We start from the raw sequence: 57,204 nt of genomic DNA, 5'->3' as shown, positions 1-57,204 counted from the left end.
GCGGCGACGGCGCTGTCGGTGCGGGTGTAGGCCATCGCCTCGGACTCGTTGGGGAGGAAGGCGTGGCACAGGGCGAGTTGCTCCAGCAGGTCCCGGGACCACTGCCGGGTGGGGTCCCAGCCGACGTCGGCGTAGATCCGGGTGCCGCCGGCCGCGGCCTCGGCGAGCCATCCGCGCGGCTCGGCCTCCAGGTGGACCAGGGCGGTGCGCGCCGGGGGCGGGTCGCCCAGCAGCACGTCCTGGGAGAACGGCGGTTCCTGGCCGTGGGTCAGCAGGGCCCGGTCGTGGCCGTAGGCGACGGAGACGGTGACCGGGGTGGGCCAGCCGTCCGCCGTGCGGGAGAGCGTGAGGTCGACGCCCTCCTGGCCGCCGAGGACGTCCCGGCAGTAGGCGCCGTAGAAGTCGTCGCCGAACACCGTGGCCAGCGAGGTGCGCAGACCGAAGCGGGCGGCGGCCACCGCGAGGTTCGCGATGCCGCCCGGGCCGCAGCCCATGCCCGCCGTCCAGATCTCCTCGCCCGGCGTCGGCGGTCTGCCCAGGCCGGTGAGCACGAGGTCGTAGAAGAGCAGCCCGGTCAGCAGCACATCGGGCCGGTCGTCGTCCACGGATGCGTCCTCTCGCTCGGGCTTCGACAGACATCGTCAAAACTCTTCATTTCGGTGAGCGGAATCGTGCGCTGCTCGGCGAGATTGGTCAATACCCGAGCAGAAATAAGCATGGTCATGATTGAAGATGACGAGTAATGTGCACGCCGTGCTGGCAGAACGACGACACCAACTCATCCTGCGGGCCCTGCGCTCCGGCGGCCCCGCAGCCGTGACCGACCTCTCCGAGCAGCTGGGCGTGAGCCCGGCCACCATCCGGCGCGACCTGGTGAAACTCGAGGAGGACGGCCTGCTGACCCGGGTCCACGGCGGCGCCGTCGTCGAGGAGGGCGACCAGCCCTTCGCCGAGGTCGCCGAGGTGCGCGTCCCGGAGAAGGACGCCATAGCCGAGCGCGCCGCGGCGATGATCGGCGACGGCCAGTCGGTGCTGCTGGACATCGGCACCACCGCCTACCGCCTGGCCCGGCAGCTGCACGGCCGCCGCCTCACCGTGATCACCAGCAACCTGGTGGTCTACGAGGAACTCGCCGACGACGAGGGCATCGAGCTGGTGCTGCTCGGCGGCATGGTCCGCCGCGAGTACCGCTCCCTGGTCGGCTTCCTCACCGAGGACAACCTGCGCCAGCTGCACGCCGACTGGCTCTTCCTCGGCACCAGCGGCGTGCGGCCCGGCGGGCAGGTCATGGACACCACCGTCGTGGAGGTGCCGGTCAAGCGCGCCATGATCCGGGCCGGTGAGAAGGTCGTGCTGCTCGCCGACGCGGCCAAGTTCCCGGGCCACGGCATGGCCAAGGTCTGCGGGCCCGAGGACCTGGACGTGGTGGTGACGAACACACCGCCGGACCCGGTGACACGGGCCTCCCTGGAAGAGGCGGGCGTCGAGGTCGTCGTGGCGGGAAGGGTCCGGACGTGAACCCTTCCCCGTCCGCGGCCGCCCGGCCCCCGGCGCGGGCCGCCCGGCCCCACGGCGCACCGCGCGGCCGCATCCCCGCGACCCCCGGGCCGGAGCGGACCCGGGACCGAGCACAGCGAACGAAGCGGCACGCGCCCGTTCCCCCCGGCGTACCGCGCGCACCCTACGGAGTCGGAGGAACCCGGTGAGACTGACGATCCTGGGCGGCGGAGGATTCCGCGTGCCGCTGGTGTACGGGGCGCTGCTGAGGGACCGCGCCGAGGGCCGGGTGACCCGGGTCGTCCTGCACGACCTGGACGCCGGGCGGCTGTCCGCGGTGACCCGGGTCCTCGCCGAGCAGGCGGCCGGCGTCCCCGACGCGCCCGAGGTGAGCGCCACCACCGACCTGGACGAGGCCCTGCGCGGCGCCGACTTCGTGTTCTCCGCGATCCGCGTCGGCGGTCTGGAGGGCCGGGCCGCCGACGAGCGGGTGGCCCTCGCCGAAGGCGTCCTCGGCCAGGAGACGGTCGGCGCCGGCGGCATCGCCTACGGCCTGCGCACCGTCCCGGTCGCCGTCGACATCGCCCGGCGGGTGGCCCGGCTCGCGCCCGAGGCGTGGGTCATCAACTTCACCAACCCGGCCGGCCTGGTCACCGAGGCCATGTCCCGCCACCTCGGCGAACGCGTCATCGGCATCTGCGACTCCCCGGTCGGCCTCGGCCGCCGCATCGCCCGCGTCCTCGGCGCCGACCCCGAGGAGGCGTGGATCGACTACGTCGGCCTCAACCACCTCGGCTGGGTGCGCGGCCTGCGCGTCGCCGGCCGGGACGAGCTGCCCCGCCTGCTCGCCGACCCCGGCCTGCTCGGCTCCTTCGAGGAGGGCAAGCTCTTCGGGGCCGACTGGCTCCAGTCCCTCGGCGCGATCCCCAACGAGTACCTGCACTACTACTACTTCAACCGCGAGACCGTCCGCGCCTACCAGCAGGCCGAGAAGACCCGCGGCGCCTTCCTGCACGAACAGCAGGCCCGCTTCTACGCCGAGCTGCGCAACCCCGACGCCCCCGCCTTGAAGGTCTGGGACGACACCCGCGCCGAGCGCGAGGCCACCTACATGGCCGAGAACCGCGAGAGCGCGGGCGCCGGCGAACGCGACGAGGACGACCTGTCCGGCGGCTACGAGAAGGTGGCCCTCGCCCTCATGCGGGCCATCGCCCGCAACGAGCGCACGACCCTGATCCTCAACGTCCGCAACCGGCACACGCTGTCGGTGCTGGACACCGACGCCGTCATCGAGGTCCCCTGCCTCGTCGACGCGGGCGGCGCCCACCCCGTCACGGTCGACCCGCTGCCCGATCACGCCACCGGCCTGGTCTGCGCGGTCAAGGCCGTGGAGCGCGAGGTACTGGCCGCCGCCGAGTCCGGCTCCCGCGCGACGGCCGTGAAGGCGTTCGCCCTGCACCCGCTCGTCGACTCCGTGAACGTGGCCCGGAGGCTGGTCGAGGGCTACGCCCAGGTCCATCCCGGACTCGCGTACCTTGGGTGAGCGCCGCTCGGTAAGCGCTTTCCAGCCCGCTCTTCCCGCTTGATGGAGACACTCCCATGCACGACGAAAGCCGCCGGATCGAAGAGCGCGTGCAGCGCCTCCACGACCAGCGCATCAAGACCGCGGTCTACGCGGCCACCGTCCCCTTCGAGGTCGGGGCCTGGCAGGCCCCGGGCGAACCGGTGCCCTTCGAGGAGGCGGCGGCCGCCTCCTACGAGCCGTTCGCGATGGGCACCCCGTGGGGCCCGCCCTGGGGCACCACCTGGTTCCGCATGCGCGGACAGGTGCCCGCCGAGTGGGCCGGAAAACGCGTCGAGGCCGTCATCGACCTCGGCTTCACCGGCGACTGGCCCGGCAACCAGGCCGAGGCCCTCGTCCACCGCACGGACGGCACCCCGCTGAAGGCCGTCAACCCGCTCAACCAGTACGTGCCGATCGCCCACCCCGCGCGGGGCGGCGAGACGGTCGACTACCTCGTCGAAGCCGCCTCCAACCCGGACATCCTCGCCGACGACTTCGCGCGGCCCACCCCGCTCGGCGACAAACGCACCGCGGGCGACGCGCCCCTGTACACCTTCCGCAGCGCCGACCTCGCCGTCCTGGACGAGGAAGTGTGGCACCTCGACCTCGACGTGCAGGTGCTGCGCGAGCTGATGCTGGAACTCGGCGCGCACGACCCGCGCCGCCACGAGATCGCCCACGCCCTCGACCGGGCGATGGACCTGCTCGACCTCGACGACGTCTCCGGCTCGGCCCCCGCCGTGCGCGAGGCGCTGAAGCCGGTGCTGTCCAAGCCCGCGCACGCCAGCGCGCACACCGTCTCCGGCGTCGGCCACGCCCACATCGACTCCGCCTGGCTCTGGCCGATCCGCGAGACCAAGCGCAAGACGTCCCGCACGTTCTCCAACGTCACGTCCCTGGCCGAGGAGTACGAGGACTTCGTCTTCGCCTGCTCCCAGGCCCAGCAGTACGCGTGGGTGCGCGACCACTACCCCCAGGTCTGGGCCCGCATCCGGGAGTCCGTGGAGAAGGGCCAGTGGGTCCCGGTCGGCGGCATGTGGGTCGAGTCCGACGGCAACCTGCCCGGCGGCGAGGCCGTCGCCCGCCAGTTCGTGCACGGCAAGCGGTTCTTCATGGACCACTTCGGCATCGAGACCAAGGGCGTCTGGCTGCCCGACTCCTTCGGGTACAACGCGGCCTACCCGCAGATCGCCAAGCTCGCCGGCAACGAGTGGTTCCTCACCCAGAAGATCTCCTGGAACCAGACCAACACGTTCCCGCACCACACCTTCTGGTGGGAGGGCATCGACGGCACCCGCATCTTCACGCACTTCCCGCCGGTCGACACCTACAACGCCCGTTTCAGCGGCGAGGAGATGGCCCGCGCCGTGCGCAACTACCAGGAGAAGGGCGGCGCCTCCCGCTCCCTGGCCCCCTTCGGCTGGGGCGACGGCGGCGGCGGCCCCACCCGCGAGATCATGGAACGCGCCCGCCGGCTGGCCAACCTGGAGGGCTCCGCCAAGGTCGTCGTCGAACACCCCGACGCGTTCTTCGCCAAGGCCCGCGCGGAGTACCCGGACGCGCCCGTGTGGGTGGGCGAGCTCTACCTGGAGCTGCACCGCGCCACCTACACCTCCCAGGCCCGCACCAAGCAGGGCAACCGCCGCTCCGAGCACCTCCTGCGCGAGGCCGAGCTGTGGGCGACCACGGCCGCGCTGCACGCGCCGGACTACGCCTACCCCTACGAGGAGCTGGACCGGCTGTGGAAGACGGTGCTGCTGCACCAGTTCCACGACATCCTGCCCGGCTCCTCCATCGCCTGGGTGCACCGCGAGGCCGAGGCCGAGTACGCACGCGTGGCCCGGGAGCTGCGGGCGCTGATCACCGAGGCGCTGGCCGCACTCGGCACGGGCGGCCCGCGCGTGTTCAACACCAGCCCCTGCGACCGCGCCGAAGTGATCAGGAGCGCGGACGGCACGCCCGCGTACGTGGATGTGCCCGCGAGCGGCTCCGCGCCGCTCACCGACGCCCGGCCCCCGCACCCCGTGACGGTGGACGGGCGGGTGCTCGACAACGGACTGGTCCGCGTCGAGGTCGCCGAGGACGGCACGCTGGCCTCGGTGTACGACCTGGGCGCCCGCCGCGAGGTGCTCGCCGAGCCGGGCAACCTGCTGCGCCTGCACACCGACCTGCCCAACCACTGGGACGCCTGGGACATCGACAAGCACTACCGGAACCGCTACACGGACCTGCTCGACGCCTCCTCCGTCACCGTCGTCGAACAGGACCCGCTCCTCGGCGCCATCCGCGTCGAGCGGGACTTCGGCAAGGGCTCGAAGATCACCCAGACGATCACCGTCCGCGCCGGCAGCCCTCGCATCGACTTCGAGACGGACATCGACTGGCACGAGAGCGAGAAGATCCTGAAGGCGGCCTTCCCGGTCGACCTCCGTGCCGCGCACTCCTCCGCCGAGATCCAGTTCGGCCACGTCCAGCGCCCCACCCACACCAACACCAGCTGGGAGGCGGCCCGCTTCGAGGTCTCCGGACACCGCTGGGTGCACATCGGCGAACCCGGCTACGGCGTCGCCGTCGTCAACGACTCCACCTACGGCCACGACGTCTCCCGCACGGTCCGCGAGGACGGCGGCACCACGACCACCGTCCGCCTCAGCCTGGTCCGCGCCCCGCGCATCCCGGACCCGGAGGCCGACCAGGGCCGCCACCGCTTCACCTACGCGCTGCTGCCCGGCGCGCGCATCGAGGACGCCGTCGCCGAGGGCTACGCCCTCAACCTCCCGCTGCGGGTGGCCGAAGCGGCGGGCGCCCCGGAACCGGTCGTCTCCGTCGAGGGCGAGGGCGTCACCGTGGAGGCGGTCAAGCTCGCCGACGACACCTCCGGCGACGTCGTCGTCCGGCTCTACGAGTCCCGCGGCGGCCGGGCCACCGGCGTGCTGCGCACCGCGTTCCCGCTGGCCGGGGCGCAGATCACCGACCTGCTGGAGCGCCCGCTGCAGGACGCGGACCTCACCGGCGGCGGCGTCGCCCTCGCCCTGCGGCCGTTCCAGATCCTGACGCTCCGCCTGCGCAGGGGCTGACCGGCATGGCCATGCAACGGTGGTTCACCGACGCCAAGCTCGGCATCTTCGTCCACTGGGGCGTCTACGCCGTCGACGGCGTCCAGGAGTCCTGGTCGTTCTACGACGACGTCGTCCCCTACGACCGGTACATGTCCCAGCTGGACCGGTTCACGGCCGCCCGCTACGACCCGCGCGACTGGGCGCGGCTGTTCGCGCGGGCCGGCGCGAAGTACGCCGTGCTGACCAGCCGCCACCACGACGGGGTCGCCCTGTGGGACACCGCCCACGGCGACCTGAACGTGGGCCGCGACCTGATCGGCGGCTACGCCGAGGCCCTGCGCGAGCAGGGCCTCAAGGTCGGCCTCTACTACTCGCACTCCGACTGGAGCCACCCCGACTACGCCTCCACCCGCAAGCCCGGCCGCCCGCCCGAGCTGGAGGACAACCGCTACTCCGAGGCCGCCGCCGGGCACGAGGACCCGGCGGCCTGGGAGCGCTACCTCGCCTACCGCGACGGCCAGCTACGGGAACTCACCGGCCGCTACCGGCCCGACCTGATGTGGTTCGACGGCGAGTGGGAACGCAGCGAGGAGCAGTGGCGCATCCCCGAACTGGCCGCGCTGATCCGCTCCGAGGTGCCGGACGTCGTCTTCAACGCCCGCATGCTCGGCGAGGGCGACTACGCCACCCCCGAGCAGGGCGCCCCCGTCGTGCCGCCGGAGGGGCCGTGGGAGCTGTGCCTGACGATCAACGACTCCTGGGGCCACCAGCACCACGACCACCACCACAAGTCCGTGGACCAGCTGATCCGCTACTTCACCGAGACCATCGGCGGCGGAGGCAACCTGCTGCTGAGCGTCGGCCCGCGCGAGGACGGCACGATCACGCCCGAACAGCGGGAGAGGCTGGAGGGCCTCGGCGACTGGATCGCCCGGCACGCCGAGGCCGTGTACGGCACCGGACGCGGCCTGCCGCCCGGCCACCACTACGGCCCGAGCACCCTCTCCTCGGACCGCCGCACGCTCTATCTCACCCTCTTCGACGCCCCGCGTGCCGAGATCAACGTCCGGGGGCTGCGCAGCGGGGTCCGTCGCGTCACGGTCCTGGGCCGCGGCACGGAACTCGCCCACGAGGTCACCGGGGGCCTGCACGAGACCCCCGGCATCCTGTGGATCCGGCCTCCCGCCGCGGCCGACCTCGACCCGCACGCCACCGTGCTGGCCGTGGAACTGGAAGGGGAGCTGGAGCTGTACCGGGGCGCGGGCCGCTTCTGACCCCGCACCGGACGCGGGGGCGGTCCGGGCACCGCTACGTGGACAGTCCCGTGGGGCGCGGGACGCTCGCGGCGAGGTCCTGGCGGGGCGGCGTCCCGGCCGCTTCGGCGGCGCCGGCCGGGGCGGGCACCGCCGGAAGGGGGTCGGCCGCCTCCGGGCGCTGCTGCGGCAGCGCCACCGGCCGCAGCGGACGCGGCCCCGACACCACCGTGTAGTCCTGCCCCAGGAACGGCGGCACCACCTCGCCCGGGTCCTCGCCGAGCGCCAGCTGCACTGCGGCCCACGGGGCGTTGACCCCGCACAGGGACAGCTGGTGCAGGCCGCCCGCCGGACGGGTGTTGACGTCCATCAGCACCGGCCGGTCGCCGAACATCCGGAACTGGATGTTGGACAGGTGGTGCAGACCGAAGCCCTCGGCGATCCGGCGGGCCGGGTCCAGCCACTGCTCGTGCAGCGTGAAACCGCGACGCCGGCCGTTCTTCGTGCGGCCGATGGCCATGCGGATGCGGTTGTCCGGACCGGTCAGGCAGTCCACCGACACCTCCGGCTGCTCCAGCCGCGGCATCACCAGCCAGTCGACCGGCTCCTCGGCCCGCCGCAGCGCCTCCAGCACCAGATCGAGCGGCACGTACGGGCTCGGGAACCCGTTCAGCTGCATCATCGAGAACGGCGAGCGGGTGATCACGCGGAAGCCCACCCCGCCCGCCCCGGACGCCGGCTTGAAGCACGCCTTGTGCCCGGCGGCCTCCAACTCCTCGACCGCCTCGACGAGTTCGCCGGCCGAGCGGACCCGCCACCACGGCGGCACGGGTACCCCGATGGCCTGGACCGCCTCATAGGCGATCACCTTGTCCTGGAAGACGGCCACCGCCTCGGGCGGCGGCGCCAGCACCGCCGTACCGGCCGCCTCGAACTCGGCGCGGTGCGCCACGATCGCCGACTGGTGCAGCCGGGGCACGAACACGTCGATCCCGCGCCGGGCGCACTGGTCCAGCGCGTACTCGACGTACCCGGCCGGGGACAGGCCCTCGGGTTCGAGCTCGGCGGTGTCGGCGGCGGCCAGCACGGGCGAGTCGGGGTCGCCGTGGGTGGCGTGGATCTCGACGGCCCGGTCGCTGGGATTTCTCCGCAGCTGGTCCATGAAGAACACGTTCTCCGCGTACGTGCGGTTGAGCCAGACGCGTACGCGAGAGACCATGCAGGCCGCCTTCCACGGTTCGCGGGCACGGCGCAGCAGCCCGTGCCCGGGCAGGATGAAGGGAGGGACACCAAACCGCCCCCGTGAAAGGGACGTTCGTAGCGGTGGTGTTGGGGCAGATCATACGGCGTCGGCGGGCCGTTCCGTGCAACGCGCGTGTTACGGATTCCCGGGTCCGGCCCCCGGACCGGCCTTGTCCCCGGCGCGCGGATGTGATCTCGTGGGGACGGCGTGCGCGCGGCGTGAAGGGGGAGGCGACAGGTGACGTCGACGGCCGGGGGAGCCGGACAACTGCTGGCCATCAGCGATCTGCACATCGGCTACCCGGAGAACCGCGCCCTGGTCGAGGAGATGCGGCCTTGGACGGACGAGGACTGGCTGCTCGTCGCCGGTGACGTCGCCGAGACCGTGGCCGACATCCGCTGGACCCTCAAGACGCTCGCGGCCCGCTTCCGCAAGGTCGTCTGGGTGCCCGGGAACCACGAGCTGTGGACCCATCCGAGCGACCCGGTCACCCTGCGCGGTGTGGCCCGGTACGAGTACCTGGTCGAGCTGTGCCGGGACCTCGGCGTGACCACGCCCGAGGACCCCTACCCCGTGTGGCGTGGCCCCGGCGGTCCGGTGGCGATCGCCCCGCTGTTCCTGTTGTACGACTACTCGTTCCTGCCGGCCGGGTGCGCCACCAAGGAGCAGGGCCTGGAGTACGCCCAGGGCACCGGGATCGTCTGCACCGACGAGTACCTGCTGCACCCCGATCCGTACCCCAGCCGGGAGGCCTGGTGCCGGGCCCGGGTGGAGCAGACCGCGCGCAGACTCGCCGAGCTGCCCGAGGGCCTGCCGGTGATCCCCGTCAACCACTATCCGCTGCACCGGCATCCGATGGACGTCCTGTGGCACCCCGAGTTCGCCATGTGGTGCGGCACCGCCCTGACCGCCGACTGGCACCGCAGGTTCCCGGTCCGCGCGATGGTCTACGGCCATCTGCACATCCCCCGGACGACGTTCCAGGACGGCGTGCGCTTCGAGGAGGTTTCGGTGGGCTATCCCCGCGAGTGGCGCAAGCGGCCCGGGCCGCCGGGGCGGCTGCGGCGCATCCTGCCGGGGGAGGGCGAGGAGCGGTGATCGAGGAACTGCTGCCGCAGACCGTGGTCACGGTCGAGGCGTACGGCCACGACGGCCCTCAGACCCCGCTGTACCCCGAGGAGGCGGCCCTGGTGGTGCGGGCGGTCCCCAAGCGGCAGCGGGAGTTCGCCGTCGTCCGCTCCTGCGCCCGGCGCGCCATGGAGAAGCTCGGCGTGCCGCCGCAGCCGATCCTGCCCGGGGAGCGCGGCGCCCCCCGCTGGCCGGAAGGGGTGGCCGGCAGCATGACCCACTGCGACGGCTACTGCGCCGCCGCCCTGGTCCGCGCCGGCGACCTGGCCTCGCTCGGCATCGACGCGGAGACCGACGCGCCGCTGCCCGAGGGGGTTCTGGCGGCGGTGGCCCTGCCGGCCGAGGCGGAACGCCTGCGACGGCTCACGGCGGAGCGGCCCGGCGAGCACTGGGACCGGCTGCTGTTCAGCGCGAAGGAGGCCGTCTACAAGGCGTGGTTCCCCCTCACCGGGAAGTGGCTGGACTTCATGGAGGCCGACATCGAGTTCACCCCGGACGGCGACTTCACCGCCCGCCTCCTCGTCCCCGGACCGCTGGTGGGCGGCCACCGCCTCGACCGCTTCCACGGCCGCTGGACCGCGGACCGCGGGCTGGTCGCGACGGCGGTCAGCGTGCCGCACCCCTGAGGGGCGGCTTCGCTCTCGAAAGCCCCGCCCGCCACCCCGCCCGCCCCTGTTCTCCGGAACCGGCCGGGGGGCCGGTTCCCGAGCCGGGCCCCTGGCCGCCCGCCCCTCCCGGCCGTCAGGGCCCCGGCTCCGGGCACCAGCTCTCCAGCAGGCGGAAGAAGGCCTCCTCGTTGCCTGTCAGGCCCGCGCGGGCCAGGGCCTGTTCCGCGTCGGCCAGCACGGCGGGCGGGACGACCGCAGGGCCCGTCTCCCGGTCGAAAGCGGCGCGGACGGTGTGCAGCAGCCGCAGATAGGCCTGGACGGCCGTGCGCTCGCGGTCGGTCAGTACGGCGGTGGGCATCGGTCGGCTCTCCCCGTGTCGGCGTCGTCGCTCCCCGCGCCTCGCGGCGCGCACGCCCCGCACAGCCGGGGGCGCACCTCCAGCTTGCCGCCCACCACTGACAATCCGGCCCCGCCGCCCGCCGGTTCGCCCGCCCGGCCCAGACCGGAACACCCCTTCACCCGGTCAAGGGCGAATCAGCTCTGCGGACCCCGGTAGCCCAGCGACGCCTCGATCCGCCCGGCCAGATGGTCCCGCTGCGCCGGCCCCCGCGACGCCGAACCCGACAGCCACGCCCGGCACTTGCTGGCGAGCAGCAGGCCGAAGCTCTCGGCCTCCTTCTCGTCGTCGAGGTCGAAGCGCGTGCGGGCGGCGACCTTCAGCACGGTCGCCTCCAGATCGGCGCCGTCGTCGAGCAGCCGGGCCGCGACGGCCGCGCCCTGGACGTGGTGGGAGCAGTGCCCGGCCTTCATGTGCCACAGCTCGTGGCCCAGGATCACCAACTGGTGGTCGGGGGCCGTGCGTTCCTCGATCACGACGAGGTCCTGCTCGGCCATGTCGAGCCAGAGCCCACTGGCGGTCCCGGGCGGGAAGGCGGCCGTACGGAAGTGGACGGGGCGGCCCCGGCGTCTGCTCATGGCGTCGCACAGCGCCGCGTACAGCTCGTCGGGCCGTGCCGGCGCGGGGAGGGTCAGCTCCGCGACCAGCTCGCCGCACAGGCGGCGCATTTCCCTACCGATGCCCACAGTTCTCCCCACGGTCACGACTCGGGCCGCTTGACGCTCTCCAGGAGCATGTCCAGCCACTCCGCGACCTTGTCGCGGTGCTGGTCGGTGGGCAGCTGCGCGGCCCGCCAGGCGATGCCGCGCACGCCGTGGTCCTGCAACAGCCGCTCCAGTGGGTCGTCCGCCGCCGCTGCCGCCTCCCGCTCCCGGTCGGCGAGCTTCTGCAGCAGCTCCTGCTCGGTGTGCTGAAGGGCGCTGACCAGCGCCTCGGGGTCCTCGGCCGTGAGAAAACCGGCGTGCACCCGGAAGAACCGCTGGAGGGCGTCGCAGTGCTCCATGGTGGGCCGGCGGTCGCCGTTGATGAGGGCGCCGGCCTGCTGCCGGGACATGCCCGCGCCGTCGGCGATCTCCTGCTGGGTGTACCTGCGGCCGTTGGGCTTCAGGCGGGTCCGCCGCAGCAGGTCGAGCCGCTGCAGGAACCGGGCCTGCACATCGGGCTCACCGGCGGGCCGGCCGCTGAGCAGGGCCTTGACCACCTGCTCCGGCACTCCGGAGGCGACGGACAGCCGGGCGGTGTCGAAGACCTCGGCGTGCGGCACGCCGAGCCGGTCGGCGAGCGCGGTGACCCGGGAGACGACGGCCGGCAGCACGGCCGTACGCGTGGCGCCCGGACCCTCGACGAAGCCACCCGTCACCGACGATTCTCCTACGTCTCTCACAGGCTTCTCACAAGCGGATGCCGTGACTTACCCGGCGTGAACTTCCCGGAGCGTAGCGGGTGCCTCGAACTCACATCCAGGTCTCGCCACAACTGTGGCCAATTTCAGCCGTCAACAGGCACGAAATGCCACGATAGTTGACACGCATCAGCCCGGGGCACCAGGATCAGGGCGCCGCGTCAAGGCCGCACAGGCAAGAGGGGTGACCTCCCGATGGCATTTCAGGCAGGAGGGCAGCGGCCGGCACCGCGGCCCGTCCCCGAGAACCCAGAGGCCCAGGCCTACCTGGAGGACTGCGCCGGGCTTCTGGAGGCCGTCTCCTTCCCCTCGCTCGTCGTGGACCACTGCTGGGACGTCGTGCTCACCAACAGTGCCTTCCGGTCACTTTTCCGCGGCGTCGGCCCGCACCCCACGGCCATGCCCGACGGCAACTTCCTCCGGTTCGTGCTCTTCCACCCCGACGCGCCCACGGTGCTCGGCGAGCACGAGGCGAGCTGGTGCCTGCCGCTGCTCGCGCACTTCGCGCGGGCGGTGGAGAGCCACGGCCCCGACCACGGCCTGCAGGCCATCCGCCGCGAGATCGCCCAGGACCCGATCATGGAGGCCGCCTACCGGCACGGCCTGCCGCACTGGATCCGCGCGGTCGGCGAGGAGGCCGCCGAGATCGACGGCGCCGTGCGGCCGCTGCTGCACCCGGACCCGCGCTGGGGCGCCACCGACTGCCGGGTCGTCGCCGAGACGTCCCGGACGCTGGAGGAACTGGGCTGCACCCGGCTCACGTTCGTCCTGCGCGAGGCCCGCCGCGCCCCGTCCCGGGACCGCAGGACGCGCCGCGCCGCCTCCCACCTCAGGGTCGTCCCGGCGGCCGGCTGACCCGCGGGGCCGCCCCTTCGGCGGCCTCACGCCGACCTCTTCCCGACCGCGTGTGGTGTGTGACATAGTACTGGCGTGAGCAAGCCGCTGACCTGCGATGTCGTGGTGATCGGCGCCGGAGTGGTCGGCGCCGCCTGCGCGCTGTACGCGGCCCGGGCGGGTCTGGACACCGTCGTGGTGAACCGCGGCCCGGTGGCCGGCGGGACGACCGGCGCGGGGGAGGGCAACCTCCTCGTCTCCGACAAGGAACCCGGCCCCGAACTCGACCTGGCGCTGCTCTCCGCCCGCCTGTGGGCCGAACTGGCCGCGGAAGGACTGGGTGAGGCCGTCGAGTACGAGGCCAAGGGCGGACTCGTCGTCGCCGGCACGGACGCGGTCCGGGCCGCACTGGCGGAACTGGCCGCAGGACAGCGCGCGGCCGGGGTCGAGGCGGTGGACGTGCCCGCCGACCGGCTCGCCGATCTGGAACCGCAACTGGCGCCCGGCCTCGCGGGCGGCGTGCACTACCCGCAGGACGCCCAGGTGATGCCCGCCCTCGCGGCCGCGCACCTGCTGCGCGCGTCCGGCGCCCGGCTGTGCACCGGCCGGGAGGTGACCGGGGTGCTGCGCGGCCCGGGCGGGGCGGTGCGCGGAGTGCGGACCGACCGGGGCGACCTCCACGCCCCCGCGGTGGTGAACGCGGCCGGCACCTGGGGCGGCGAGGTCGCCGCCCGGGCCGGTGTGTCGCTGCCGGTGCTGCCCCGGCGCGGCTTCGTCCTGGTCACCGAACCGCTGCCGCCCAGGATCCGGCACAAGGTCTACGCCGCCGACTACGTGGCCGACGTGGCGAGCGACGCGGCGGAACTGCAGACCTCCGCCGTGGTCGAGGGAACGCCCGCCGGACCGGTCCTCATCGGCGCCAGCCGCGAACGGGTCGGCTTCGACCGCTCGGTCTCGCTGCCGGCCCTGCGCGCGCTCGCGGCCGGCGCCACCCGCCTCTTCCCGTTCCTCACCGGCGTACGCGCCCTGCGCGCCTACGCCGGGTTCCGGCCCTACCTGCCGGACCATCTGCCCGCGATCGGCCCCGACCCCCGGGCGCCCGGCCTGTTCCACGCCTGCGGCCACGAGGGCGCGGGCATCGGGCTCGCCCCCGGCACCGGGCAGCTGATCGCCGCGGCGCTGACCGGGCGGACGCCCGCTGTGGACCCCACGCCGTTCCGGCCCGACCGCTTCCCCGAGGAGGCCGCGTGAATCCCCTGGAACGGGCGGCGGCACGCCCCGGGCCCGCCTTCACCGTCACCTTCGACGGACGGCCCGTCGAGGCGCTGCCCGGGCAGACGGTCGCCGCCGTGCTGTGGGCGGCGGGCGTCACCTCCTGGCGCACCACCCGCGGCGAGGGCCGGCCGCGCGGCGTGTTCTGCGGCATCGGCGTCTGCTTCGACTGCCTGGTGACCGTCAACGGCCGCCCCAACCAGCGGGCCTGCCTGCTGCCGGCCGGGCCGGGCGACACGATCGTCACACAGGACGGCACCGGACACGAAGGAGCGGACCGTGCCCCATGACCCCGGCGCCGACGCGCCGGACCCCGGGCCCGCCGCGGCGGAGCAGCGCACCGACCTCGCCGTGATCGGTGCCGGGCCCGCCGGGCTCGCCGCCGCGCTCGCGGCCTGCGCGCGGGGCGTGCGGGTCACGCTCGTCGACGCCGCGCCCGAGCCGGGCGGCCAGTTCCACCGGCAGCCCGCCGCCGGACTCGGGGCCCGGCGCCCCCAGGCGCTGCACCACCGGTGGCGGACCTGGGAGCGGCTGCGCGACGGACTCGCCGCCGGGTCCGTGCGCACCCTGACGGACCACCACGTGTGGTGCGTGGAGCGCGTCCCGGACGGTTTCACCGTGCACGCTCTGCTCGGGCCCCGGCAGGAGGAGCCGGCCGAGGTGCACGCCCGGTCCGTGCTCCTGGCCACCGGCGGCTACGAGACGGTGCTGCCCTTCCCCGGCTGGACACTCCCGGGCGTCGTCACCGCCGGGGGAGCCCAGGCCCTGCTCAAGGGCAGCCTCGTGGTGCCGGGGCGCCGGGCCGTCGTCGCCGGGTCGGGGCCGCTGCTGCTGCCCGTGGCGACCGGCCTCGCGGCCGCCGGGACCGAGGTCGCCGCCCTGGTGGAGTCCACCGGGCCGGAGCGCCTCGCCCGTCACGCCCGGGCCCTGGCCGACAAGCTCCCGGAGGGCGCCGGGTACGCCGCGCGCCTCCTGCGCCACCGTGTGCCGGTCCTGGTCCGGCACACCGTGGTCCGCGCCCACGGCGACGACCGGCTGACCGGGGTGACGGTCGCCGCCCTCGGCCCCGACGGCCGGGTCCGGCCCGGCACCGAGCGGCACCTCGCGTGCGACACCCTCGCCGTCGGCCACGGCATGCTCCCGCACACCGACCTCGCACTGAGCCTCGGCTGCCGTCTCGACGGCCTCGCCGTGGCCGTCGACGACGAGCAGCGCACCGACGTGCCCGGGGTGTGGGCGGCCGGGGAGGCCACCGGCATCGGCGGCGCGGCCCTCGCCCTCGCCGAGGGGCACATCGCCGGCTGCTCGGCCGCCGCCCGGCTGCGCGGCACCGCCCCGGACCCGGCCCCCGCCGCGCTGCGGGCCCGGGGGCGGCTCAGGAGATCCGCCGCGGCCCTGGGTTCCGCCTGGGCGCCGCCCGCGCACTGGGCCGAGCAGGTCACCGACGACACCGTCGTCTGCCGCTGCGAGGAGGTGACCGCCGGGACCGTGCGCCACGCCCTGGACCTCGGCGCCGGCGACGAGCGGACCGTGAAGCTGCTGACCCGGGCCGGCATGGGCTGGTGCCAGGGCCGGATCTGCTCCCCGGCGGTGGCCGGTCTCGCCGGCTGCGCGCCCACTCCGGCCCGGCGGCCGCTGGCCCGTCCCGTACCGCTCGGCGTCCTCGCCCGGCACCACCCCCAGGAGGAACCGTCATGACCGACCAGCACCGCCCCTGGCGCGGCGTCCTCGTCGCCACCGCGCTCCCGCTGAGGGACGACCTGTCCGTGGACCTCGACCGGTACGCCGAGCACTGCGCCTGGCTGGTCGACAGCGGCTGCGACGGCGTCGTGCCGAACGGCTCCCTCGGCGAGTACCAGGTGCTCACCCCCGAGGAGCGGAGCCGGGTCGTCGAGACGGCGGTCGCCGCGGTCGGCGGGGAGCGCGTCATGCCCGGCGTCGCCGCCTACGGCTGCGCCGAGGCCCGGCGCTGGGCCGAGCAGGCCGCCGAGGCCGGCTGCCGGGCCGTGATGCTGCTGCCGCCCAACGCCTACCGCGCCGACGAGCGCGCCGTCCTCGCCCACTACGCCGAGGTGGCGCAGGCGGGGTTGCCGGTCGTCGCGTACAACAACCCGATCGACACCAAGGTCGACCTCGTGCCGGAACTGCTCGCCCGGCTGCACGGCGAGGGCCTCGTCCAGGCGGTGAAGGAATTCTCCGGCGACGTCCGCCGGGCCTACCGGATCGCCGAACTCGGGCCCGAACTGGACCTGTTGATCGGGGCGGACGACGTCCTGCTGGAGCTGGCCGTCGCCGGCGCCAAGGGCTGGGTGGCGGGGTATCCCAACGCGCTGCCCCGGGCCTCGGTCGAGCTCTACCGCGCGGCCGTCGCCGGCGACCTCGGCACCGCGCTGCCGCTGTACCGGCGGTTGCACCCGCTGCTGCGGTGGGACTCGCGGGTGGAGTTCGTCCAGGCCATCAAGCTGTCCATGGACCTCGTCGGCCGTCACGGCGGCCCCTGCCGCCCGCCCCGGATGCCGCTGCCGCCCGGGCAGGAGGCCGCCGTCCGGGCCGCCACCGAGAAGGCCGTCGCCGCCGGACTCGCCTAGCAAAGGACCGATCATGCGCAGCGGACTCGTCCTGCACGCCGTCGACTCGCACACCGAGGGCATGCCGACCCGGGTGATCACCGGCGGCATCGGCACCATCCCCGGCGCCACCATGAACGAGCGGCGGCTGTGGTTCCGCGAACACCGGGACGACATCAAGCAGTTGCTGATGAACGAACCGCGCGGCCACTCCGCCATGAGCGGCGCGATCCTGCAGCCGCCGGCCCGGCCCGACTGCGACTGGGGCGTCGTCTACATCGAGGTCTCCGGCTATCTGCCGATGTGCGGGCACGGCACCATCGGCGTGGCGACCGTGCTCGTGGAGACCGGCATGGTCGAGGTCGTCGAGCCGGTCACCACCATCCGGCTGGACACCCCGGCGGGCCCGGTGGTGGCCGAGGTGGCCGTCGAGGACGGGGCCGCCAAGGAGGTCACCCTGCGCAACGTGCCCTCCTTCGCCCCCGGCCTCGACCGCGAGGCCACCCTCGCCGACGGGCGGACGGTGACCTACGACCTCGCCTTCGGCGGCAACTTCTACGCCATCCTGCCGCTGGAGCGGTTCGGCCTGCCCTTCGAGCGGTCCCGCAAGGACGAGATCCTGGCCGCGGGCCTGTCCCTGATGGCCGCCGTCAACGCCGAGGACCCCCCGGTCCACCCGGAGGATCCCTCCATCCGCGGCCTGCACCACGTCTACCTGGCCGCCCCCGGATCCACCGCCCGGCACTCCCGGCACGCCATGGCCATCCACCCCGGCTGGTTCGACCGCTCGCCCTGCGGCACCGGCACCAGCGCCCGCATGGCCCAGCTGCACGCGCGCGGCGAACTCCCGCTGCACACCGAGTTCGTCAACGAGTCCTTCATCGGCACCCGGTTCACCGGCAGACTGCTCGGCACCACCGAGGTCGCCGGGCGCCCGGCCGTCCTGCCCAGCTTCACCGGACGCGCCTGGATCACCGGCACGGCCCAGTACCTGCTCGACCCCGACGACCCGTTCCCGGCCGGGTTCGTCCTGTAGCCGCACGTCCCCCAGGAGAGGAGACCCCGACCGTCATGGCCCCGCAGCACACCCCCGCCCTGCCCGTGCTGGGCAGCAGGAAGCCCAGCCACCGGGAGCGGGTCGCCGACGCGCTGCGGGCCGCCCTGATCGCCGGCGAACTGCGCCCCGGCGAGGTCTACTCGGCGCCCGGCCTCGCCGCCCGCTTCGGCGTCTCGGCCACCCCCGTGCGCGAGGCCATGCTCGACCTCGCCAAGGAGGGCCTGGTCGACACCGTGCCCAACAAGGGCTTCCGGGTCACCGCCGTCTCCGAGAAGCAACTCGACGAGTACACCCACATCCGGTCGCTCATCGAGATCCCCACCACGGCCGGTCTGGCGGTCACGGCCGACCCGGTGGCCCTGGAGGCGCTCCGGCCGGTCGCCCGGGAGATCGTCACCTCGGCCGCGTCGGGCGACCTCATCGCCTACGTCGAGGCCGACCTGCGCTTCCACCTCGGCCTGCTGGCCCTCGCGGGCAACGACCACCTGGTCGACGTCGTCCGCGATCTGAGGCGCCGCTCCCGGCTGTACGGGCTGACCGCGCTGGTCGAACAGGGGCGGCTGGAGGCCTCGGCGGAGGAGCACCTGGAGATCCTGGACGCGCTGCTCGCCCGGGACGAGGAGGCCGTCCGGGCGGTGATGACCCGCCACCTGGGCCACGTCCGGGGCTTGTGGGCGGCCCGCTGACCCACTGTTTTGCGCGTTTACGCAAGCAGCTTGCGTAAATTGCGCTACGCTTGCGGGCATGACACGACGACTTGCCGAGGTGGCGAAGAAGGTCGGGGTCAGCGAGGCCACGGTCAGCCGGGTGCTCAACGGCAAGCCGGGAGTGTCCGAGCCGACCCGGCAGGCGGTGCTCTCCGCCCTGGACGTGCTCGGCTACGAGCGGCCCACCCAGCTGCGCGGCGAGCGCGCCCGGCTGGTCGGCCTGGTCCTGCCCGAGCTGCAGAACCCCATCTTCCCCGCGTTCGCCGAGGTCATCGGCGGCGCCCTGGCCCAGCTCGGGCTGACCCCCGTGCTGTGCACCCAGACCCGGGGCGGCGTCTCCGAGGCGGACTATGTGACGCTGCTGCTCCAGCAGCAGGTCTCCGGCGTCGTCTTCGCCGGCGGGCTCTACGCCCAGGCCGACGCGCCGCACGACCACTACCGCCAGCTCGCCGAGCGCAACATCCCGGTCGTGCTGGTCAACGCGGCCATAGAGGATCTGGGCTTCCCGGGGGTGTCCTGCGACGACGCGGTGGCCGTCGAACAGTCCTGGCGGCACCTCGCCTCGCTCGGCCACGAGCGGATCGGGCTGGTGCTCGGGCCCGGCGACCACCTCCCCTCGGCGCGCAAGCTGGCCGCCGCGCGGGCGGTCGGGCACGTCCCCGACGAGTTCGTCGCCCGCGCCATGTTCTCCATCGAGGGCGGCCACGCGGCGGCGGCCCGGCTCATCGACCGGGGCGTCACCGGCTTCATCTGCGCCAGCGACCCGCTCGCCCTCGGCGTCGTACGGGCCGCCCGCCGCAAGGGACTCGACGTGCCCGGGCGCATCTCGGTCGTGGGCTACGACGACTCGGCGCTGATGAACTGCACCGAACCCCCGCTGACCACGGTCCGCCAGCCCATCGAGGCCATGGGCAAGGCCGTCGTGGAGCTGCTCAACGCGCAGATCAGCGGGGGTTCCGTGGCGGCGGAGGAGCTCTTGTTCGAGCCGGAGCTGGTGGTGCGGGGATCGACCGCGCAGGCACCGCGCAGCTGAGATCCGTTCAGCTGTCGAATAATTACATATTCCGCGCGACATCTTGCGGTCCGTTGTCGCCGGTGCTTGAGTGTGCGGCGCCCCCGCTCCTTTCCTGAGGCGTCCAACTCGCTCCTGCCCTAAGGGGTCCACCGATGAGAAGCACCGGGATCCGCCGCACACTCGCCCTGCTCGGCGTCAGCGCCCTCGCGCTCACCGCCTGCGGCGGGAACGCCGACGAGTCCGCCGGCGGCAAGACCCGCATCACGGTCAACTGCATGCCGCCCAAGAGCGCCAAGACCGACCGCGCCTTCTTCGAGGAGGACGTCGCCGCCTTCGAGAAGAAGCACCCGGACATCGACGTCGTCCCGCACGACGCGTTCCCCTGCCAGGACCCGAAGACGTTCGACGCCAAACTCGCCGGCGGCCAGATGGAGGACGTCTTCTACACGTACTTCACCGACGCCCGCCATGTCGTCGACATCAACCAGGCCGCCGATCTCACGCCGTACGTCGAGGAGTTGAAGAGCTACGGCACGATCCAGAAGCAGCTGCGCGACATCTACACCGTCGACGGCAAGGTCTACGGCATCCCGCGCACCGGCTACTCGATGGGCCTGATCTACAACAAGGCGCTCTTCGAGAGGGCCGGCCTCGACCCCGACCGGCCGCCCACGACCTGGGCCGAGGTCCGCACCGCCGCCAGGAAGATCGCCAAGCTGGGCGGCGGCACCGTCGGCTACGCCGACTACAGCGCCCAGAACCAGGGCGGCTGGCACTTCACCGCCGAGCTGTACTCCCAGGGCGGCGCCGTCGTCAGCGCCGACGGCGAGAAGGCCACCGTCGACACCCCCGAGGGCCGGGCCGTGCTGCAGACCCTGCACGACATGCGCTGGACGGACGACTCCATGGGCAGCAAGCAGCTGCTCGTCATCAACGACGCCCAGCAGATGATGGGTTCGGGCAAGCTCGGCATGTACCTCGCCGCCCCCGACAACATCCCCATCCTCGTCAAGGAGAAGGGCGCCGACTACGAGGACATCGCCATCGCCCCGATGCCCGGCGGCAAGGCCACCCTCGTCGGCGGCGACGGCTACATGGTCAGCAAGAAGGCGAGCCCCGCGCAGATCCGCGCCGCCCTGAAGTGGCTGGACCACATGTTCCTCACCCCCGGCGACGGCTTCCTCGGCGACTACGCCCGCGCCAAGAAGCACGACGCCCCGGTCGGCCTGCCCGAGCCGCGCCTGTTCACCGGCGCCGCCGACGCCAAGGACCAGCAGGTCAAGAAGGCCAACGCCAACGTCCCGGTGGAGAACTACCAGCCCTTCCTCGACGGCAACCAGCGCCTCGACATGAAGATCGAGCCGCCGCACGCCCAGCAGATCTACTCCGTCCTCGACGGGGTCGTCTCGGCCGTCCTCACCAAGGAGGACGCCGACATCGACCGGCTGCTGAAGGACGCGTCGGGCAAGATCGACGGCATCCTGGCGCGGGGCTGAGCCCGATGAGGAACCCGGGTCCGATGCCCCTGGAGAGGGCCGAGCGCCCCTCCCGCCCGGCGATCGAGGTCCGCCCGGTGCAGGCGCCGCCCCCGGCAGGGGACCGGAGGCGGCGCCGCCTCGCCGACCAGGGCCGCGCCTACGCCTTCCTCCTCGGCGGGCTGGTCTGCTTCGCCCTGTTCTCCTGGTACCCGGCGATCCGCGCGGTCGTGATCGCCTTCCAGAAGTACACGCCCGGCTCCGACCCCGAGTGGGTCGGCACCGCCAACTTCACCCGCGTCGTGCAGGACCCCGAGTTCGCCGCCGCCTGGCGCAACACCCTCACCTTCACCCTGCTCGCCCTGGTCATCGGCTTCGCGGTCCCGTTCGTCCTGGCCCTCGTCCTGAACGAACTGCGCCATGCCCGCGCCTTCTTCCGGGTCGTGGTCTACCTGCCGGTGATGATCCCGCCGGTGGTCAGCGCCCTGCTGTGGAAGTGGTTCTACGACCCCGGCGCCGGCCTCGCCAACGAGGCGCTGCGCCTGCTGCACCTGCCGACCTCGAACTGGTCCAACGGCGCCGACACCGCCCTGGTCTCCCTCGTCATCGTCGCCACCTGGGCCAACATGGGCGGCACCGTCCTGATCTACCTCGCCGCCCTGCAGTCCGTCCCGGGCGAGCTGTACGAGGCGGCCGAACTGGACGGGGCGGGCCTGCTGCAACGCGTCCGGCACGTCACGATCCCGCAGACCCGGTTCGTCATCCTCATGCTGATGCTCCTGCAGATCATCGCCACCATGCAGGTGTTCACCGAACCGTTCGTCATCACCGGCGGCGGCCCGGAGAACGCCACGGTCACCGTCCTGTACCTGATCTACAAGTACGCCTTCCTCTACAACGACTTCGGCGGCGCCTGTGCGCTGAGCGTGATGCTCCTGCTGCTGCTCGGCGCGTTCTCCGCCGCCTACCTCCGACTCACCCGGACCGACGGGGAGACCGCATGAGCAGCACCCGCACCCTCGTCTCCCCGGCCGTCCTGGCCCGCCCGCGCGGCCGGGCCGTCTACTGGAGCGTCTTCACCGCAGTCGTCCTGCTCTTCGCGCTCGCCTTCCTCTTCCCCGTCTACTGGATGGTCACCGGGGCGCTGAAGTCCCCGGACGAGGTGGCCCGGACCCCGCCGACCCTGGTCCCCGAGACCTGGCGGCCGGGCGGTTACACGGACGCCTGGGAGCTGATGCAACTGCCGGTCCACCTGTGGAACACGGTGGTCCAGGCGGCCGGCGCCTGGCTGTTCCAGCTGGTGTTCTGCACGGCCGCCGCCTACGCCCTGTCCAAGCTGAAGCCGGTCTTCGGCACGGTGATCCTGGGCGGCATCCTCGCCACCCTGATGGTTCCGGCGCAGGCCCTCGTCGTACCGAAGTACCTGACCGTCGCCGACCTCGGCCTGCTCAACGACCCGCTCGCCATCTGGCTGCCGGCCGTCGCCAACGCCTTCAACCTCTACCTGCTCAAGCGGTTCTTCGACCAGATCCCGCGCGATGTGCTGGAGGCCGCCGAGATGGACGGGGCGGGGCGGCTGCGGGTGCTGTGGTCGATCGTGCTGCCGATGTCCCGGCCCGTCCTGGGCGTCGTCTCGATCTTCGCGCTGGTCGCCGTCTGGCAGGACTTCCTGTGGCCGCTGATGGTCTTCTCCGACACCGGCGAGCAGCCCATCAGCGTCGCCCTCGTCCAGCTGTCGCAGAACGTCCAGCTGACCGTGCTCATCGCCGCCATGGTGATCGCCAGCATCCCCATGGTCGCCCTGTTCCTCGTCTTCCAGCGGCACATCATCGCCGGGATCAGCGCGGGCAGCACGAAGGGCTGACGCCGCCGACCCCTTACGACGAAAGGCACCGACCGTGGGACAGCCCACCCCCGCCTCCCCGTCCTTTCCGCACGACGACTGGTGGCGCGACGCCGTCATCTACCAGGTGTACGTCCGCAGTTTCGCCGACGGCGACGGCGACGGCACCGGCGACCTCGCGGGCGTCCGCGCCCGCCTGCCCTACCTCGCCGACCTCGGCGTGGACGCCCTGTGGTTCACGCCCTGGTACCTGTCCCCGATGAAGGACGGCGGCTACGACGTCGCCGACTACCGGGTGATCGACCCGGCGTTCGGCACCCTCGCCGAGGCCGAGAAACTCATCGCCGAGGCCCTCCAGCTCGGCATCCGCACCATCGTCGACATCGTGCCGAACCACGTCTCCGACCGGCACGCGTGGTTCCGGGCGGCGCTGCGCGGAGGTCCGGAGCGGGAGCTGTTCCACTTCCGCCCGGGCCGCGGCGCCGACGGCGAACTCCCGCCGAACAACTGGCGTTCCGAGTTCGGCGGCCCCGCCTGGACCAGGGTCGCGGACGGCTCCTGGTACCTCCATCTGTTCGCCCCCGAGCAGCCCGACCTGGACTGGTCCCACCCGGCGGTCCGCCAGGAGCACGAGGACGTCCTGCGCTTCTGGCTGGAGAGGGGCGTCGCCGGCGTCCGCATCGACTCGGCCGCCCTGCTGGTGAAGGACCCGGAGCTGCCGGACCTCACCGAGGGCCGCGACCCGCACCCGTACGTCGACCGCGACGAGCTCCACGACATCTACCGCTCCTGGCGGGCGATCGCCGACGAGTACGGCGCCGTCTTCGTCGGCGAGGTCTGGCTGCCGGACACCGAGCGCTTCGCGCGCTACCTGCGCCCCGACGAGCTGCACACCGCCTTCAACTTCTCCTTCATGACCTGCCCCTGGGACGCGCGGCGGCTGCGCCGCTCCATCGACGAGACGCTCGCCGAACACGCCCCCGTGGGCGCCCCCGCCACCTGGGTGCTGTGCAACCACGACGTGACCCGCACGGTCACCCGCTACGGCCGCGAGGACACCGGCTTCGACTTCGCGGCCAAGGCCTTCGGCACCCCCACGGACCCGGTTCTCGGCACCCGCCGGGCCCGCGCCGCCGCCCTGCTGTCGCTGGCCCTGCCCGGCGCGGTCTACGTCTACCAGGGGGAGGAACTGGGCCTGCCCGAGGCCGACATCCCCCTGGACCGGATCCAGGACCCCATGCACTTCCGCTCCGGCGGCACCGATCCCGGCCGGGACGGCTGCCGGGTCCCGCTGCCGTGGACGGCCGGCGCACCGCACGCGGGGTTCGGCGGCGAGCCCTGGCTGCCCCAGCCGGAGGGCTGGGCGCAGTACGCCGCCGACCGGCAGGCCCTGGACCCCGCGTCGATGCTGAGCCTGTACCGCGAGGCCATCCGGCTGCGCCCGGCCCTCGGCACCGGACCGCTCACCTGGCTGCCCGCCCCGGACGGTGTCCTCGCGTTCCGCCGGACCACGGGGATCTGCCTGGTGAACCTCGCCGGCACCCCCGCCGCCCTGCCCGCCCATTCCGGGCTCCTGCTCGCCAGCGGCCCGCTGGACGCCGACGGGCGGCTGCCGAAGGACACGGCGGTCTGGCTGCGCGCCTGAGACCGCACCGCGCTGTCCCCGTACCCCCCACCACGAAGGGATGAGCCCATGCAGGCCCGTAGATCTGTCAGGGGCATGTCAGTACTGGCCGCGGCCGTGACCACGGCCGCCGGCACGCTCGTCGCCCTGGCCCCCGCCCCCGCCCACGCCGCCGCGGGCGCCACCGTCCCCTTCACCTCGGTCGAGGCGGAGTCGGCGAGCGGCACCGGCACACGGATCGGCCCCGACCACACCCAGGGCTCCCTCGCCTCCGAGGCCTCCGGACGCCAGGCCGTACGGCTCGCGTCCGGGCAGCGCGTGGAGTTCACCGTGCCCCGGGCGGCCAACGCGGTGAACGTCGCCTACAGCGTCCCGGACGGCCAGTCCGGCTCGCTCGACGTCTACGTCAACGGCCGCAGGCTCGCGAAGACGATCCCGGTGACGTCCAAGTACTCCTACGTCGACACGCCCTGGATCCCCGGCGCGAAGACCCACCACTTCTACGACAACGCCCGCCTGCTGCTCGGGGAGAACGTCCAGGCGGGCGACAAGGTCGCCCTCCAGGCCACGAACGTCCAGGTCACCGTGGACGTCGCCGACTTCGAGCAGGCGCCCGGTCCCGCCTCCCAGCCCGCCGGATCGGTCTCCGTCACCTCGCGGGGTGCCGACCCGAGCGGCCAGGGCGACTCCACCCAGGCCTTCCGCGACGCCATCGCGGCGGCGCGCGGCGGGGTGGTGTGGATCCCGCCGGGCGAGTACCGGCTCACCTCGTCCCTCAACGGCGTGCAGGACGTCACCCTCCGGGGCGCGGGCCACTGGCACTCCGTCGTGCGCACCTCCCGCTTCATCGACCAGTCCACCTCCGCGGGCAACGTCCACATCCGGGACTTCGCCGTGATCGGCGAGGTCACCGAGCGGGTCGACTCCAGCCCCGACAACTTCGTCAACGGCTCCCTCGGACCGAACAGTTCGGTCTCCGGCATGTGGCTCCAGCACCTCAAGGTCGGCCTGTGGCTGACCGGCACCAACGACAACCTGGTCGTGGAGAACAACCGCTTCCTCGACATGACCGCCGACGGCCTCAACCTCAACGGCCACGCCCGCGGGGTCCGCGTCCGCCACAACTTCCTGCGCAACCAGGGCGACGACGCCCTCGCCATGTGGTCGCTGAACGCGCCGGACGTCGACAGCAGCTTCGAGAACAACACCGTCACCCAGCCGAACCTCGCCAACGGCATCGCGATCTACGGCGGCACGGACATCGCCGTGCGGAACAACCTGATCTCTGACACCAACGCCCTCGGCAGCGGCATCGCCATCTCCAACCAGAAGTTCCTCGACCCCTTCCACCCGCTCGCCGGCACCATCACCGTCGCCGGCAACACCCTCGTGCGCACCGGCGCGATGAACCCCAACTGGAACCACCCCATGGGCGCGCTGCGCGTGGACTCCTACGACAGCGCCATCGAGGCGCAGGTGCGGATCACCGACACGACCGTCACCGACAGCCCCTACAGCGCCTTCGAGTTCGTCTCCGGCAGCGGACGCGGACACGCGGCCAGGAACATCACCGTCGACGGCGCGACCGTGCGCAACACCGGCACGGTCGTCGTCCAGGCCGAGACGCAGGGCGCCGCCACCTTCCGCAACGTCACCGCGACCGGCGTCGGCGCCGCGGGTGTCTACAACTGCCCCTACCCGACCGGCTCCGGCACCTTCACGCTGACCGACGGCGGCGGCAACTCCGGCTGGAACACCACCTGGTCGGACTGCTCGACCTGGCCGCAGCCCGGCCAGGGCAACCCCGACCCGGACCCGGGCCGCAACCTCGCCAAGGGCCGCCCGGCCACGGCCACCGGCTCCCAGGACGTCTACACCCCCGCCAAGGCGGTCGACGGCGACGCGCACACCTACTGGGAGTCCGCCAACCACGCCTTCCCGCAGGCGCTGACGGTCGACCTCGGCTCCCGGGAGGCGGTGCGCCGGCTGGTGCTGAAGCTGCCGCCGCAGAGCGCCTGGCAGGCCCGGACCCAGACGCTGTCCGTGCAGGGCAGCGCGGACGGCTCGGCCTGGTCGACGGTGGTCGCGGCGAAGGACTACCGCTTCGACCCGGCCACCGGCAACACGGTCACGGTCGCCCTGCCCGACGGGACCAGCCTGCGTCACCTGCGGGTGCAGGTGACGGCCAACACCGGCTGGCCGGCCGCCCAGTTCAGTGAAGTGGAGGCCTACCTGTCCTGACCGCGCCGGGCGCCTCGCGCCGCGCCGCCCGGAGCTGCCCCCACCCGCGGGTCCGCAGCCCGGCGCAGCGCGGGGCGACGCGCGTGCGCACCTGGTCCCGCGATCTCGCACGTGTCCTCGGTGCAGGAGTACAGCACCTCGACCCCGGCGGCGCGCACGGCGTCGAGGACGGACACGTCCGGCGCGACGGTGAGCGTCCTGCCGGTCGATGCCGGCGGACTCGGCGTGGAAGGGCGGGCACTCGGCGTCGTCCCGGTGCAGGCTCACCCGGACGACGCCGAGTGCCCTCGTCGACCTCTGTGGTGATGGGCCCGGAAATCCGGGGAAGCGCACCGGCACACCTCGCGTACCGGCGACTTTCACACCCCGGTCACGCGCCCCTTCCTTGCCGTTCGGTGTCCCTGAAACACTCCTTCCGCGCAGATTCCGTCATCTTCCGGTCCTCCCCCCCCCGTACCTCAGCACGAGAGGTCTGTCCCCCATGTCCGAAGTCAACCGGCGCCGCTTTCTCCAGCTCGCGGGTGCCACCACGGCCTTCAGTGCCCTGTCCGCCAGCATCCAGCGCGCCGCCGCCCTGCCGGCCAACCACCGCACCGGGTCGATCGAGGACGTGGAGCACATCGTCGTCCTCATGCAGGAGAACCGCTCCTTCGACCACTACTTCGGCACCCTCAGAGGCGTCCGCGGCTTCGGCGACCCCCGCCCCGTCACCCTCGACAACGGCAAACCGGTCTGGCACCAGGAGAAGGACGGCAAGGAACTCCTGCCGTTCCACCCGGACGCCGACGACCTCGGCATGCAGTTCCTGGAGGGCCTGCCGCACTCCTGGCCCGACGGCCAGCAGGCGTACCACGGCGGCAAGTACGACCGGTGGGTGCCCGCCAAGGGCACCACGACCATGGCGTACCTGACCCGCGAGGACATCCCCTTCCACTACGCCCTCGCCGACGCCTTCACCGTCTGCGACGCCTACCACTGCTCGTTCATCGGCTCCACCGACCCCAACCGCTACTACATGTGGTCCGGGTACACGGGCAATGACGGCACCGGCGGCGGCCCGGTCCTGGACAACGCCGAACTCGGCTACGGCTGGACGACCTACCCCGAGCGCCTGGAGCAGGCCGGCATCTCCTGGAAGATCTACCAGGACATCGGCGACGGCCTGGACGCGGCCGGCTCCTGGGGCTGGATCCAGGACGCCTACCGCGGCAACTACGGCGACAACTCCCTGCTGTACTTCGACAAGTACCGCAACGCCCGGCCCGGCGACCCCTGGTACGACAAGGCCCGCACCGGCACCGACGTCAAGAACGGCGACGGCTACTTCGACCGGCTGAGGGCCGACGTCAAGGCCGGGAAGCTGCCCCGGATCTCCTGGATCGCCGCCCCCGAGGCCTTCTCCGAGCACTCCAACTGGCCCTCGAACTACGGCGCCTGGTACATCGCCCAGGTCCTGGACGCCCTCACCGCCAACCCCGAGGTCTGGTCGAAGACGGCCCTGTTCATCACCTACGACGAGAACGACGGCTTCTTCGACCACGTCGTGCCGCCGCTGCCGCCGAAGGACGCCTCCCGGGGCCTGTCCACCGTGGACGTCTCCCCCGACCTCTTCCCGGGCGACAGCCGCAAGACGGCCGGGCCCTACGGACTGGGCCCGCGGGTGCCGATGCTGGTCGTCTCACCCTGGAGCAAGGGCGGCTACGTCTGCTCCGAGACCTACGACCACACGTCGATCCTGCGGTTCATGGAGCGCCGCTTCGGCGTGCGCGAGCCGAACATCTCGCCGTGGCGCCGGGCGATCTGCGGCGACCTGACGGCCGCGTTCGACTTCTCCCGCAAGGACGCGCGCCCGGCCCCGCTGCCCGGCACCGACGCGTACGAGCCGCAGGACCGCGAACGCCACCCCGACTACCGGCCCACCCCGCCCGCCGACCCGCGCATGCCGCGCCAGGAGCGCGGACTGCGCCGCTCCCGGCCGCTGAAGTACGCCCCGCACGTCGACGCCTCCGTCGACGCGGCGGCCGGCAAGCTCACCCTCACCTTCGCCTCCGGCCCGAAGGCGGGCGGCGCCTTCCACGTCACCTCAGGCAATCGCGCCGACGGCCCCTGGACGTACACCACCGAGGCCGGCAAGACGCTCCGGGACACCTGGAACTCGGCCTATTCGGCCGGCTCCTACGACCTGACCGTGCACGGCCCGAACGGCTTCGTGCGCGTCTTCAAGGGCTCGAACGGGACGGCCGGCTGCGAGGTCACCGCCCGCCACCGGGGCGACGACGTCGAGCTGACCTTCACCAACCGCGGCTCCGGCACGGCCCGGCTGCGGATCTCCGACGGCTACGGCGGCAGGCCCTCGGCCGTCACCGTGCGCCCGGGCGCGACCGTGCGGCGCACCGTCGACCTGACCAGGAGCCGCCGCTGGTACGACCTGACCGTCACCGCCGAGGGTGACACGGCCTTCCTGCGGCGGTTCGCGGGGCACGTCGAGAACGGGCAGCCGGGTGTGAGCGACCCGGCGATCATCACCGTGTAGCCGTGGTGAGGTGCCCCGGATCCTGAGGCCGGGGCACCCACGCCGGTTCGGCCGTGGCCGAGCGCGGCTCCAGCGCCAGGACGGCGGCCACCGGATGGTCGTCGTCGGCCGGTGGCCGGGGTGCCTGCCGGCTGAGCAGGACCACGCCCCAGCAGGCCAGCGTGGCCCCGGCGAGCGCCAGCAGCACGCCCGCGGGGCCGCCCTGCAGACGCTCGCCCAGCAGCGACAGGCCGATCACCGCGGCGGCCAGCGGATTGGCCAGGGTCACCATGGCCAGCGGGCCGCCCAGCCCACCCCGGTACGCCGTCTGCGACAGCAGCAGCCCGCCGGCCGCGAACGCCGCCACGAGCAGCGCCACCCCGACGACCTGGAGGCTCAGCACCGGACCGGACCGGTCGGTCGCGGCCACCGTCACCGTCTGGGTGAGGGCCGAAGCGACCCCGGAGGCGACGCCGGACGCGGTGGCGTGCCGCAGGCCGGGCCGGGTGCCCGGCCGGGACAGCACCCCGATCAGGGCGGCCGTGGCCCCGGCCACCGCCAGCGCCTCGGGCACGCTCAGCACGTCGTCGGGCGCCGGGCCGGACGCCGTGACCAGGATGGCGCCCAGGCCCAGCAGGGTCAGCGCCGTGCCCTTCCACTCGGCCGCGGCCACCCGCCGCCCCGCCAGCCGCGCCCCCAGGGGCACCGCCGCGACCAGGGTGAGCGCGCCGAGCGGCTGCACCACGGTCAGCGGGCCGTACCGCAGCGCCACCACGTGCAGCAGCGCGGCCGCCGCGTTCAGCCCGACCGACCACCACCAGGCGCCGCTGCCGAGCAGCCGCAGGGCGCCCGGGCCGGGGGAGCGGGCGGCGAGCCGCTCCTGGGCGACCGCGGCGGCCGCGTAGGCCACGGCGGAGACGAGGGAGAGGGCGACGGCGACCAGCACGGCGTTCACCGGCCCGCCCCCACCAGCGACCGCTCGTCCCGCTGCGCCGGGACCAGGCCCTCGGGTGCGCGGCCGGCCGTGGACGCCGTGCGGCGCGGCAGGGGGAGGGCCGCGAGCACGAGGCCCAGCAGGGCCGCCGCCACGATCGCGTCGAGCCAGTAGTGGTTCGCGGTGCCGACGATCACCAGCAGCGTCAGCAGGGGATGCAGCAGCCACAGCCACCGCAGGCGCGAACGGGTCGCGACGATCAGCCCGATCGCCACCATCAGCGCCCAGCCGAAGTGCAGCGAGGGCATCGCCGCGAACTGGTTCGACAGGGAGTCGGTCGCCGGATCGCCGTACACCGACGGCCCGTACAGCCGCGCGGTGTCCACGAGACCGGCCGCGGCGAGCATGCGCGGCGGGGCGAGCGGGAAGAGCAGGTGCAGCGCCAGCGCGGCGGCGGTCAGCGCGGCCAGGACCCGGCGGGCCCACACGTAGTGGGCCGGGCGGCGCAGATAGAGCCAGACCAGGAAGGCGGCGGTGGCCGGGAAGTGGACCGTCGCGTAGTACGTGTTGGCCGCGTGCACCAGGCCGTCGCCGTGCAGCAGCAGGGACTGCACCGCCCCTTCGCCCGGCAGCCGGACCGCTCGCTCGAAGTCCCACACCCGGTGCGCGTGGGCGAAGGCCTCACCGGTGTGGCCCGTGGCCAGTTGCCGGCCGAACTTGTAGACGAGGAAGAGCCCTGCGACGAGCAGGAGCTCCCGGACGAGCGGTGGTCGCGCTATCGCGTCGGACCCCGCCGGCGCAGGCTCGGTGCGGGCATTCATCCCCCGGCCCCTTCGGTGACGGTGGTGCTGTTATCGGTACGAGTGCGTACCGATACGCCAGTGTACCGATACGGCCGCGTACCGGTACACTGGCGTATCGATAGACGAGGAACACAGCACCGGCCGGGAATACTCCGGCCGCCGACGAGAGCCGGGAGCACACGCCATGACGTCGCAGGCAGCGGACCGACCCGAGCAGGTCGGTTCCTCGCGCCGCTCCAAGATCACGCCGGAGCGTGAGCAGGAGTTCTTCGACGCCGTGCTGGAACAGCTGCGCGAGTGCGGCTACGACGCCGTCACCATGGAGGGGATCGCCGCCAGCACCCGCTGCAGCAAGTCCACGCTGTACCGCCAGTGGAAGACCAAGCCGCAGTTCGTCGCGGCGGCACTGCGCTCCCACCGGCGCACGCGCTGCGTCGACACCGGCTCGCTCGCCGAGGACCTGCGGGAGGCCGCCCGGGCGATCGGCGACCTGTCCGGCCGCGACACCAAGCTGCTGCACGCGCTCGCCCACGCCGCCGGGCAGGACCCGGAGCTGCAGTGCGCGCTGCGCGAGGCGGTGGTGGAGCCGGAGATCGCCGCGCTGAAGGAGATCGTCCGGCGCGCGGTCGAGCGCGGGGAGGTGCCCGCCGACCACCCGGCGCTGCCGTACATCCCGGCCCAGATGCTGGGCGTGCTGCGGCTGCGGCCCGTCCTTGAGGGCCGGCCCGCCGACCCGGACTACCTCGTGCGTTTCGTGGAGGCCGCGGTGCTGCCGGCACTGGGCCTGACCTGAGACCCGGGCCGCCGTCCACGGATGACCGGACGGCGACCCGGCCGCGCCGACCCGTGGGGACGGGGGCGGTGCGCACCCCCGGCCGGGTGGGGTGCCCCTGTGAGCGGCGGTGGCGCCCCACTCGGCCGACCGGTGCCCGCGGTGGGGCACAGGATCAGACGTCCTGGCCGTTGCCCCTGCCCGACGACGCCTTGATGCCGCGGGCGATCTCGTCCAGGACGGACTCCTTCTGGTCGGCGTCGACGCCGAACCGCACGACGACCATCAGCTTCGTGTTCACGGGGGAGGGGAACGCGAGCGACTCCACGATGCCGTCGGCGCCCTTGCTCGTGACGGCCTTCCAGCGGACCAGGTAGCCCTTCTGGCCGGCCACGGTCACGGCCTTGGAGGCCAGCACGTCGTGCGAGGTGATCCCGCCGTAGGACTTGCCGCCGTAGGACTCCTCGGCGTTGGCCGCGATGTCCGCCTTGGCGATCTCCTCGGGGGTGTCGCCCTTGGTGCCGAGGGCCAGGGCGGGGGCGGAGTAGGCGCCGCCCTCGGTGCAGGTGGAGGCGGTGTCGCCGGGGCACTTGTAGGAGTCCTCGGACGTCACCTGCGCACCGGCCTGGCCCTGCTGCCCGTACCACCCCTTCGGGATGGGCAGGCTGATCCCGCTGACCGGGTCGGTCACCGAGCCGCTCCTGAGCTTCGGGGGCTCGGACCGGTCGGGCTGCGGACTCTGCCCGCCCGATCCGCCCGATCCGCCGGAACCTCCTGATCCGCCGTCACCCTCGGAGCCGCCCGAGCCGCCGTCTCCGCCGGAGCCGCCCGGACCGCCGAAGGGACCGCCCGTGCCGCCCGGTGCCTGCGACGTGGCGGAACCACCGCCGCCGCCGTCGGTCAGCGCGTACACGCCGACACCGATGCCGGCGAGGACGACGACGGCGGCCCCGACGGCGATACCGGCCCGCAGCCGCCGCCCGCGCGGCGGGGACGGCGGCGCGGCGGGATAGCCGGGGTGGGCCGGATAGCCGGCGGCCGCGGGATGGCCGGGGGAGGCGGGGTGACCGAAGGAGGGGGGAGGGCCGAAGGGCGCGGGGTGGCCGCTGCCCGTGCCGTATTGCGGCGTCGGCGCGGCGGCCGCTTCCCGCGCGAAGGGGGAGGCCCCGGCCTCATGCCCCGGGGCGGCCCCTGCGGGAGGCGCGTCCGCCGCCGTGGACGTACCCGCCGCCGAAGGGGACTCGGTCGCGGATATCGGCTCCGCCGCCCCAGCAGGGCCCGGCACCCCCGTACGATCCGGAGCCCCAGCACCGCTCGGCTCCCCCGCACTGCCCGGTGCCCCCGCAGGGCCCGGCTCCGCCGCACCTCCAGGCGCGCCCGTATGGCCCGCTGCCCCCGTACCGCCCGGTGCCGCCGCACCGCTCGATGCCGCCGTGTCCCTCCCCTCCGCCGCGTCGCCGGGTTCCTCCGCGCGTGCCGGGGCTGCCGGGTGGGGTGCGGTGCCGCTCTCGCTCGGCGGTGGTGCCGGCGGGGCGTCGGTCCCGGGCCGCTCCTTGGGGCGGATGTGGGCCGTCCAGGCCCTGCCGTCCCACCAGCGCTCGGTGGCGGGGCCGTCCGCTGTCTGTCCGGGGTCCGGGTACCACCCGGCGGGAGTCTCGCGCGTCATGCCCCCACCGTATGAGGCGTCGGTGAAAGAGGCATGAGAGGAGTCGGAACCGATTGTTCCACCCGCCCGCGCGCCCGCCCCCGCACCGGGGCCCGGCCCGGTCGCCGCACCGGAGTCCGAAACCTTCGCATCCCACTGGAAACGGCCGAAAAGCGCCGCCCCGGCCGCACACGGCGACGGACGCCGCCGCGCACCCCGGTCCCCGTCTCCGCCGCCCTTGCGTCCCCCGCCGCCCCGGACGCCGAACCCGTACCGCCCGAGGGCGCCGGCCGCCGGCCCGGCGGTCAGGGCCCGTCCGGTGCCGCCGTGCCCCCGGAAGTCGGTGAGGGAACGTCAGCTCCCTTGCAATTGCACGCCGTTGACGCCAAGACGGCTGGTCGCGGCCCAGGCGCGTCGTCCGGCCTTACCCGAAGTCACCCGTCACGGCAACAGGTGCCCCGACCATCCTCCACTCGGGCAGTCGGACGGCTACGCTCGACGTCTGTACGTCGTTCGGGCGACTTGGGGAGGTAGCGGGATGACGGAGGTACGGCCCACGGCCGCCGCCTCGGCTTCCCTGTGGGAGCGCGACGAGGAAGTCGCCGCCGTCACACGGGCGGTCGACAACCTGTGCGCGGACCGCTCCTCGACCGGCGGACTGCTGGTCTTCAGCGGCGAGGCCGGACTCGGCAAGACGGCGCTGCTGGCCGAAACCCGCCGCATCGCCGAGGCGCGCGGCTGCACCGTCTGGTCGGCCCGCGGCGGCGAGACCCTCAGGTCGGTCCCCTTCAACGTGGTACGGCAGCTGCTGCAGCCGGCCCTGGTGTCGATGCTGCCGGAGGAGGCACGCGAGTACCTCGGCGACTGGTACGACATCGCCGGACCCGCCCTCGGCATAGCGGACCCCGGCGGCCGCCAGGCCGACCCGCAGGGCGTGTGCGACGGCCTGGTCGCGGCCGTGCGGCGGCTCTCCCGCCGGTACTGGCCGCTGGTGCTGCTGATCGACGACGCCCACTGGGCCGACCAGGAGACCCTGCACTGGCTCGCCCAGCTGGCCGGGCGGCTGGACGAGCTGTCCGTCCTGGTCGTGGTCGCCCGCCGCCCGGGCGACCTCTCCGGCGCCAGCGCCCGGCACCTGGACACCGTCGCGGCCGCCGCGGACGGCCCGGTCACGACCCTGAGCGCCCTGACCCCGGACGCGACGGCCGGCCTCACCCGCGCCACCCTCGGCGGGCACGCGGACGCCGCGTTCTGCCGCGAGGTCTGGGCCGTCACCGCCGGCAACCCCTACGAGGCCGTCGAACTCCTCGCCCGGGTGCAGGACAGCGAGCTCGATCCGGTCGAGGCCCGGGCCGGGGAACTGCGCGAGCTGAACCGCTCGGCCCGCGGCGGCGGCCTCGTCGCCCGCCTGGAGGAACTCGGCATCGACGCGACCCGGTTCGCCTGGGCCGCGGCCATCCTCGGCACCGGCATCTCCGTCGACCTGGTCGCCAAACTCGCCACGCTCAGGCCCGAGGACGCCCGCCGCTGCGCCGAACTGCTGCGCACCGCCCGCATCCTCACCGAGCCGGACCCCGCCACCGGCCGCGGCGCCGAGGGCGACCTGGAGTTCGTCCACCCGCTCATCGCCACCGCCGTCTACAACTCCATCCCCGACGCGCTGCGCACCGCGATGCACGGCATCGCCGCCCGCATCGTCACCGACGAGGGGCACGGCGCCGCGGCCGCCGCCCGGCACCTGCTGGAGGTCCACCCGGACGACGACGAGGAACTCGTCGGGCAGTTGCGCGAGGCCGCCCGCGAGCACCTCGCCGTCGGCGCCCCGGACGCCGCCCGCCGCTGCCTGGAGCGCGCCCTGAAGGAGCCGCCCCGGCCCGAGTCCCAGCCGCACGTGCTCTACGAACTGGCCGAGGCCACGTTCCTCACCGCACCCGCCCGCACGATCAGCCACCTGCGCACCGCGTTGTCCATGCCCGGACTCGACGGCGAGAAGCGGGTGGACGCCGTCTTCCGGCTCTCCCAGGCGCTCCTGCACAACGACCAGCTGGAGGAGGCGGTCCGCACGGTCGAGGCGGAGGCCGCCCGGCTCGGTCCCGGGCCCGCGCGGATGCGGCTCCAGGCCGTCCACTTCATGTGGGAGGGCCTCCACGCCGGCGAGACCACCTCGCCCGGCCGCTCCCGGCGCCTGGCCGACCTGGCGAGCACGTGCACCGGCCGGGACAACTCCGAACGGGCGCTGCTCATCCTGCGCGGCTTCGACGCCCTGATGCACGGCGAGAACGCCGAGGAGGTCGCCGAGCTGTGCGACCGCGCCCTCGTCAACGGCCGCCTGGCGCCCGGCCTCGGCTGGACCGACACCGAGTGGGGCATCGAACTGCTGCTGATGCTGGCCAACGCCTACGCGTTCACCGACCGCCTCGACCGGGCCGAGACCCTCTACAACGAGGCCCTGCGCGCGTACGAGACGGCCGGCTGGAGCGGCGGCCACCTCGCCCTGGCCCATGCCTACGTCGGGCTCGGCCACCGCAGGCGCGGCCGGCTCAAGGAGGCCGAGGCCTCCCTGCGCGAGTCGCTGCGCCTCGCCGAGCGCGTCGGGCGCGGCCTGCCGCTGTACTGGTCCGCGACCTGCAACCTCGTCGACACGCTGCTGGCCCGTGGCCGGGTCGAGGAGGCCTGGGACGTCGCCGAACGGTACGGCTTCGCCCCGCCCTACCCCTCCACGATCGTCCTGCCCGACCCGCGGTCGGTGCGCGGCCGACTGCTGCTGGCCGTCGGCCGCACCAAGGACGGCATCAACGAACTGGAGGCCGCCGAGAAGGCCGCCGCCGCGCGCGGGCACCACAACCCCGTGCTCGTGCCCTGGGCGACCGAGCTCGCCCGCGCGCTCAGCACCGAGGACCCGGCCCGCGCCGCCCGGCTCGCCGTCGACGTCCGCCGCCAGGCCGAGCGCTTCGGCACGGACACCGCCATAGGGGAGGCCCTGCGCTGCGCCGCCGCCCTGGAGACCGGCCAGCGCGCGGTCCGGCTGCTGGCCCGGGCCGTCACCTACCTGGAGGCCTCGCCCTGCCAGTACGAGCACGCCGCGGCCCGCATCGAGTACGGCGTCGCCGCCCGTTCGACGGCCGACCTGCGGCGCGGCCTGGACCTGGCGGTCTCCTGCGGCGCGGACGGACTGGCGGAACGGGCGCGCGCGGAACTGGCCGCGGGCGCCCCGCGGTGAGCCGCGCGCCGCGGTGACTCAGACGCGCACCAGCTGGTCCGTCACCGCCGCCAGCCGGGCCCGCACCCGCGGGTCGTACGCCGCCTCGTGCGCCCGGGCCGGGCGGGTCCCGTCGAAGTACCGGCCGGTGCCCAGGTCCCGCGTGGCGAGGGCCAGCACGGCGGCCGCCCCGTCGGCGACGGTGTTCCAGGGGGTGACGTCCGCCTCGCGGACCATCGCCGTGTCCATGAAGGTCGCCGGGTGCAGCACGTTCACCGCCACACCGGTGCCGGCCAGCTCCTCGGCGAGGGCGAAGGTGTGCGCGGCGAGCGCGAACTTGCTGCGGCGGTACGCCGCGGTGCCGTCGTAGCCGCGGCCGAACTCGGGGTCGTCGAAGACCGGCGGTTCCTGCCCGGCCGAGCCGACGTTGACGATCCGGGCCGGGGCGTTCGCGCGCAGCACGGGCAGCAGCGCCCGGGTCAGCACGACCGGCGCGAGGTAGTTCACCGCGAGGCGCAGCTCGTGACCGTCGGCGCTCAGCTCGCGGCCCCCACCGGGCGCTCCGGGGCCCACTCCCGCGTTGTTGACCAGCACGTCGAGTTCGGGGTGCGCGTCGGCGACGTGCGCGGCCAGCTCGCGCACCCGCGCCAGGGAGGCCAGGTCCGCGACGAACGCCTCGGCGTCCCCCTCGGTGCGCAGCTCCGCGGCCAGCCGGCCGGTGCGCTCCGGGTCCCGGCCGTGGACGAGGACGACGTGCCCGGCGCGGACCAGTTCGAAGGCGGCGTGCCGGCCGAGCCCCGAGGTGGCGCCGGTGATCAGGAGGGTGGACATGCCCCCACCGTAGGCACGCCGGACGGGCCGGGGCGAGCTGCTGCCGTGCGTACGACCGGCAGGGTCACCCTCCCGCGCCGTCCTCCTGCGCCAGCACCCGCTGGGCCGTCGCGAACGCCGAGTTGGCCGCCGGCACCCCGCAGTACACCGCCGTCTGCAGCAGCACCGCGCCGATCTCCTCGGGGGTGAGCCCGTTGCGGCGGGCCGCCCGGACGTGCATCGCCAGTTCGTCGTGGTGGCCGCGCGCGACCAGCGCGGTGAGGGTGATCATGCTGCGCTCGCGGCGCGACAGCGTCGGGTCGGCCCAGATCTCGCCCCAGGCGTAGCGGGAGACGAAGTCCTGGAACCGGGCCGTGAAGGGCGTCTGCCGGGCCTGCGCCCGGTCCACGTGCGCGTCGCCGAGCACCTGGCGCCGCGCCGCCGTCCCGCCTCGTGCGGGACGGCCGAGGTGGGACCGCAGCGCGGCCAGCACCTCCTCGGGGCACTGCGCGGGCGCCAGGTGCGAGGCGCCCGGGATCTCCACCAGGGCCGCGCCCGGCACCGCGTCGGCGATCTCCCGCAGGTGCGCGGGCGGGGTCGCCGGATCCTCCCGGCCGGCGACGAGCAGGGCCGGCACAGTGATCTCCGCCAGCCGGTCCCGCAGGTCGAACGCGGCGAGCGCGTCACAGCAGGCGGCGTACGCCTCCGGATCGGCCCGGCGGTGGTCCGCCACCAGCTCCGGCACGGTGAAACCGGGCGTGAACCAGCGCGCGTCGGCGGTGTCCGCCAGTGCGGCCAGCCCCTCCCGCCGTACCCGCGCGGCCCGTTCCTCCCACGGCCGGGCCCCGCCGAAGTGCGCCGACGAGCAGATCACGGCCAGCGAGGTGAGCCGCTCGGGGTGGTGCACCGCCAGCTGCAGCCCCACCGCTCCGCCCAGGGACACCCCCGCGTACGCGAACCGCTCGACGCCGAGCGAGTCGGCGAGCGCCAGCACCAGGCCGGCCAGGTCGCCCACCGTGGCGCCCGCCGGGAGGAGCCCGGCCGGCGAACCGCCGTGTCCGGGCAGGTCCCAGCGGATCACGCGGTGGGTGACGGACAGTTCGGGCGCCACCTGGTCCCACAGGGCGTACGAGGTGCCGAGGGAGGGGCCGAGCAGCAGCGGGGGAGCGCCGGCGGGGCCTTCGGCGCGGTGGTGCAGCAGGGTCAACGTCGCTCCAGGGCACGGTCGGTGAGGGTCGGGGCGGAGCCGGTGTAGTGCGTGGGATCGAGGTCGGCGTCCGCCAGCTCCGGCGCCTCGGTGAGCGGACGCCCTTCCGCCGTCAGCCGGGTGAGCAGTTCCCCGGCCCGGGCGCGGCCCAGCACCTCGGCCAGTTCCGCCGACAGCCGCTCGGAGACGATCGCCCCTCCGGTCAGGTCCAGATGGGCGCGCATGGCGCCCGGCCTGACCCGCAGCCCTTCGGTCAGCTCGGCGGTGTCCCGGGCGGCTCCGCCGGCCAGCCGCAGCAGGTCCCGCAGCGGCTCCCACTCGGCGTGCCAGGCCCCGGCCGGGCGTTCGTCCTCCGCCGCCATCGCCCCGTAGAGCGTGGCCGCGAGGTGCGGTGCCCGCCGGGCGGCGGCGGCGACGAGCGTGGACCGTACGGGGTTCGCCTTGTGCGGCATGGCGGACGAGCTGCCGCCGCTGCCCTCGGCGACCTCGGCGATCTCGGTGCGCGACAGGGTGAGGACGTCCACCGCGATCTTGCCGAGGGCACCCGCGGTGAAGGCGAGGCAGCCGGCGAGGTCCGCGACCGGCGTCCGCAGCGTGTGCCAGGGCAAGTCGGGCGCGCGCAGCCCGAGTTCCCGGGCGTACGCCACCGGCAGCGCGGTCGGATCGGCCGCTCCGTAGGCGCCGAACGCCGCCAGCGTCCCGGCCGCGCCCCCCAGTTGGACGGGCAGCGCGTCCCGCACGGCGCTCACCCGGTCCCGGGCGTCGAGCACCAGGGACCGCCACCCGGCGGCCTTGAGGCCGAAGGTGGTCGGCACGGCGTGCTGGGTGAGGGTCCGCCCCGGCAGCGCCGTGTCGCGGTGCTCGGCGGCCAGCTGGGCCAGGGCCTCGCCGGTGCGGCCGAGGTCGGCGAGGACGAGCGCCAGGGTGCGCGAGGCGACCAGCATGGCCGCCGTGTCCAGGATGTCCTGGCTGGTCGCGCCCCGGTGGACGTAGGGGCCGAACGGGTCGCCGACGGCCCGGGTCAGATCGGCGACCAGCGGGATGACCGGGTTGCCGCCCGCCCGCGCCCGGGCCGCCAGGGACCGTGCGTCGAAGGCGCCGGAGCCGGCCGCCTCGGTCACGGCTGTCGCCGCCCCGGCCGGGGCGAGCCCCAGCGCCGCCTGGGCCCGGGTCAGCGCGGCCTCCGCGTCGAGCAGGGCCCGCAGATAGGCGTCGTCGCCGGTCGCCGCCGCGGCCGGCGAGCCGGCCCACCCGGGGGCGAGCAGGCCGGGGTCGCCGAGGGGAGATGTCACTGGAACTCCAGGAAGACCGTCTCGCCTTCGCCCTGAAGGCGGATGTCGAAACGGTACGTGCCGCCCGGCTCCTCGCCCGCGATCAGCGTGTCGCGCCGTTCCTCCGCCACCCGGGACAGCAGCGGGTCGGCCGCGAGGGCCGCGGCGTCGCCCGGCAGGTAGATCCGGGTGTACAGGTGCACCAGGAGCCCTCGCGCGAAGACGCAGACGCTCAGATACGGGGCGCTGCGCCCGCGCGCTCCGGGCCGCAGCGTGCGCGCGTACCAGTGGCCGTCGGCGTCGGTCTGGATGCGTCCCCAGCCGGTGAACTCCACGCCGTTGCGGCCCAGGAAGCCGCCCGAGGCCGGGTCGCGCCGCATCGAGCCGGTGGCGGTGGGCAGGTTCCCCTCCGGGTCCGGGCCCCACAGCTCGATCAGCGCGTCGGGCAGCGGCGCGCCGGCGCCGTCGGTGACGTACCCGTGCACGGTGACGGTGTCCGGGTGCCCGGCGGGTGCGATGTCCTCGCCGCCGCGGAACGGCAGGGCGTGGCCGTAGAACGGGCCGACGGTGTGCGAGGGGGTGGGCAGCACGCTCTCGGGGCGGCTGGTGTCGATCCTCGTCATGGCGGTCAGCGCCCCTCTTCCATCCAGGTGGCCCGGGGGCCGTCCAGCACGATGTCCCAGTGGTAGCCCATCGAGAACTCCGGCACCGACAGGCTGTGGTCGTAGGTGGCGACCAGCCGCTGCCGGGCCGCGTCGTCCGTCACCGACTGGATGATCGGGTCGTAGGGGAACAGCGGATCGCCCGGGAAGTACATCTGCGTCACGAGGCGTTGGGTGAACGCCGTGCCGAAGAGCGAGAAGTGGATGTGCGCGGGCCGCCAGGCGTTGAGGTGCTGGCGCCACGGGTAGGGGCCGGGCTGGACGGTGGTGAAGTGGTAGTGGCCCCGGTCGTCGGTGAGGGTGCGGCCCACGCCCGTGAAGTTCGGGTCGAGCGGGGCGTCGTGCTGCTCGCGCCGATGGGCGTAGCGGCCCGCGGAGTTGGCCTGCCAGATCTCCACGAGCTGGCCGCGCACCGGGCGGCCGTCCCGGTCGAGCACCCGGCCGGAGACGGTGATGCGCTCACCGATCGGCTCGCCGGTGTGCTGCCGGGTGAGGTCGTTGTCGGTCTCGGTGATGTCCCGCTCCCCGAAGGCCGGGGAGCCCAGCTCCACCAGCTCCGGGTCCTGGCGCACGTCGATGGTGACGGGTGGCAGCCGCGGGTGCCGGAGCACCGAGGAGCGGTAGGGCGCGTAGTCGCGGCGCGGCTGGTGCTCGACGGGACCGCCGTCGGCGAGCCGCTTGCCGTAGGCGGCGCGCTCGGCCGCGATCTCCCGATCGATGTCGTGCTGCGTGAGCGTCATGACGTCCCCCGAGAGGTTCTTCCGGACGGCGCCCGGAGGGGCGCGGGGCGGTAGCGGCATGGGGCCGTGCGGCGTTCGACGAGGTGGACGTCCGTCACGTCAGGCCCTCCGGCACGGTGAGTTCGGCGGCGGTCCGGGCGGCGATCTCGCCCGCGCCGACGCCCGGCGCGGTCTCGGCCAGCACCAGAGCGCCGTCGGTGACGTCGAGGACGCCCAGGTCGGTGATGATCCGGTCGACGCAGGCCGTGCCGGTCAGCGGAAGGGTGCACTCGGTGAGGATCTTCGGCGAGCCGTCCTTCGCGGTGTGCGTCATGACGGCCACGACCCTGCGGGCGCCGTGCACCAGGTCCATCGCCCCGCCGATGCCGGTGACCAGCTTGCCGGGGACGGCCCAGTTGGCGAGGTCGCCCCGCGCGGAGACCTGCATGGCCCCCAGCACGGCGACGTCGATGTGCCCGCCGCGGATCATCGAGAAGGACAGGGCGGAGTCGAAGAAGGAGGCGCCCGGCAGGACCGTCACCGTCTCCTTGCCGGCGTTGATCAGGTCCGGGTCGACGGCGTCCTCGGTGGGGTAGGGCCCGGTGCCGAGGATGCCGTTCTCCGATTCCAGGACGACCTCGACGCCCTCGGGCAGGAAGTTGGGGATCAGTGTGGGCAGGCCGATGCCGAGATTGACGTACTGCCCGTCGCGCAGTTCGCGCGCCGCCCGTGCGGCCATCTCCTCGCGGGTCCAGGCCATCAGGAGCTCACCGTCCGCCGCTCGACCCTCTTGTCCGCCGCCTGCTCCGGGGTGAGCGCCAGCACCCGCTGCACGAAGATGCCGGGCAGGTGCACCGCGTCCGGGTCGATCGCGCCGGGTTCCACCAGCTCCTCCACCTCGGCGATCGTCACCCGCCCGGCCATGGCGGCCAGCGGGTTGAAGTTCCGGGCGGACTTGCTGAAGACCAGGTTGCCGTGGCGGTCGCCCCGGGCCGCGCGGACCAGGGCGAAGTCGGTGCGGATGCCGCGCTCCAGCACGTACCGCGTGCCGTCGAACTCCCGGACCTCCTTGGGCGGTGACGCCAGCGCGACCCCGCCCTGCCCGTCGTAGCGCCACGGCAGTCCGCCGTCGGCGACCTGGGTGCCCACCCCCGCGGGCGTGTAGAACGCGGGGATCCCGGCGCCCCCGGCCCGCAGCCGCTCGGCCAGCGTGCCCTGCGGGATCAGCTCCACCTCCAGCTCCCCGGCCAGGTACTGCCGGGCGAACTCCTTGTTGGCGCCGATGTAGGAGCCCGTCACCCGGGCGATCCGGCCGGCGGCCAGCAGGACGGCGAGCCCCGACTCCATGGCCCCGCAGTTGTTGGAGACCACCGACAGAGCGGACACCCGGCGCTCGTACAGCGCCTGGATGAGCACGTTCGGCACGCCGCTGAGCCCGAAGCCGCCCACCGCGAGCGACGCGCCGTCCGGCACGTCGGCCACGGCCTCCAGGGCCGTGGCGACCACCTTGTCCATCCGAGAAGCCCTCTCTTCCGCGCCGCCCGACGCCACTTAGTCAGGGCACTGAGTATTCGGCGAGCCGTTCCTCACGCTGCCACCGGGACCGCGAGGGCGTCAAGGGCCCGACCGGCAGGGCTTCGAGACGGAAGACACATACGTGGCGGGCCGACTATTGTTCAGTGCACCGACGAAATCGACCGAGGGGTGCACATGGCGGCCGCGGACCTCACCACCCACCCCGGGCACCTCGCCCGACGGCTCCAGCAGGCACACCATCTGCTGTGGACCACGATGGTGTCCGAGGAGATCACCTCGCCCCAGTACGCGGTCCTCAACACGCTCGTCGACGAGCCCGGCCTCGACCAGCGCACGGTGGGGGAGCGGGTGGGTCTCGACCGGTCCACCATCGCCGAGGTGATCGGCCGGCTCGGGCGGCGCGGGCTGCTCGACAAGGTGCGCGACCCGCAGGACGGCCGCCGCTCCCTGCTGCGCCTGACGGACGAGGGGGCGCGCACCCACCGCAGGCTGACCGTGCGCACCGCCCGGATGAACCAGGTCTTCCTCGCCCCGCTGGCCGCCGAGGAGCGCACGGTGTTCCTCGACCTCCTGCGGCGGGTGGCGGACGCGGCCGAGGAACTGCGCCACCCCGGGGAGCCCGCGGCGCTTCCCCGCTGAGGGGGGGCGGGTCAGGAGGCCTTGGCGTACACCACCCACACCTGGCCCTTCGCGAAGTTCACCGGGGAGCCGTCGCCGGTGGTGAAGGCGGTGCCGTCGGTGGCCTTCGCGCGCTTCCAGTCCACGTCCCAGGCCCGCCCGTCGCGCAGCACGGTCGCCTTCCCGGAGCCCACCGTCTCGGTGTACGGCGAGTTGTTCCCGAGGAAGTCCCGGAAGCCGGACTCGCGGATCTTCACGTACTGCACGACGACGGTCGCCGCCGCCATCCGCTCACCGCCGGCCGAGGTGGCGGGGGCGCCGTCCATGCCGACCAGCCAGCGGTCGCGTGCCTCGGACCAGGTGAAGGTGAAGCGGGCCGCCGGGTAGCGCACCGTCCGCGAGGCCGTCGCCGTGCCGCCCGCCGGGGCCGAGCCGTAGCGGAAGCCGGTGGTCAGCGCTGCCCGGCCCGGAGCCTCGGGCACGATCCGCCCGGGCCGCAGGTAGAGGTTGTGCGGGGCGGCCCGGTCGCTGCCGCGGTGGAAGGCGTCCGGGGCGTCGGACGGGGTCACCGGCCGCAGCGGCGCGTCGTCGATCAGCGGCAGGAGCTTCTGCTGCGCCCCGGAGAACACCAGCGTGGGCCGGTGGAACTGGCGCAGCAGTTCCAGGTCGGACTCACGGGCGCTGCGCACCGGGCCCACGGTCTGCGGCACCCGCGTGGCGTACACCGCCATAAGCCGGCTCAGCCCGCCCTCGACCTGCTCCACGTACACCACGTCCGCGGCGTCGACGCCCGTGTGCGGACGTGCCGCGCGCGCGTTGTCGAGCTTGACGGCGAGCGCGGCGGGACCCCTCGCCGAGGGGGAGGTCTCCCGCTGCGAGGCACGGGACGAACCCCGTCCGTCGTCGGGAGCGCCGTTGCCGCCGGTGCACCCCGCGGCCAGGGCGGCCGTCACCGTGACGGCCAGCAGTGTCGCCGTCGCCGTGGTGCGCCGTCCGCGCACCCCTCGTCCCATGCCCACCGTCGCCACCGCGCCCCTGTCATCGATGTGTCTTGATTGTGCGCTTATCTGACCATCTACGACCAGACCCGATCATTCAGGGCGGGACGGTGTCCCGGCCGCGTCCGTCGATCGGCGCAACGGTTCAGCGCGGGGCATCCGGGTACCCGGGACCCGCCGACCGACCGACGCGCACGCCGACGGAGGGAGCGCGCAGCGATGAGGGCAGTGACCTGGCAGGGCAAGCGGGACGTGCGGGTGGAGAACGTGCCCGATCCGAGCATTCAGGAACCGACGGACGCGATCATCCGCATCACCTCCAGTGGCCTGTGCGGATCCGACCTGCACCTGTACGAGGTGCTCACGCCGTTCATGACCCCCGGCGACATCCTCGGCCACGAACCCATGGGCATCGTCGAGGAGGTCGGCGCGGGCGTCCCGGACCTCCAGGTGGGGGACCGGGTCGTCGTCCCGTTCCAGATCGCCTGCGGCAACTGCTGGATGTGCCTGACCGGCCTGCCCACCCAGTGCGAGACCACCCAGGTCACCGGGGAGGGCATGGGCGCCGCCCTGTTCGGCTACACCCGCCTGTACGGCGCGGTGCCGGGCGCCCAGGCCGAGTACCTGCGCGTCCCGCAGGCCCAGTTCGGCCCGATCAAGGTCCCCGAGGGGCCGCCCGACGACCGGTTCGTCTACCTCTCCGACGTGCTGCCCACCGCCTGGCAGGCCGTCGCCTACGCCGACGTGCCGCAGGGCGGCAGCATCGCCGTGCTGGGCCTCGGGCCCATCGGCGACATGGCCTGCCGGGTCGCCCAGGTCAAGGGCGCCGGGCGGGTCTTCGGCGTGGACCTGGTGCCGGAACGGCTGGCCCGGGCCAAGGCGCGCGGGGTGGAGACCTTCGACCTCAGGTCCTTCGACGACGAGAAGGAACTCGTCGCGGCGATCCGCGACGAGACCGACGGCCGCGGCCCGGACGCCGTGATCGACGCCGTCGGCACCGAGGCCCACGGCAGCGCGGTGGCCCGCCTGGTGCAGAACACCGCCGCCCTGCTGCCGCGCAAGCTGAGCGGCCCGATGTCCGAGCGGTTCAGCGTCGACCGGCTCGCCGCCCTCTACACGGCCATCGACCTGGTGCGCCGCGGCGGCACCATCTCGCTCTCCGGCGTCTACGGCGGCATGGCCGACCCGATGCCGATGCTCACCCTGTTCGACAAGCAGGTGCAGATGCGGATGGGGCAGGCCAACGTGCGCCGCTGGAGCGACGAGATCATCCCGTACCTGACCGACGAGGACCCGCTCGGCGTGGACGACTTCGCCACCCACCGCGTGCCCCTGTCGGAGGCGCCGCACGCGTACGAGATGTTCCAGCGCAAGCAGGACGGCGCGGTCAAGATCCTGATGCAGCCCTGAGCGGCCAGGGTCACGGGTGCCGGAACCGCCCGGGCCGCGACGCGGGCCGCCCGCGCCGGGAGCGCCCGAGCTCCTCCGGCCGGCGGCCTCACGTGCCGAGGATCTCCGCCAGGTCGTAGCGGACCGGCTCCTCCAACTGCGCGTACGTGCAGCTCTCGGGGGTCCGGTCCGGGCGCCAGCGGCGGAAACGGGCGGTGTGCCGGAAGCGCTGCCCGTTCTCCATGTGGTCGTACGCCACCTCGGCCACCCGCTCCGGCCTGAGCGGCACCCAGGACAGGTCCTTCCGGCCCGACCAGCGGCTCGGCGCCCCCGGCAGCCGGGCCGTCTCGTGGGCGGCCTCCTCGGACCAGGCCGCCCACGGGTGTCCGGAGACGTCGTCCATGCGCAGCGGCTCCAGCTCCGTCACCAGTTCCGCCCGCCGCTTCATCGTGAAGGCCGCGGACACGCCCACGTGCTGCAGCGCGCCCCGGTCGTCGTACAGGCCGAGCAGCAGCGAGCCCACCACCGGGCCGCTCTTGTGCAGCCGGTACCCGGCGACCACGACGTCCGCCGTCCGCTCGTGCTTGATCTTGAACATGGCCCGTTCGTCCGGACGGTAGCGCCCGGCCGGCGGCTTGGCGACGACACCGTCCAGCCCCGCCCCCTCGTACTGCTCGAACCACTGCCGCGCCACCTCGATGTCCGTGGTCGCCGGAGCCAGGTGCACCGGCGCCGTCACCCCGGACAGCGCCTGGGCCAGCCGCTCCCGCCGCTCGGTCAGCGGGGCGCCCATCAGCGACGCGTCCCCGAGGGCGAGCAGGTCGAACGCCACCAGGGAGGCCGGCGTCCGCTCGGCCAGGGTCCGCACCCGCGAGTCCGCCGGATGGATCCGCTCCGACAGCGCGTCGAAGTCCAGGTGCCCCTCGCGCGCGATCACGATCTCCCCGTCCACCACGCACCGCTCGGGCAACCGCTCCCGCACGGCCGCCACCAGCTCGGGGAAGTACCTGGTCAGCGGCTTTCCCGTGCGACTTCCCAGCTCGACCTCGTCCCCGTCGCGGAACACGATCGCCCGGAACCCGTCCCACTTCGCCTCGTAGTGCATGCCCGCGGGGATCGCCGCCACGGACTTGGCGAGCATCGGCAGCACAGGGGGCATCACCGGCAGATCCATGGCTCGATTCTGCGCGCACCCGCAGCGATCTGCCCGATGTGCGAGGTATGCGGGCTACGCCTACCGTGACGGACATGGGTGACGCGGTGGAACTGGAGGTGGACGGCCGGACCGTACGGCTGTCCAGCCCGGACAAGGTCTTCTTCCCGGAGCGCGGTTTCACCAAGCTGGACCTCGCCCGCTACTACATCGCCGTCGGCCCCGGCATCCTGCGCGCCCTGCGCGACCGGCCGACCACCCTGGAGCGCTACCCCGAGGGCGTGGCGGGTGAGAACTTCTTCCAGAAGCGGGCGCCGAAGAACATGCCCGACTGGATCCCGACCGCGCACATCACCTTCCCCAGCGGCCGCAGCGCCGACGAGATGTGCCCGACCGAGGTCGGCGCGGTGGTGTGGGCCGCCCAGTTCGGCACCCTCACCTTCCACCCCTGGCCGGTCCGGCGCGACGACGTCGACCGCCCCGACGAACTGCGCATCGACCTCGACCCGCAGCCCGGCACCGACTACGACGACGCCGCCCGCGCCGCACACGAACTACGGGCCGTGCTCGACGAGTTCGGCGGGCTGCGCGGCTTCCCCAAGACCTCCGGAGGCCGGGGCCTGCACGTGTTCGTGCCCATCGAGCCGCGCTGGACCTTCACCCAGGTCAGGCGCGCCGCCATCGCCGTCGGCCGGGAGATGGAACGGCGGATGCCCGAGCAGGTCACCATCAAGTGGTGGAAGGAGGAGCGCGGCGAGCGCATCTTCCTCGACTACAACCAGACGGCCCGCGACCGCACGATCGCCTCCGCCTACTCGGTGCGGCCCCGCCCGCACGCCCCCGTCTCCGCACCGCTGCGCTGGGAGGAGGTCGGGGTCGCGCACCCGCGGGACTTCGATCTCGCGACCATGCCCGCGCGCTTCGCCGAACTCGGCGACGTGCACGCGGACATGGACGACCACCGCTATTCGCTGGAGGCCCTGCTCGACCTCGCCCGCCGTGACGAACACGACCACGGTCTCGGCGACCTGCCGTACCCGCCCGAGTATCCGAAGATGCCGGGAGAACCCAGACGGGTACAGCCGAGCAGGGCCCGCAAACAGGCGCCTCCTACAATTCCTTGATCCGGACGTCGCGGAACGAGACCACGTCCGTGGTGCCGTGCACCTGGAGCCCGATGTAGCCGGAGGAGAAGCGCCGCCCGTCCGTGCCCGGGTCGTCCGAGCGCGGGGGAGTGAACTCCTGGCCGCCGGTGTTGTCGAACTCGTTGATCAGCACGCCGTTGCGGAAGACCGAGTAGTGCTGGCCCTCCACGCGGATCTCGTAGTCGTTCCAGGTGCCCTTCTGCGTCACGCCCGCGCCGGCCAGGCCCACGCGGTCGAAACCGTAGATCGAGCCCGTCTTGTACATGTCGCCGTCGGGCCGGTCGAACACCTGCACCTCGTGCCCGTACTTGATGGCGACCCACTCCGGGCGCGACTCCTCCGGGTGGTCGTGGACCCAGGGGAAGCGGACGAAGACACCCGAGTTGGTGTTGCCGGTGCCGGGCGCGTCGTCACGCCACTGCAGCTTCAGCGAGAAGTCGCCGTACTTGCGCTGCGGGAACCACAGCATGCCCATGCCCGGCGTGGTGGTGCTGGAGGTGATCGTCCCGTCCGGGTTCAGCCCGAACGAACCGCCGCCCACGTGCTGCCACTTGGCCAGGGACTCCGCGCTGCCGTCGAAGAGCGACCGGTAGCCCTCGGTCTGCCCCGGCTTGCCGATGCCCGACTGGCGGGCCGCCTTGCGGACGGCGCTGTACTCGCGCTGGTCGATCACGCCTTCCTTCAGCAGCGCGTCCAGGACGGACGTGACGTGCTTGAGGAACAACGCGTGGGACGTCCACTCCTTCTCGTCCTCGATCAGCTCGCCGATCCGGCACCGGTTGTCGGTGACCCGGTTGCGCACCCCCGAGTCGACCGTGCCGACGAACACCGTCAGCCGCTCGTCGTACTCCGGGCAGTTCGGCGCCGGGACCCCGCCGGAGACGACCGTGAAGGTCACGGTGCGGGCCGCCGAGGTGTTGCCGGCCTTGTCGGTCGCCCGGTACGCCACGGTGTGCGCACCGGCCCGGTCCACCACCACCGGCGCCGAGTAGGCCAGGTACGGCCCGCCGTCCAGCGAGTACTCGATCCGCTCGACGCCCGAGCCGTGCGCGTCGGTCGCCGTGACGGTCACCCGGGCGCTGTTGACGTACGCCCCGGCGGAGTTCCTCGTGCCCTCCACGGTCACGCCCGTCACCGGCGGGGTGGTGTCCTGCGGCGGCGCCGCGACGACCGTGAACCGCACGTTCTTCTCCGCCGCCACGTTGCCCGCCTTGTCGGTGGCGCGGTAGCGGACGGTGTGCTCGCCCACCTGGTGCACCATCACGGGCGCGGTGTACGGCTGCCAGGCGCCGGAGCCGATCGCGTACTCGATCGTGTTGACCCCGGAGCCGGTGTCGGACGCGGAGACGGTGACCGTCGCCATGTCGACGTACGCCCCGTCCGCGTTCCGCTCGCCGGTCACCGTCGCCGAGGTCTCCGGCGCGGTGGTGTCGTCCGACTGCGGTGCCACGACCGTGAACGCGGCGCTCTTCTCGGCGGAGACGTTGCCCGCCTTGTCGAACGCCCGGTAGCGCACCGTGTGGTCACCGACCTGGTCGACGACGACCGGCGCGGTGTACGGCTGCCAGGCGCCCGTGGCGCCGAGCGCGTACTCGATCCGGTCGACACCGGAGCCGCCCTCGTCGGTGGCGTGCAGCGCCACGCTCGCGGAGCCGACGTACTGGCCCTGCGTGTTCTGCGTGCCGCTGACGTGCGCCGACGCCTCGGGCGCGGTGGTGTCCTCGCCGGTGCCCTCGGTCACCGTGAGGATGCCCTGCATCTGGCCGTGGCCGGGGATGGTGCAGTGGTAGAAGTACCGGCCGGGCGTGAGCGTGACCTGGGCGGTGTGCTTGCCGCCCTGGGCGTCGTTGGGATTGGCCAGAAGGTTCAGCTGCACATCGCTGTTGAACTCGGGGTCGCTCGTCACGAACGTCAGCGTGTGCGGCATGCCGGTGGTGTTGCCGGTGGCCGCGCTGTTCTCGAAGACGATCGTGGCCTGGCCGGCGACCGCCGTCTTCGGCGCCGACAGGTACTTGTCGATGTCGTTGCCGGCCGTCCAGGTGAGCACCTGTTCGGCGGCCGGCGCCTGTGCCTGCCCGGCCGCGGGCATCGCCTGCAGGCCGAGCATCACGAGCAGGGCGGCCAGCAGGGCGGCCCAGACTCTCCGGTGCGGTAGGTGCCGTGTCACTCGGTCCCCCTCGCCAGCTGACCGGCGGCCGGGGTCGGCCCGCCGCCCTTGTAGACGACGCGCCACAGGGCCGACTTGGAGTCCGAGGTGAAGAAGCCGCGGCCGTAGTCGAGGACGTACAGCGCGCCGTCCGGACCGAACTTCCAGTCCATCAGGTTCTTGATGCCGTCGTTGCCGATCGGCACGATCTTCTTCAGCGACTCCGCGTGCACCGGCAGACCGCCGTCTCCTTGCGTCTTCGGGTCCATCAGCACCGCGTGGCGCGGCTGGTCGGCGTCGTAGAAGTCACCGACGAACCACTTGCCGTCCCAGTAGGCCGGCCACTTCACGGTGCTGTCGGCCGCGACCGCGTCGGACCGGTACACCGGCCCGTTCATCGCCGCCTGCCCGCCGCCCTTGAGCCAGGGCAGCCTGTACGTGGCCTCCTCCGGCTTGTACGACGGGACGCCGTTCGCGTCCCGCGGGTAGTCCGGCGCGCCGCCCGAGGGTGAGTACCAGATGTTGTTGCCGGTCACCGGCGGCAGGTTGACCAGGCCGTCGTTGTTCGGCGACTCGTTCTTCGGGTGGCCGCAGTCGTACCAGCCCAGCGGCTTGGACGGGTCCGGCAGGTTGCGGTCCCGGTAGGGCTGCTTGTTGCCCATGCAGTACGGCCAGCCGCGGTTGCTCGCCTTGGTGATGGCCGCGAAGGTGTCGTACTTGGCCGGGCCCCAGGTGGTCGACGGCGCGCCCGCGTCCGGTCCCACCCAGCCCGCGTAGAGCACGTCGGTCGACTTGTCGACGAAGATGCGCGCCGGGTTGCGCACGCCCATCACATAGATCTCGCCGCGCGTCTTGCCGCCGCCCTCGTCGGTCTCCTTGCCGGTGAAGAGGTTCCCCTCGGGCAGCGTGTACGTGCCGTCCGGCTCCGGGTGGATGCGCAGGATCTTGCCGTTGAGGTTGTTGGTGTTGCCGGCGGTGCGGCGCGCGTCCGCGAACGAGACGCCCTTGTAGTTCGGTTCGGGGTTGTTGCCCGAGTAACCGCCGCTGAAGCCGCTGGAGTTGTTGTCACCGGTGGCGATGTACAGGTTGCCCTTGGAGTCCCAGGCCAGCCCGCCGCCCGCGTGGCAGCAACTGTGGATCTGCACCGGCCACTTCAGCAGGACCTTCTCACTGGCGAGGTCCAGCTTGTTCGTGGCCTGGTCGAGCGTGAACCGGGAGACCCGCCGCTCCGCCATGCGCGTCTCGCGGTTGATCCGCTCGTGCGGCGTGTAGTGCAGGTACACCCACCCGTTCTGTGCGAACTCCGGGTCCAGTTCGATGCCGAGCAGGCCCTCCTCGACCTTGACCAGTTCGTCGCCGCCGCCCTTGTTGCCGAAGACGGTCAGCGCGCCGGCCAGGGTGACCTGCTTGGTCTTCGGGTCGTAGACGTGGATCTCGCCCTTGCCCTTGCCGATGTCCGGGTTGTTCCAGTCGGTGATCACCGGCTGCGAGGAGTCGGCACCGCCGCGGCCGATGTAGAAGACGCGGCCGTCGGGGGCGGTGACCAGCCCGTGCGGCTCGCCGATCTGGTCGTTCTGCCCCGGCTGGTTGGGCTTGGTCAGCCGCTCCGCCGCGTAGTTGGCGTTGATGGCCGCTTTGCAGTCGGCCTGTTCCAGCCGGGTCGTCCACATCAGCGCGCCGCGCAGATGGGCCCGGAAGTCGGTCTCGTCGTACGACGAGACCGTGCCGCCCATGCCCGTGTAGAAGGAGCGGCCGCCGTCGTAGTCCCGGCACCAGCTGACCGGGTGGTCCGAGCCGTTGGCGCCGGTGCCCGGCTGGTACGTCGACTCCCGTACCCGGGCCACCGTGTGGACCTCTCCGGAGGGGTTCTTCACCCAGTTCAGCCACTTGTCCGGGCGTTTCCACTGCACCGGCAGGTCCTTGGTCGCCGGGTGCCGGCGGTCGCCGACCTCCACGGTCGCCCGCTGCACGGCCGTGGGACTCGACGCGGCCGGCCGGGCGCCCACCAGACCGGTGAACCAGTCCGAGTACGGCTCCGCGCGCGCCGCGTCATGGATGCCGACGAACCCGCCGCCGGCCTCCATGTACGCCTCCAGGCCCGCCTCCTGCTCCGGGTCCAGGACGTCGCCTCCGCCGGTCAGGAACACGACGGCGTTGAAGCGGCCCAGTCTCGTGTCGTCGGTGAACACCGAGGCGTCGCCGGTCGCCTGGACCTTGTAGCGGCGGTTCGTGGGGCCGGTCAGCCCGATGTCCTCGACGGCCTCGATCGCGGCGTTCACGAGCGGGGACTCCTCCCCGGCCGCGGAACCGTGGAAGACCAGTACCCGTACGTTCGCGCCGCCCGGCGGCGACTTGATCGACATCGTTGTCAAGGGTGGTTCCGGATACGGACGAGCACTCGCGGCGGGCCCCGACAGCAGCCCGGCGGTCACGACCCCGGCGGCCACCGAGGCCGCCCAGACGCGTCTTCTCCTGCTCAGCCCTCGTAAGTGCATGGGCACCTCCTCGGTCACAGCGACACCGCCAAGGAAGCTAAACCCCTTTGCCCATCACGCCAATAGCTATGACCGGGATGGCACCAACTTTGTCTTGAGTGTGGATAAACGGCAGCGCGGCCGGTACCGTCTCACCGGTTCATCACAGGTACGCCTCCGTAAGAGCCTTACCAGGGTGGGGAGTTCCGCATGGACAGACGCAGCTTCAACCGGCGCGTGCTGCTGGGCGGCGCGGCCGTCGCGACATCGTTGTCCGTGGCGCCGGAGGCCATCAGCGCCGACGGACCGGTGAAGACGGCACCCGCCGGGGGCGAGGTGAAGCGCATCAGGATGTACGCCGAGAAGCTGGCGGACGGGCAGATGGGCTACGGCCTGGAGAAGGGCAAGGCCACGGTCCCCGGCCCGCTGATCGAGCTGAACGAGGGCGACACCCTGCACGTCGAGTTCGAGAACACCATGGACGTGCCGGTCAGCCTGCACGTGCACGGCCTGGACTACGAGATCACCAGTGACGGCACGAAACTGAACCGCAGTCACGTCGAACCGGGCGGCACCCGCACCTACACTTGGCGCACCCACGCCCCGGGCCGGCGCAAGGACGGCACCTGGCGGGCGGGCAGCGCGGGCTACTGGCACTACCACGACCACGTCGTCGGCACCGAACACGGCACCGTGGGGCTGCAGAAGGGCCTGTTCGGGCCGGTCATCGTGCGCCGCAAGGGCGACGTCCTGCCCGACCGCACGCACACGGTCGTCTTCAACGACATGCGCATCAACAACCAGGCGCCGCACTCCGGGCCGAACTTCGAGGCCACGGTGGGCGACCGGGTCGAGTTCATCGTGATCACGCACGGCGAGTTCTACCACACGTTCCACATGCACGGTCACCGCTGGGCGGACAACCGCACCGGCATGCTGACCGGCCCCGACGACCCCAGCCAGGTCATCGACAACAAGATCACCGGACCGGCCGACTCCTTCGGCTTCCAGGTGATCGCGGGGGAGGGGGTGGGGGCCGGCGCCTGGATGTACCACTGCCATGTGCAGAGCCACTCCGACATGGGGATGGTGGGCCTGTTCCTGGTGAAGAAGCCCGACGGGACGATCCCCGGCTACGACCCGCACGAGCACCACGAGGGGCACGAGGGGCACGAGGAGGAGCCGGCGGACGGCGGACACGAGCACTGACGGACGCGCGGACGGACGCGCGAGGACTTCACTCGGGGGCGAGAGCGCTCTCACCCGGCGGTGCGGCCAGGGCTATCCTGATCCGCAGCCGCAGGTGAGGAGCCCCGAAGTGACCGACACAGCGCCGCGTCCCACCCTGGAGGCCGTGGCCGCCCGGGCCGGTGTCTCGCGGGCCACCGTCTCGCGCGTGGTCAACGGCGGGGACGGGGTGCGCGACGTCCTCGTCGAGCGGGTCCGCAAGGCCGTGGAGGAACTCGGCTACGTGCCCAACCAGGCCGCCCGCTCCCTGGTGACCCGGCGGCACGACGCGGTCGCCGTGATCGTCGCCGAGCCGGAGAGCCGCGTCTTCGCCGACCCGTTCTTCGCGCTCCAGTTGCGCGGCATCAGCAAGGAGCTCACGGCCCACGACAACCAGCTGGTGCTGCTCCTCACCGAGGGCCGCGACGACCACGCCCGGGTCGCCCGATACCTCGCCGGCGGCCACGTCGACGGTGCCCTCGTCTTCTCGCTCCACCTCGACGACCCGTTGCCGGAGCTGATCCAGCGGGCGGGCGTCCCGACGGTCTTCGGGGGGCGGCCCGGCTGGAGCGACGGCCGGAGCGACGTGGTCTACGTCGACAGCGACAACCGCGGCGGAGCCCGCGACGCCGTCCGCCACCTGGCCGGCCTCGGCCGCACCCGGATCGCGCACATCACCGGCGCCCTGGACCAGACGTCGGCCGTGGACCGCCTGGACGGCTACCGGGACGTCATGGCGGACGCCGACCCGCGGCTGATCGCCGAGGCCGACTTCACCCCGGCCGGGGGCGAACGGGCGATGCGCGAACTCCTCGAGCGCTGTCCCGACCTGGACGCGGTGTTCGCCGCGAACGACCTCACGGCCTCCGGCGCGCTGCGCGTCCTGCGCGAGACCGGCCGCCGCGTCCCGGACGACGTGGCCGTGATCGGCTTCGACGACATGCAGCCCGTCGCCGAGCAGACCGACCCGCCCCTCACCACGGTCCGCCAGGACATCGAGGAGATGGGCCGCCTCATGGCCCGCCTCCTGCTCCACGGCCTCGACCGCGCCCACCCCGACGAGACGGTCGCCACCCCACCGTCGAGCGTGGTACTGCCGACGACGCTGGTGCGGCGGGCATCGGCCTAGAGGGAGCGGGTCCCCACGCTCCGGACTGCCGGACCGCGGGACTGCCGGACAGTGGGACTACAAGGCCTGGTCTCGCCGTGGTTCGGGGCGGATCACGGCGAAGCGGGCGCCGTAGGGGTCGGTGAGTCTGGCGACGCGGCCGACGTCGGGCAGGTCCGCGGCGGGCATGCGCAGGGTGCCGCCGTGTTCCTGGGCGACGGCGGCGACGGCGTCGGGATCGGCGACCTCGAAGTAGGGCAGCCAATGGGGCTCGTGCTCGGCCGGGTCCTCGGCGAGGGGCACGACCGCGCCGAACATGGCGTCCTCGTCCTCCCCGGCGGGGCCGAACGTGGTGTACGTGCTGCCGTGCAGGTCGACGCCGTAGGTCTCCAGGCCCAGCACCGAGTGGTAGAACGCGGCGGCGGCCGGGACGTCCGCCGTGTACAGCTCGGCCCAGCACAGCGAGCCGGGTTCCGCGACGACGTCCAGGCCCCGGGTCCGGCCCGGCTGCCACAGGCCGAACGGCACCCCGGCCTGGTCGGCGAGGATCGCCGTCCGGCCCAGGTCCTGGACGTCCATGGGCGGCAGCAGCACCGAGCCGCGCGCCTGCCGGGCCGCTTCGGCGGTGGCGTCCGCGTCCGGCGTCTGGAAGTACACCGTCCAGGAGGGCGGGCCCTGCTCCGGCGTGGTCCGCATGCCGCCGGCGACGGTCCGGCCGCCGAGCTGGAAGAGGCCGTACCCGCCGACCTCGGGCCCGCCCGGCTGAAACCGCCAGCCGAACAGGGCTTCGTAGAAGACCGCCGCGCCGTCGATGTCGGGGGTGGCGAGATCGATCCAGTTCGGAGCGCCGCTGACATAACGGGTGGTGAGCATCCTCGCCCTCCTCGCACAGGGGACCGTTCGGCCGCTCTGCAGAGTCTCGCACCGCCGGAGGGCGGGCGCGGGGTCGCCGCGCGGCCGGACGCGTCCGTCTCCTTTCGTGTGCCGCCGCGCGCCGCCGTGCGTCTGCGGCCCCGGCGGGCGACGATCGACCACGGTCGCGGGTCCGTGAACGCCGTGTTGATCGCGCGTTGATCGAACGTTTTGCAGCGGCCGGGACGCTGCTGCCCATGCACATCGACACGATCACCTCGCCCGAACTCGCCTGGCAGCAGGAAGCGTTGTGCGCGCAGACCGGGGCGGAGTTCTTCTTCCCGGAGCCCGGCAGTTCGGTGCGGGAGGCGAAGCGGATCTGCGGTCTGTGCCCGATCCGCACGGCCTGCCTGGAGTACGCGCTCGACCACGACGAGCGCTTCGGTGTCTGGGGCGGGATGTCGGAGAAGGAACGGCTGGAACTCCGCCGGGCATCACGCTGAGGGCGCGGACAGCACCGAAGCGCGGACAGCACCGAAGCGCCGAGATGACCGAAGCGCCGAGATGACCGGCCGCACCGACGGCACGGACCGCATCGGCGGCATCGGCCGCACGGCTGGGCCCCCGCTGCGCCGAGGACCGTGCGCGCCGCTCGCCCGCGCCACGTCCTGCGGCCCGGTTCGCTCCGCTCCGCGCGTCCTGCGCCGCACGGGTCACCCGCGCCGCTCCGCCTTGCCCAGCTTCGCTCCGCGGGTCCCACGTCCCGCGTCATGCCAGCCACGCGCTCCGCGCCCTGTTTCCCGCGTTCGCTCCGCGTGTCCCGCGCCGCGCCGGTCGTCCGCGCCGGCCTGCGTCCCGGTTCGCTCCGCGCAGCACGGGATCGCCCCGCGGCGTACCGCCTTGCTCCGCACCGCTCGCCCCCGCCGCCCTGCGTGTCCCCCGGTTCGCCGGCTCCTGCCGCGCCGACCCGCGCGTTCCGTGCCGGGCCCGCCGTCCGTGTCGCTCCGTCTGTCGCCGGTTCGCCTCGCGTGTCCTACTCCGCACCGGCCGCCCGCCCGCCCCGAGTTCATCCCGCGCGCCCCGCTGCGCTGCGGGGGGGGCGGACAGCCCGGGGCCCCCGCCCCCCCCCCCCGGCCGGGGCCCCGGGGGGGGGGGGGGCGCCCGCGCGGGCGCCCCCCGCGGCGCGGGGGGGGGGCCCCGGGGCGGGGGGCAGCGCCCCCCCGCGGGCCCCGGCCCCC

48 protein-coding genes and 2 pseudogenes (1 of these 50 only partly in view) are annotated in these 57,204 nt (G+C 73.5%); 28 read left to right on the top strand and 22 right to left on the bottom strand.

Annotated elements, in window-relative coordinates; genetic code table 11:
* Positions 1-605: the 5' portion of a carbohydrate kinase family protein gene (locus ACIGAN_RS00250; protein ID WP_365741437.1), read on the bottom strand. Its footprint begins 415 nt before the window's first position; 605 of the gene's 1,020 nt are visible here — the first part of the coding sequence; it begins with the start codon at positions 603-605; the stop codon falls past the left edge of the window.
* 148 nt (positions 606-753) lie between these two features.
* On the opposite strand from ACIGAN_RS00250, the gene ACIGAN_RS00245 reads away from it, so the two are divergent.
* The 4 genes from ACIGAN_RS00245 to ACIGAN_RS00230 all read left to right on the top strand — a co-directional run bounded on the left by ACIGAN_RS00245 (position 754) and on the right by ACIGAN_RS00230 (position 7,394).
* Positions 754-1,518, top strand: coding sequence for a DeoR/GlpR family DNA-binding transcription regulator (locus ACIGAN_RS00245; RefSeq protein ID WP_365097833.1), 765 nt, complete (start codon positions 754-756; stop codon positions 1,516-1,518).
* A 184-nt stretch (positions 1,519-1,702) separates the two neighbouring features.
* A complete protein-coding gene (locus ACIGAN_RS00240; RefSeq protein WP_399854256.1) occupies positions 1,703-3,040 on the top strand; it encodes a 6-phospho-beta-glucosidase in 1,338 nt (445 codons plus the stop codon).
* 56 nt (positions 3,041-3,096) lie between these two features.
* Complete coding sequence (locus ACIGAN_RS00235; RefSeq protein ID WP_399854255.1) at positions 3,097-6,138, top strand: alpha-mannosidase; 3,042 nt, start codon at positions 3,097-3,099, stop codon at positions 6,136-6,138.
* A gap of 5 nt (positions 6,139-6,143) precedes the next feature.
* Positions 6,144-7,394 carry an alpha-L-fucosidase gene (locus ACIGAN_RS00230; RefSeq protein WP_399854254.1) on the top strand — a complete coding sequence of 417 codons (1,251 nt, stop codon included), beginning with the start codon at positions 6,144-6,146 and terminating at the stop codon, positions 7,392-7,394.
* A gap of 34 nt (positions 7,395-7,428) precedes the next feature.
* Here ACIGAN_RS00230 and ACIGAN_RS00225 read toward each other — a convergent pair whose 3' ends face one another.
* Positions 7,429-8,592, bottom strand: coding sequence for an ATP-grasp domain-containing protein (locus ACIGAN_RS00225; protein ID WP_365741429.1), 1,164 nt, complete (start codon positions 8,590-8,592; stop codon positions 7,429-7,431).
* A 261-nt stretch (positions 8,593-8,853) separates the two neighbouring features.
* On the opposite strand from ACIGAN_RS00225, the gene ACIGAN_RS00220 reads away from it, so the two are divergent.
* Together ACIGAN_RS00220 and ACIGAN_RS00215 are read left to right on the top strand one after the other, a co-directional pair.
* Entirely contained in the window at positions 8,854-9,714 is an 861-nt protein-coding gene (locus ACIGAN_RS00220; RefSeq protein ID WP_399854253.1) for a metallophosphoesterase family protein, read from the top strand.
* Positions 9,711-10,370, top strand: coding sequence for a 4'-phosphopantetheinyl transferase family protein (locus ACIGAN_RS00215; protein ID WP_365741425.1), 660 nt, complete (start codon positions 9,711-9,713; stop codon positions 10,368-10,370). Before ACIGAN_RS00220 ends, ACIGAN_RS00215 begins: the two co-directional genes overlap by 4 nt.
* Before the next feature lie 115 nt (positions 10,371-10,485).
* Here the strand turns inward: ACIGAN_RS00215 and ACIGAN_RS00210 are convergent, their stop codons facing one another.
* From ACIGAN_RS00210 to ACIGAN_RS00200, 3 genes are all read right to left on the bottom strand, one after another.
* Entirely contained in the window at positions 10,486-10,710 is a 225-nt protein-coding gene (locus ACIGAN_RS00210; protein ID WP_365097793.1) for a hypothetical protein, read from the bottom strand.
* A gap of 176 nt (positions 10,711-10,886) precedes the next feature.
* Complete coding sequence (locus ACIGAN_RS00205) at positions 10,887-11,417, bottom strand: toxin-antitoxin system, toxin component (RefSeq protein WP_365097832.1); 531 nt, start codon at positions 11,415-11,417, stop codon at positions 10,887-10,889.
* Between the two features lie 32 nt (positions 11,418-11,449).
* Complete coding sequence (locus tag ACIGAN_RS00200) at positions 11,450-12,109, bottom strand: helix-turn-helix domain-containing protein (RefSeq protein ID WP_399854252.1); 660 nt, start codon at positions 12,107-12,109, stop codon at positions 11,450-11,452.
* A gap of 237 nt (positions 12,110-12,346) precedes the next feature.
* Between ACIGAN_RS00200 and ACIGAN_RS00195 the strand changes: the two genes are divergently transcribed.
* The 13 genes from ACIGAN_RS00195 (at position 12,347) to ACIGAN_RS00135 (ending at position 26,786) form a co-directional block, all read left to right on the top strand.
* On the top strand, positions 12,347-13,006 hold the full coding sequence (locus ACIGAN_RS00195) for an MmyB family transcriptional regulator (RefSeq protein ID WP_365097790.1): 660 nt from the start codon (positions 12,347-12,349) through the stop codon (positions 13,004-13,006).
* Positions 13,007-13,081: 75 nt separating this feature from the next.
* Positions 13,082-14,236 (top strand): NAD(P)/FAD-dependent oxidoreductase, encoded by a 1,155-nt coding sequence (locus ACIGAN_RS00190; RefSeq protein ID WP_399854251.1) that lies wholly within the window; start codon positions 13,082-13,084, stop codon positions 14,234-14,236.
* Positions 14,233-14,547 carry a (2Fe-2S)-binding protein gene (locus ACIGAN_RS00185; protein ID WP_365741417.1) on the top strand — a complete coding sequence of 105 codons (315 nt, stop codon included), beginning with the start codon at positions 14,233-14,235 and terminating at the stop codon, positions 14,545-14,547. Before ACIGAN_RS00190 ends, ACIGAN_RS00185 begins: the two co-directional genes overlap by 4 nt.
* Positions 14,537-15,955, top strand: a complete 1,419-nt coding sequence (locus ACIGAN_RS00180; protein WP_399854250.1) for an FAD-dependent oxidoreductase — start codon at positions 14,537-14,539, stop codon at positions 15,953-15,955. The genes ACIGAN_RS00185 and ACIGAN_RS00180 overlap by 11 nt, the downstream gene beginning before the upstream one ends.
* Positions 15,952-16,845 carry a dihydrodipicolinate synthase family protein gene (locus tag ACIGAN_RS00175; RefSeq protein WP_399854249.1) on the top strand — a complete coding sequence of 298 codons (894 nt, stop codon included), beginning with the start codon at positions 15,952-15,954 and terminating at the stop codon, positions 16,843-16,845. Before ACIGAN_RS00180 ends, ACIGAN_RS00175 begins: the two co-directional genes overlap by 4 nt.
* 13 nt (positions 16,846-16,858) lie before the next feature.
* Positions 16,859-17,860, top strand: a complete 1,002-nt coding sequence (locus ACIGAN_RS00170) for a proline racemase family protein (RefSeq protein WP_399854248.1) — start codon at positions 16,859-16,861, stop codon at positions 17,858-17,860.
* Positions 17,861-17,895: 35 nt separating this feature from the next.
* Positions 17,896-18,567, top strand: coding sequence for a GntR family transcriptional regulator (locus tag ACIGAN_RS00165; RefSeq protein ID WP_399854247.1), 672 nt, complete (start codon positions 17,896-17,898; stop codon positions 18,565-18,567).
* 58 nt (positions 18,568-18,625) lie between these two features.
* Complete coding sequence (locus ACIGAN_RS00160) at positions 18,626-19,621, top strand: LacI family DNA-binding transcriptional regulator (protein ID WP_365097779.1); 996 nt, start codon at positions 18,626-18,628, stop codon at positions 19,619-19,621.
* Positions 19,622-19,755: 134 nt separating this feature from the next.
* Entirely contained in the window at positions 19,756-21,099 is a 1,344-nt protein-coding gene (locus ACIGAN_RS00155) for an ABC transporter substrate-binding protein (protein WP_399854246.1), read from the top strand.
* A 23-nt stretch (positions 21,100-21,122) separates the two neighbouring features.
* Complete coding sequence (locus ACIGAN_RS00150) at positions 21,123-22,082, top strand: carbohydrate ABC transporter permease (protein ID WP_365741406.1); 960 nt, start codon at positions 21,123-21,125, stop codon at positions 22,080-22,082.
* Positions 22,079-22,942, top strand: a complete 864-nt coding sequence (locus tag ACIGAN_RS00145; protein ID WP_365097774.1) for a carbohydrate ABC transporter permease — start codon at positions 22,079-22,081, stop codon at positions 22,940-22,942. Before ACIGAN_RS00150 ends, ACIGAN_RS00145 begins: the two co-directional genes overlap by 4 nt.
* Positions 22,943-22,976: 34 nt before the next feature.
* A complete protein-coding gene (locus tag ACIGAN_RS00140; RefSeq protein WP_399854245.1) occupies positions 22,977-24,566 on the top strand; it encodes a glycoside hydrolase family 13 protein in 1,590 nt (529 codons plus the stop codon).
* A gap of 75 nt (positions 24,567-24,641) precedes the next feature.
* Positions 24,642-26,786: a discoidin domain-containing protein gene (locus tag ACIGAN_RS00135; protein WP_399854244.1), complete on the top strand. Its 2,145-nt coding sequence runs from the start codon at positions 24,642-24,644 to the stop codon at positions 26,784-26,786.
* A gap of 107 nt (positions 26,787-26,893) precedes the next feature.
* On the opposite strand, the pseudogene ACIGAN_RS00130 reads toward ACIGAN_RS00135, so the two are convergent.
* Positions 26,894-26,998, bottom strand: a pseudogene (locus ACIGAN_RS00130) (2Fe-2S iron-sulfur cluster-binding protein); the annotation flags it as partial.
* A gap of 269 nt (positions 26,999-27,267) precedes the next feature.
* Between ACIGAN_RS00130 and ACIGAN_RS00125 the strand changes: the two are divergent.
* Positions 27,268-29,319 (top strand): phosphocholine-specific phospholipase C, encoded by a 2,052-nt coding sequence (locus ACIGAN_RS00125; protein WP_399854243.1) that lies wholly within the window; start codon positions 27,268-27,270, stop codon positions 29,317-29,319.
* Here ACIGAN_RS00125 and ACIGAN_RS00120 read toward each other — a convergent pair.
* Both ACIGAN_RS00120 and ACIGAN_RS00115 read right to left on the bottom strand, forming a co-directional pair.
* A complete protein-coding gene (locus tag ACIGAN_RS00120) occupies positions 29,309-30,253 on the bottom strand; it encodes a hypothetical protein (protein WP_399854242.1) in 945 nt (314 codons plus the stop codon). The two genes, ACIGAN_RS00125 and ACIGAN_RS00120, sit on opposite strands and share 11 nt — an antisense overlap.
* Positions 30,250-31,053 (bottom strand): phosphatase PAP2 family protein, encoded by an 804-nt coding sequence (locus ACIGAN_RS00115; protein WP_399854241.1) that lies wholly within the window; start codon positions 31,051-31,053, stop codon positions 30,250-30,252. The genes ACIGAN_RS00120 and ACIGAN_RS00115 overlap by 4 nt, the downstream gene beginning before the upstream one ends.
* Positions 31,054-31,219: 166 nt before the next feature.
* Between ACIGAN_RS00115 and ACIGAN_RS00110 the strand changes: the two genes are divergently transcribed.
* The gene (locus ACIGAN_RS00110; protein WP_399854240.1) at positions 31,220-31,828 is read left to right on the top strand and encodes a TetR/AcrR family transcriptional regulator; all 609 of its coding nucleotides are present in this window, start codon (positions 31,220-31,222) and stop codon (positions 31,826-31,828) included.
* 154 nt (positions 31,829-31,982) lie between these two features.
* Here the strand turns inward: ACIGAN_RS00110 and ACIGAN_RS00105 are convergent, their stop codons facing one another.
* Complete coding sequence (locus ACIGAN_RS00105) at positions 31,983-33,092, bottom strand: hypothetical protein (protein WP_399854608.1); 1,110 nt, start codon at positions 33,090-33,092, stop codon at positions 31,983-31,985.
* A 270-nt stretch (positions 33,093-33,362) separates the two neighbouring features.
* Positions 33,363-33,473 (bottom strand): annotated as a pseudogene (locus ACIGAN_RS00100) (DUF2510 domain-containing protein); the annotation flags it as partial.
* 517 nt (positions 33,474-33,990) lie between these two features.
* On the opposite strand from ACIGAN_RS00100, the gene ACIGAN_RS00095 reads away from it, so the two are divergent.
* Entirely contained in the window at positions 33,991-36,672 is a 2,682-nt protein-coding gene (locus ACIGAN_RS00095; RefSeq protein ID WP_365097761.1) for an ATP-binding protein, read from the top strand.
* An 18-nt stretch (positions 36,673-36,690) separates the two neighbouring features.
* On the opposite strand, the gene ACIGAN_RS00090 is transcribed toward ACIGAN_RS00095, so the two are convergent.
* The 7 genes from ACIGAN_RS00090 to ACIGAN_RS00060 all read right to left on the bottom strand — a co-directional run bounded on the left by ACIGAN_RS00090 (position 36,691) and on the right by ACIGAN_RS00060 (position 42,835).
* The gene (locus ACIGAN_RS00090; protein WP_399854239.1) at positions 36,691-37,482 is read right to left on the bottom strand and encodes an SDR family NAD(P)-dependent oxidoreductase; all 792 of its coding nucleotides are present in this window, start codon (positions 37,480-37,482) and stop codon (positions 36,691-36,693) included.
* Positions 37,483-37,546: 64 nt separating this feature from the next.
* Positions 37,547-38,668, bottom strand: a complete 1,122-nt coding sequence (gene pcaD / locus ACIGAN_RS00085; protein WP_399854238.1) for a bifunctional 3-oxoadipate enol-lactonase/4-carboxymuconolactone decarboxylase PcaDC — start codon at positions 38,666-38,668, stop codon at positions 37,547-37,549.
* Positions 38,665-39,960 (bottom strand): 3-carboxy-cis,cis-muconate cycloisomerase, encoded by a 1,296-nt coding sequence (gene pcaB / locus ACIGAN_RS00080; RefSeq protein ID WP_399854237.1) that lies wholly within the window; start codon positions 39,958-39,960, stop codon positions 38,665-38,667. Before pcaB ends, pcaD begins: the two co-directional genes overlap by 4 nt.
* Positions 39,957-40,562 (bottom strand): protocatechuate 3,4-dioxygenase subunit alpha, encoded by a 606-nt coding sequence (pcaG, locus tag ACIGAN_RS00075; RefSeq protein ID WP_365741387.1) that lies wholly within the window; start codon positions 40,560-40,562, stop codon positions 39,957-39,959. The genes pcaB and pcaG overlap by 4 nt, the downstream gene beginning before the upstream one ends.
* Before the next feature lie 5 nt (positions 40,563-40,567).
* Positions 40,568-41,341, bottom strand: a complete 774-nt coding sequence (gene pcaH, locus ACIGAN_RS00070; RefSeq protein ID WP_365741385.1) for a protocatechuate 3,4-dioxygenase subunit beta — start codon at positions 41,339-41,341, stop codon at positions 40,568-40,570.
* A 94-nt stretch (positions 41,342-41,435) separates the two neighbouring features.
* Positions 41,436-42,080 (bottom strand): CoA transferase subunit B, encoded by a 645-nt coding sequence (locus ACIGAN_RS00065; protein ID WP_365741383.1) that lies wholly within the window; start codon positions 42,078-42,080, stop codon positions 41,436-41,438.
* The gene (locus ACIGAN_RS00060) at positions 42,080-42,835 is read right to left on the bottom strand and encodes a CoA transferase subunit A (protein WP_399854236.1); all 756 of its coding nucleotides are present in this window, start codon (positions 42,833-42,835) and stop codon (positions 42,080-42,082) included. The genes ACIGAN_RS00065 and ACIGAN_RS00060 overlap by 1 nt, the downstream gene beginning before the upstream one ends.
* A gap of 195 nt (positions 42,836-43,030) precedes the next feature.
* Between ACIGAN_RS00060 and ACIGAN_RS00055 the strand changes: the two genes are divergently transcribed.
* Entirely contained in the window at positions 43,031-43,495 is a 465-nt protein-coding gene (locus ACIGAN_RS00055) for a MarR family winged helix-turn-helix transcriptional regulator (protein WP_399854235.1), read from the top strand.
* 11 nt (positions 43,496-43,506) lie between these two features.
* On the opposite strand, the gene ACIGAN_RS00050 is transcribed toward ACIGAN_RS00055, so the two are convergent.
* Positions 43,507-44,487: a DUF3048 domain-containing protein gene (locus tag ACIGAN_RS00050; RefSeq protein WP_399854234.1), complete on the bottom strand. Its 981-nt coding sequence runs from the start codon at positions 44,485-44,487 to the stop codon at positions 43,507-43,509.
* A 204-nt stretch (positions 44,488-44,691) separates the two neighbouring features.
* Here ACIGAN_RS00050 and ACIGAN_RS00045 point away from each other — a divergent pair, with 204 nt between their 5' ends.
* Complete coding sequence (locus ACIGAN_RS00045; RefSeq protein ID WP_365098829.1) at positions 44,692-45,882, top strand: zinc-dependent alcohol dehydrogenase; 1,191 nt, start codon at positions 44,692-44,694, stop codon at positions 45,880-45,882.
* Between the two features lie 88 nt (positions 45,883-45,970).
* On the opposite strand, the gene ACIGAN_RS00040 is transcribed toward ACIGAN_RS00045, so the two are convergent.
* The gene (locus ACIGAN_RS00040; protein ID WP_399854233.1) at positions 45,971-47,035 is read right to left on the bottom strand and encodes an ATP-dependent DNA ligase; all 1,065 of its coding nucleotides are present in this window, start codon (positions 47,033-47,035) and stop codon (positions 45,971-45,973) included.
* Between the two features lie 74 nt (positions 47,036-47,109).
* Here ACIGAN_RS00040 and ligD point away from each other — a divergent pair, with 74 nt between their 5' ends.
* The gene (ligD, locus tag ACIGAN_RS00035; protein ID WP_399854232.1) at positions 47,110-48,138 is read left to right on the top strand and encodes a non-homologous end-joining DNA ligase; all 1,029 of its coding nucleotides are present in this window, start codon (positions 47,110-47,112) and stop codon (positions 48,136-48,138) included.
* Here ligD and ACIGAN_RS00030 read toward each other — a convergent pair.
* Both ACIGAN_RS00030 and ACIGAN_RS00025 read right to left on the bottom strand, forming a co-directional pair.
* On the bottom strand, positions 48,125-50,266 hold the full coding sequence (locus ACIGAN_RS00030) for an OmpL47-type beta-barrel domain-containing protein (RefSeq protein WP_399854607.1): 2,142 nt from the start codon (positions 50,264-50,266) through the stop codon (positions 48,125-48,127). The two genes, ligD and ACIGAN_RS00030, sit on opposite strands and share 14 nt — an antisense overlap.
* A gap of 56 nt (positions 50,267-50,322) precedes the next feature.
* On the bottom strand, positions 50,323-52,800 hold the full coding sequence (locus tag ACIGAN_RS00025; protein WP_399854231.1) for a ThuA domain-containing protein: 2,478 nt from the start codon (positions 52,798-52,800) through the stop codon (positions 50,323-50,325).
* Positions 52,801-52,989: 189 nt separating this feature from the next.
* Between ACIGAN_RS00025 and ACIGAN_RS00020 the strand changes: the two genes are divergently transcribed.
* Together ACIGAN_RS00020 and ACIGAN_RS00015 are read left to right on the top strand one after the other, a co-directional pair.
* On the top strand, positions 52,990-53,988 hold the full coding sequence (locus ACIGAN_RS00020; RefSeq protein WP_399854230.1) for a multicopper oxidase domain-containing protein: 999 nt from the start codon (positions 52,990-52,992) through the stop codon (positions 53,986-53,988).
* A gap of 109 nt (positions 53,989-54,097) precedes the next feature.
* Positions 54,098-55,135 (top strand): LacI family DNA-binding transcriptional regulator, encoded by a 1,038-nt coding sequence (locus ACIGAN_RS00015; protein WP_399854229.1) that lies wholly within the window; start codon positions 54,098-54,100, stop codon positions 55,133-55,135.
* A 57-nt stretch (positions 55,136-55,192) separates the two neighbouring features.
* On the opposite strand, the gene ACIGAN_RS00010 is transcribed toward ACIGAN_RS00015, so the two are convergent.
* Positions 55,193-55,987, bottom strand: a complete 795-nt coding sequence (locus ACIGAN_RS00010; RefSeq protein WP_399854228.1) for a VOC family protein — start codon at positions 55,985-55,987, stop codon at positions 55,193-55,195.
* A gap of 236 nt (positions 55,988-56,223) precedes the next feature.
* Here ACIGAN_RS00010 and ACIGAN_RS00005 point away from each other — a divergent pair, with 236 nt between their 5' ends.
* Entirely contained in the window at positions 56,224-56,469 is a 246-nt protein-coding gene (locus ACIGAN_RS00005; protein ID WP_365098822.1) for a WhiB family transcriptional regulator, read from the top strand.
* Positions 56,470-57,204: the final 735 nt, after the last annotated feature.

It is taken from the genome of Streptomyces sp. NPDC085931, from assembly GCF_044540565.1.
Taxonomy (GTDB): Bacteria; Actinomycetota; Actinomycetes; order Streptomycetales; family Streptomycetaceae; genus Streptomyces.
Note: the sequence above shows the minus strand (reverse complement) of the source record. Positions and strands in the feature narration are given on the sequence as shown.

Coding starts and splice junctions, on each gene's coding strand:
- ACIGAN_RS00235 (WP_399854255.1), top strand. CDS start 3,097: ATGCACGACGAAAGCCGCCGGATCGAAGAGCGCGTGCAGCGCCTCCAC.
- ACIGAN_RS00230 (WP_399854254.1), top strand. CDS start 6,144: ATGGCCATGCAACGGTGGTTCACCGACGCCAAGCTCGGCATCTTCGTC.
- ACIGAN_RS00225 (WP_365741429.1), bottom strand. CDS start 8,592: ATGGTCTCTCGCGTACGCGTCTGGCTCAACCGCACGTACGCGGAGAAC.
- ACIGAN_RS00210 (WP_365097793.1), bottom strand. CDS start 10,710: ATGCCCACCGCCGTACTGACCGACCGCGAGCGCACGGCCGTCCAGGCC.
- ACIGAN_RS00205 (WP_365097832.1), bottom strand. CDS start 11,417: ATGCGCCGCCTGTGCGGCGAGCTGGTCGCGGAGCTGACCCTCCCCGCG.
- ACIGAN_RS00195 (WP_365097790.1), top strand. CDS start 12,347: ATGGCATTTCAGGCAGGAGGGCAGCGGCCGGCACCGCGGCCCGTCCCC.
- ACIGAN_RS00175 (WP_399854249.1), top strand. CDS start 15,952: ATGACCGACCAGCACCGCCCCTGGCGCGGCGTCCTCGTCGCCACCGCG.
- ACIGAN_RS00170 (WP_399854248.1), top strand. CDS start 16,859: ATGCGCAGCGGACTCGTCCTGCACGCCGTCGACTCGCACACCGAGGGC.
- ACIGAN_RS00165 (WP_399854247.1), top strand. CDS start 17,896: ATGGCCCCGCAGCACACCCCCGCCCTGCCCGTGCTGGGCAGCAGGAAG.
- ACIGAN_RS00160 (WP_365097779.1), top strand. CDS start 18,626: ATGACACGACGACTTGCCGAGGTGGCGAAGAAGGTCGGGGTCAGCGAG.
- ACIGAN_RS00155 (WP_399854246.1), top strand. CDS start 19,756: ATGAGAAGCACCGGGATCCGCCGCACACTCGCCCTGCTCGGCGTCAGC.
- ACIGAN_RS00150 (WP_365741406.1), top strand. CDS start 21,123: ATGCCCCTGGAGAGGGCCGAGCGCCCCTCCCGCCCGGCGATCGAGGTC.
- ACIGAN_RS00145 (WP_365097774.1), top strand. CDS start 22,079: ATGAGCAGCACCCGCACCCTCGTCTCCCCGGCCGTCCTGGCCCGCCCG.
- ACIGAN_RS00135 (WP_399854244.1), top strand. CDS start 24,642: ATGTCAGTACTGGCCGCGGCCGTGACCACGGCCGCCGGCACGCTCGTC.
- ACIGAN_RS00125 (WP_399854243.1), top strand. CDS start 27,268: ATGTCCGAAGTCAACCGGCGCCGCTTTCTCCAGCTCGCGGGTGCCACC.
- ACIGAN_RS00115 (WP_399854241.1), bottom strand. CDS start 31,053: ATGAATGCCCGCACCGAGCCTGCGCCGGCGGGGTCCGACGCGATAGCG.
- ACIGAN_RS00110 (WP_399854240.1), top strand. CDS start 31,220: ATGACGTCGCAGGCAGCGGACCGACCCGAGCAGGTCGGTTCCTCGCGC.
- ACIGAN_RS00095 (WP_365097761.1), top strand. CDS start 33,991: ATGACGGAGGTACGGCCCACGGCCGCCGCCTCGGCTTCCCTGTGGGAG.
- ACIGAN_RS00090 (WP_399854239.1), bottom strand. CDS start 37,482: ATGTCCACCCTCCTGATCACCGGCGCCACCTCGGGGCTCGGCCGGCAC.
- pcaG (WP_365741387.1), bottom strand. CDS start 40,562: ATGACGAGGATCGACACCAGCCGCCCCGAGAGCGTGCTGCCCACCCCC.
- pcaH (WP_365741385.1), bottom strand. CDS start 41,341: ATGACGCTCACGCAGCACGACATCGATCGGGAGATCGCGGCCGAGCGC.
- ACIGAN_RS00065 (WP_365741383.1), bottom strand. CDS start 42,080: ATGGCCTGGACCCGCGAGGAGATGGCCGCACGGGCGGCGCGCGAACTG.
- ACIGAN_RS00060 (WP_399854236.1), bottom strand. CDS start 42,835: ATGGACAAGGTGGTCGCCACGGCCCTGGAGGCCGTGGCCGACGTGCCG.
- ACIGAN_RS00055 (WP_399854235.1), top strand. CDS start 43,031: ATGGCGGCCGCGGACCTCACCACCCACCCCGGGCACCTCGCCCGACGG.
- ACIGAN_RS00050 (WP_399854234.1), bottom strand. CDS start 44,487: ATGGGACGAGGGGTGCGCGGACGGCGCACCACGGCGACGGCGACACTG.
- ACIGAN_RS00045 (WP_365098829.1), top strand. CDS start 44,692: ATGAGGGCAGTGACCTGGCAGGGCAAGCGGGACGTGCGGGTGGAGAAC.
- ACIGAN_RS00040 (WP_399854233.1), bottom strand. CDS start 47,035: ATGGATCTGCCGGTGATGCCCCCTGTGCTGCCGATGCTCGCCAAGTCC.
- ligD (WP_399854232.1), top strand. CDS start 47,110: ATGGGTGACGCGGTGGAACTGGAGGTGGACGGCCGGACCGTACGGCTG.
- ACIGAN_RS00030 (WP_399854607.1), bottom strand. CDS start 50,266: ATGCTCGGCCTGCAGGCGATGCCCGCGGCCGGGCAGGCACAGGCGCCG.
- ACIGAN_RS00025 (WP_399854231.1), bottom strand. CDS start 52,800: ATGCACTTACGAGGGCTGAGCAGGAGAAGACGCGTCTGGGCGGCCTCG.
- ACIGAN_RS00020 (WP_399854230.1), top strand. CDS start 52,990: ATGGACAGACGCAGCTTCAACCGGCGCGTGCTGCTGGGCGGCGCGGCC.
- ACIGAN_RS00010 (WP_399854228.1), bottom strand. CDS start 55,987: ATGCTCACCACCCGTTATGTCAGCGGCGCTCCGAACTGGATCGATCTC.
- ACIGAN_RS00005 (WP_365098822.1), top strand. CDS start 56,224: ATGCACATCGACACGATCACCTCGCCCGAACTCGCCTGGCAGCAGGAA.